Origin of the sequence: Acinetobacter sp. WCHAc060025 (genome assembly GCF_004209355.1) — a bacterium.
Taxonomy (GTDB): domain Bacteria; phylum Pseudomonadota; class Gammaproteobacteria; order Pseudomonadales; family Moraxellaceae; genus Acinetobacter; species Acinetobacter wuhouensis.
The window spans coordinates 1-57,671 of the sequence record NZ_SGSX01000020.1; the positions used below are offsets into that span (position 1 = coordinate 1).

A 57,671-nucleotide genomic window follows, 5' to 3' on the forward strand; every position below is an offset into this window, starting at 1 on the left:
TTTGCTGTATCGCGTCGGGATGAGCTCATTATAGGGCAATTTCTTACACGCGCAAGTGCTTTTAACTGATTGTTTTATTGAGTGTTGTATTTTTGTGCACCATTTTGGTTCAAAAACACACTTTTTGACGCATAAGTTTTTAATTATAAAGCAGAAATATGTAAAAAATATTTCTGCTTTATATTTTCATTATTTTTTTGATTTATTGTCGGTCGTTTGAATACTGATGATTTTTACAGCTTGTTTAGGTACATCTTGGTACATGCCGACGGTTCCTGTCGGAGTATTTACAATTTTATCGACAACATCTAAACCTTGTGTAACTTTACCAAACACAGCGTAGCCTGGATTTCCTACCGATTTATTTAAAAAGTCATTATTGGCAACATTAATAAAGAACTGACTGGTTGCAGAGTTCGGATTATTGGTTCTCGCCATTGCTAATGTGCCACGTGTATTCTTCAAACCATTATTTGCTTCATTTTGAATTGGTGCTTGGGTTGCTTTTTCTTTCATATTACTATCAAAACCGCCACCTTGAATCATGAAGCCAGGAATTACGCGATGGAAGATCGTTCCATTATAGAATTGACTATTTACATAACTCTTAAAGTTTTTAACTGAGGTCGGTGCTTGTTCATCATATAGTTCAATATTGATATTGCCTAAATTGGTTTTGATTTGCATATTTGTATTTGCAAATGCTGGATTAACTATAAATACCAATCCTAAACTTAAACCTATCTTTTTGATCATTCTCTTTCGTCCTGAGCCGTTTTAAACTAATTGTTGCTTATATCAATGACTTCAGTAAATGAATCACTGAAGGAATTAAACTTGAGTAGGCTAATCTATGTGACTATACAAGCTTAATCAATATTACGTTTGCCTTTACTCTGTATCTTGAATGTTGCGAATAAAATGAAAATAGAAGAATCCATTCCACATACTGCTTTACCTTGGGAACTTTCTGGCGAAGGCTATATTTTAAATTATTGGTTAAGCCCAGTATTTACACGGCGCTCTCAAAACTTCGGCTTAGTAGAAGCTAAATTTGGACGAATCGTTCAGGTTATTCTTGTACGCTATTATTCTTCGCCTGTCGGTCCTTATGATGAATTATTAGTTTTAGATCATACTACTCAAAATTTTAAAATAAGTTCTAACATCCCCAAAATATATGTTTCTAGCCAAGCATCTGTAAATGAAGGGCGCTATCATTGGGGTATTCCGAAAGAGTTGGCGAGTTTTAATTGGAAACATTCTAAGCAACAATTACATTGTGATATTCAAGTTGGAAGTGAAACACTCTCATTAACCATCAATTTAACGCAATTAAAATCATCACATGCAATATCTTCAAAACTTATACCCTCTCGTTTATTAAACATTCAACAAAAAGATCATCTGTTTCTGTATCAATTCTCGCCTAAGTTTAAAAGTAAAATTGCTTATATTTCTAATGCGACTTGGAATAATACACAAAGTATTTTTCCAGACTTTTCTAAAGCGACTTTTCTTAAAGGTTTTTATTCCACTGACTTTAAACTTATTTTCCCTGAGTCGGTCAAAACTAAATTAGTAAATACATAATTTAAATACTCTTTTAACACAAATGATCGATTGTTCTAAATAAAACAATCGATCATTTGTGTTTTGATCTTTTAGGCTGCTTTTATCAAGGAATTATTGTTTATCCCAAAACTTACGGAACTCTTTGCTCATTTCGATGACATTCTTTTTCGCTTTACGTGAAATTGGTGTTAAGTTGATAAAGCCATGTGTTTGGTCTTCATAGTCTTGATAATGAATTTTCACACCATGCTGACGTAATTTATAAGCATAGATTTTACCTTCGTCATGAAGTACATCATGTCCTGCAGTTACTACAAATGCAGGGGCTAATTTTTTCAAATTACCGTAAGTTGGCGAAATAATCGTATCGTCTAATGCAATATTGAATCGCGTCGCGTAATAGTCAGTCACGTAATCAATGTCAGATCCAGTCAAAACTAATCCATCTTTATAAGCAAAAAATGATGGATGACGGCTCTTAAAATCAACCGCTGGGTAAATTAAAAACTGTGCCTGAGGAGCGTAAGCTTCATTGACTGTTCTTTGAGAGAGGACTGCGCAAATATTTCCACCTGCACTATCTCCTGCAATCGCAATTTTATTTTTTAAAATTTTAAACTGACGGCGATTTTGATATACCCAAGCTAGGGCATCTTCACACGATTGAATCAACTCGCGAGGCCCAACTTCAGGTGCAAGTGGGTATTCTATACTGAGGACTTGCGCTTTAGCATGTGTCGCAATCAACCGGCAAACTTCATCATGGGTATCCACACTTCCTACAACAAAACCACCACCATGATAAAACACAATCATTGGTAATTTTTTATTGGGTGCAGGATGATAATGTCTTGCATAGATACTGCCACTTTGTAGCGGTAAACGAATATCTTCAACAAACTGAACATGAGTTGGTTTATTGGTAATCGACTGCATCTGCGATTCAAATTGCTTTCGTGAACGTTCGACATTTTCATTGATGAAACCCACTTTGCCTTGTTTCAATTGTGCTGCCATCAAACATTTCGTAAAACTATCTAATTGCGGGAACTCATAAGGATAACCCAATAGTTTAGCCAAAGATTCTTGAGCAAACGTGGGTAAACGGTCTAATGTTCTGCCTGCAGCACCCTGCCCTTTTTCGACGATGTCTTGAATATTACGTTGAAATGCAACCATTGAGTTCTTCCTTAAATGTCCAAATTCTTCATATTTTCTACATGATCAGGAATTGACTGACTATATTCTTATACAAGTCTAGCAATCGATATACAAATATAAATTTTAAATACGCTAATCTGAGTCAAATACATTGTCATTGACTATTTTGCTTTATCTCAATTTTTTTTTGCTATTTTTTGATAAATATAAGGAGGCAACTCATGGCAATTAAAGCATTATTTGTTTCATTAATAACATCGCTACTTGCTGTTGGTTGTGTAGCATTCCCTGACGATGGTTATGATTCTCGTGGGTATAGAAGTTATGGACATCCTATTTATCGCGATTATGACTATGATCGAGCTTATGATGCTCGATATGACCCTTATAAAGACCGTCAACGCTGGGAGCGTGAACGTGCCTATCGTATTCAGCAACAGCGGATAGAACAACAGCGACGTGAAAATCAGTTGAAAAATCATCGTTGGCAATATGAAAAAGCCAAACGTGATCAATTGAAAAAACAGCAATGGGAACAAGATCAGCGTAAAAAATGGCAACAAGCACAACGCAAAAATGATTGGGACAATAAAACCAAGCCTGAACAGCGTTGGAATCATTCGTCAATGAAAGATCGCCAATGGGGCAATCGCCCAGATCGTAAACAATGGCAACAACGCCAACAGCAAAATCAACAACAGCAACGTGATAAAAAGCGTGATGATCATAGAAAAGCGGATCAAAACAAAGAACAAGGTAAAAATTAACATCAGCGGATCTGAGCAAAACTCTGATCCGCTCTGTCGCTTTAGCAAATAATTAAAGCAATAAAAAACAAAAAATGATGAATTTACAAAGCTATTAACTGGCTCACATTTTAGAATATTTTCTACTCATTTTTGTCATTTAAGTCATTGCGATTTTCTCTAATTCAAGTAATCATTTTCTCAACATCAACTCATCAAATGGCTTGAGCAATAAATTCAGAATTTATTGTTTTAAATTGAATAAAGTTCTATTTCGACATATAGAATTTCTTGCTAAATTTATTTTGATGTAAAAAGTTCACCGATATATATGTTTTAAACTGGATCGTTTGAACATCAATAATATTGATCATGGAAAGGAAAAAAATAATGAAATGGTCTAAAGCCCTTCTCGTCACAGCTGGTTTAATGGCTGCTACCTCTGCAACTCAAGCAAAACAAGTCATGTGTGTCTTTGATTTAGTTGGTAAAAATGGTGATGTATTTACCCTAATGAAAGACTATCAACTTGCTGCTAAAAACTGGGGTGCAGATCTTGAATTAAAAGTGAATTCAAATGAAGCTGTAATTGCTGAAGATTTTAAAGCAGGTAAATGTGATGCCGTAAGTATCACAGGTATGCGTGGACGCCAATTTAATAACTTTACAGGCTCACTCGATGCAATTGGTGCAATCCCTGATCTCAATCTCGCTGTGAAAGTCATGCAAGGTTTAGCTAATCCAAACTTTGCTAAATATATGACCAGCGGACAATATGAAGTCGTTGGTGTCATTCCTGTAGGTGATGCATATCTATTGGTCAATGATCGCAATATCAATACTGTGGCAAAAGCAGCAGGTAAAAAAATTGCCGTCCTTGATTACGACCAAGCACAGAAAATCATGGTACAGCAGATTGGTGCACAAGCTGTCAGTGCTGATGTAACCAATTTTGGTGCAAAATTTAATAATGGACAGGTCGATATTATTGGTGCACCTGTTGCTGTATTTAAACCTTTAGAGTTACATAAAGGCTTAGGTACTAAAGGTGCAATTGTGAATTACCCACTGTTACAAGTGACTGGAAATATCATCATTCGTCCAGATAAATTCCCTGCAGGCTATGGTCAAAAATCGCGTGATTGGGTGAAATCTCAATTACCACGTGCCAATGGTATTATTGGGAAAATGAAAGCAGATATTCCTTCAAAATACTGGATGCAAGTACCTGAAGGAGATAAACCAGGTTATCAAAAGCTAATGCGTGAATCACGTATTAACCTGACCAAACAAGGCGTTTATAACAAGCAAATGATGAAGATTCTTTGGCAATTCCGTTGTAAGAATAGCCCAACAAACTTTGAATGTGCTTTACAGGATGAAAACTATAAATAAGTTCATCTGCTAAATTTTACTTAAATCCGATAAATTTAGTCTGAATTTACTTTAAAGTTCACTCACTGACCATATATTGAGTATGTTATACTGAATATATGGTCTTTTCGTTTAAGCCATTTGAATCTGAGGAACAATATCATGACCGCCCAAGCACTTGAGATGACTGATAATGCTGCAAATAAAGTTCGCCAACTGCGTGACAGTGAAGGTAATCAAGAACTGATGTTACGTGTCTATGTAACAGGTGGTGGCTGTTCAGGTTTTTCTTATGGTTTTAACTTTGCTGAAAATGCCAATGAAGACGATGCCGAGTTTGTGAATGGCGATGTCAAAATGTTGGTTGATTCGTTGAGCTATCAATATTTAGTCGGTTCAAAAGTCGACTATATTGAAGGTCTTGAAGGTTCACGTTTTATTGTTGAAAACCCAAATGCGACAACAACTTGTGGTTGTGGTTCTTCATTCTCGATCTGATCTAAAGAATTTATAAAAATGCCCTCAAATTTGAGGGCATTTTTATATCAAACGTATCAATCTTCTACGCAACTGCATCTAAAATATATTGACTAAGCTCTTTGGCATTTTGTACAGGAATCCAATGGGTTGCATCCATAATCACTTCTTTATACGGCGCATGAACATAATTTTTATTGTATTCCACACCTTTAGGACCAATCGCTGAATCGTGTTTGCCCCAAATAAATAAAGTCGGGACTGTGATCGGTTTCAATAAGTTTTTATTGGAACTGAATGGTAAACCTCGATACCAGTTTAAAGCTGTACTTAAACGCTTTTCATTGACAATTTCTTGTTGAAAGTCCTTGAGTTGTTGTTCTGTCATGCCTGAATCTTTCAATAAAGCCAAACCAATCTGAGGTACTTTTTCAAACAGTAGTTCAGGAATTTTAGGCAACTGAAATAAGCCCATATAATAAGATTTAAACAATTGATTACTGGTCAGCATCGCTTTCATGAACGCGGCTTTATGTGGTACTGAAATGGTAATCAAATGCTTTATTTTCTCAGGATAACGCTGTGCCACATCCCAAGCCACAACCGCACCCCAATCATGCCCCACCAAATAAACAGGTTGTTGAATAATGTCGAGTAAAGCATTCACATCTTCAAGCAAAGCAGAGCCACGATAGTCACGACGGCTAGTTGGTTGCGCACCTAGACTATACCCCCGTTGATTGACTGCAAAAGTTCGATAACCTTGTGCATTCAAAATTTCTGAAGTTTCTTGCCAACTTTTATTGGTTTCAGGAAAACCATGTAAGAGGACAAAAACTTGTCCATCTAATGGTCCAGAATCAATGACATCAAAGCTTAATCCTTCTCGTTGATAAGATTCTATTCGTTGTGTTTTTATCGCTATAGTCATGGTGATTTCTACTATTTCCTATTCTCATTTTTATTGATATTGCAGTTGAATCTTAGTTTTGTTAACAGCTCGAAAGGACAAATCTAGGGTTAAACAGGTCGATCATTGTCTGACAATCTACCTGATTGATACCCATAAATTTACAACTTATACAGCGGTGATTGTCCCTAAAACACGATAGCCTTTTGCACCTGTCACCGCAGGTAAGTTACCACTTTGCTGTAAATCAAAACGCATGGCTAACCAAGCAAAAGCTGTCGCCTCAACCCAAGTCGGTGCTAAGCCCAGTGCGGAAGTCGTTTGTACAGACCAATTATGTTTACGTAAACGCCAACGCAATTGTTCAAGCAAATGTGAGTTATAAGCCCCACCGCCACAGACATAGACTTCACCAGTATCCAAAGGTGAACGGTAGATGGCTTTTTTAATCGCCCGTGTGGTCAGTTTCATCAGTGTCGCTTGAACATTTTCAGGTGTATCTTCAAGCTCATCGTATTCCAGATCATTGCGCCAATCTGAAATTTGCTCATCCAACCATTCTAAATTGAAGTCTTCACGCCCCGTACTTTTCGGTGGTTCTTTAGAAAAATATTCATGTGCTTGCAAACGATCTAATAAAGATCGAATCGGTTGACCATAAGCTGCCCAGTTACCATTTTCATCATAAGGCTGTCCTGTATAGCGATGGCACCAAGCATCCATCAGTATATTGGCTGGTCCTGTATCAAAACCATAAACACCTTGATCATCGCCCGCAGGTAACATACTGACATTAGCAATCCCACCCAAATTCAGAATCACTCGGTGAATGGTTGGATGTTGGAATAATGCTTGATGGAATGCAGGAACCAATGGTGCACCTTGCCCCCCTGCTGCCATATCACGGCGACGAAAATCTGAAATTACAGGAATTTGGGTAATTTCAGTAATAATATTTGGATCACCAATTTGTAGCGTAAACCCATGTTCAGGACGATGACGAATGGTTTGACCATGTGAGCCAATGGCTTTGATTTGGCCTCTGTCTAAATTATTTTCATTGATCAGTTGATTAATGCCATTTCCAATCATGCTTGCAAGCGCAACATCGGCTTTGCCCATCCGATCAATTTCATTGTCATCTGGAAGAGTTAAAGCCATTAATTCATCCCTTAAATCAGGGTCAAAAGGCACTGTTAAAGTTGCATGAATATGTAAAGGATCAAATGAAGCAGCAACAAAATCGACGCCGTCCATGCTGGTTCCAGTCATTACGCCAATATAGATTGTTGTCATGAGATATTCTTCGCCTGCATTATGCTGAAAAAATGTTAGTATATCGCACAAATGAGATAACTGATGTATTGGATTTTGTGATGTCTAATTTCCTACCAGCGGAAGAACAACTTGCCCTCATCCAACGAGGCACACACGAGATTATTTCTGAAGAGGATTTATTAAAAAAACTCAAAGAAAATCGCCCTTTAAATATTAAAGCAGGCTTTGACCCAACAGCACCTGACCTACACTTAGGTCATACTGTACTGATCAATAAATTAAAAACCTTTCAAGATTTGGGTCATAACGTGACCTTCTTGATTGGTGACTACACTGCCATGATCGGTGATCCAACAGGTAAAAGTGCAACACGCCCACCATTATCGCGTGAGCAAGTTTTAGAAAATGCAAAAACCTATCAAGAACAAGTCTTTAAAATTCTTGATCCGAATAAAACTAAAGTTCGCTTTAACTCAGAATGGTTTGCAACAAAAACTGCGGCTGATTTGATTCAATTGGCTTCACAGCAAACTGTTGCACGTATGTTAGAACGTGATGACTTCACCAAACGTTATAACAACCATCAACCGATTGCGATTCATGAGTTCTTGTATCCATTGGTTCAAGGCTATGACTCAATCGCACTAGAAGCAGACGTAGAACTTGGTGGTACAGACCAAACTTTTAACTTGCTCATGGGTCGTACGCTTCAAGGTCGTTTTGACCAAGAAGCGCAAGTGTGTATCACTGTACCAATTCTTGAAGGCTTAGATGGCGTTAATAAGATGTCTAAATCTTTAGGCAACTATATCGGTGTATTTGATGCACCTGGCGCAATGTATCAAAAAGTATTGTCTATGCCTGACAGCTTGATTGAACGTTATTTTGAATTACTCAGCTTTAAATCAATGGACGAAATTGAAGTTCTATTGAAGGAAATGGCTGAAGGTCGTAACCCTCAAGACATCAAGAAAATTCTTGCTTTGGAATTGGTTGAACGCTTCCACGGTGCTGAAGCTGCAGAACATGCACACAAAGGTGCAGGCAATTTAATTACTGAAGGTGAGCTACCGGAAGGTACACCTGAAATCACCATTTCACGTGGCGAATTTGGCGGTGAAGTGTCAATTATTTCAATTCTTCGTGCAGCTGGTCTAACCAAGAACTCAGCACAATCGAAAGATGCTGTTTCACGTGGAGCCGTTAAAGTCGATTGGGAAACCGTTGATGCAAGCTATATGGTGAAAGAGAACGTGACCTTAATTATCCAAGCAAGCAAAAAAGCCATAGCCAAAGTCACATTTACCGACTAATATTTTTTTGTGATTTTTGAATATTTCAAAGCCATCTAAGTGATGGCTTTGTTATTTTGGATGACCTAAAATTATTCACCAGGAAGAGAGCATTCAAAGTTGGTTCGATCAACGGTACAACGTGCTCTTTTAAGTACAGACATCATCACAGGGTCGTATACTCCCCTTTTAGTTAACTCGATCCGACCATCACGCAACAATTTTTGGTAACGAAGCGCATCTTCTTTAGAAACATCTATCTTATATTTCGCAGGTATTTCAGCTTCCATACGCTCAATATTTCTATATGAACGAGGTAATTGCTTCAATGACCAAGCTCTAGATTGCATACCGAAATCTAGTGGGAATTTATCTTTTTTAATAATCAAGTCTGCAGTTACATTGACTACAGGATAAGTAAACATTGCACCATTTGCACTTATCCCTTTATAAATTTCAAGCGGTTTATAAGCATAAGCAGGGGAAGCGATCGCATCTGCCTCACCATCATTAAACTTTTTAACAAAGTTAAAAATATCTGATGGAACACCCACCGCACCGACTCGCTCCACAGCAATTTTCTGTGCAATGTCATAGTGTAAATAGGCAAATTTTTTCCCTTTACCCTTTTCAAGGGTATTTATAGATTTATCACGTACAAACATATAGGCGATGCCAATCGGTGAAATCGCAGCTAACTCATATTCCACACCATTCTTTTCAGAAATCAATCTTTTTGCATTTCGTTTATCTAACGCGTAAGTAATTGCCTTTTTCGCAATATCATTACTTGGCACACCGCCTAAAGCATCAATTGAACCACCAAACTTATTATATTCACGCGCACGCATAGAAGTCATCGCGGCAGCATCACACTTATTGGTTTTAAAATCTTTAGCAACTTGCTCTTCAGACTGGTATGCCACTAAACTAATATCAGCACCCCATGTTTTTGAGACTAATGCCCATTCTTCCATCAATTTATATGACTCGCCCGCTTTACCCAATAAATCAAAAATGCACACATTCTGTTTCGCAGCATGTGTAAATGAAGAGCTACTGGTGAGTAAAATAATCGGTAGTAGATATTTTTTATTCATTTTATTTCCTTATTTTGTTTAATTTATTCTATTGGGCTTACTCTCCAGCCAATGAGCATTCAAAATTCGTTCTATCAATCGTACAACGAGCTTTTTTTAGCATAGACATCATTGTTGAGTCATAAACACCTTGTTTGGTTAACTCGATACGTGCATCACGAATTACCATCTGATATTTAACACTTTGTTCTTTTGTTAATGCTAATTTATACTTTGCAGGTATATTGAGCTCTGTTCTTTTCACTACATAAAATGTCCTAGGTAAGTTTTTGACAAAAATTTCTCTAGATTTATAGCCAAAATTTTCAGGAAACTTATCAGGTCTCACCACCATTAACATCGTAATGTTCATGACAGGGAACGTTACCACAGCACCATTTGCACCTAAGCCCTTATGCATTTCAAAAGGTTTATATAAATAAGCAGGCGCTGCAGTCATATCAACTTGCCCACTGTTAAATTTTTTAACTAAATTTGAGATTTCTGAAGGGATGGGAATTGCATCTACTTTTTTCAGCATATAACTTTGCGCAAAGTCATAACCGAGGAAAGAAAATTTTTGCCCTACTAAATCCTTGATTGGATTTTCTGGATTTTTAAGCACATTATATTTAACAAATAAATAAGCTGTACCAATTTGAGTAATTCCAGCGACTTCAAATTTCTCATTACTTATTCGAGAAATCATTCTTTTAGCATTTCGTTGATCTAATGCATATTTGATTGCTTTTTCTGCAATCACATTATTAGGAACTGCTCCTAATGCATCAATTGAACCTCCAAATTTATTGTAATAACGTGCACGCAATGAAGTTAAAAATGCACCATCACATTTTCCTGCTTTAAAATCTGCGTCAGCCTCTTCTTCTTTTTGATAAGCAATTAATTTAATATCTGCTTGTGATTTTTTTGCTTCTAAAGCCCATTCTTCAATTGTTTTAAAAATATCACCCGAACGGCCCTGAACATCAAACACACAAATTGTTTGTCCAGCAATAGCTGAATTAGATACCATCCCAAAAAAAAGTAGGCTAAGAGCAATTTTTAAAAAGCATATATTCATTATCCATAATCTCAAAACACTCCCTATATTATGATTAATATCACAATAATAATAATTAATACACACCACACATCTTTATTTTGGATTTATTTTGAGAAACTTAAAATTAATTAAGCATGAAAATCTGCAGGAATACGGTTCAATAAAATTCCAACAATCTATCCCCTAAATTCTTTTTTCTTATATTTTTTGAACTCTTCTATTTATCATTTAGAATATGGCATCCGATAACGAATAGCTTATTTCTTATGATTCAGTTAGACCAACTTTCAATTCGCCGTGGCGGACGTATTTTATTTCAAAAAGCGTCTATGCAGCTTCATCCAGGTTGGAAAATCGGTCTTACTGGAGTCAATGGCGCGGGTAAATCTACCCTATTTTCAGCGCTTTTGGGTGGCATGGAGTCCGACAGCGGTAGTTTGACACGTCCTAATGTATGGACAGTTGCCCACATGGCGCAAGAAATCAAAGCCTTAGATATGAAAGCGATTGATTTCGTGCTCTCTGGTGATGAAGAGTTTTGGGATATTCAACACAAACTTGAACACTCTGATGAACTCAGCAATGATGAATTAGCACATCTGTATAGCCGTTTTGAAGAAATTCATGGCTACACAGCAGCCTCAAAAGCATCACAATTGATGGCTGGTTTAGGTTTTTTTGAGCATCAGTCAGAACTTTTGGTTTCTAGTTTCTCTGGTGGTTGGAGAATGCGTTTAAATTTAGCGCGCACCCTGATGAGTCGTTCAGATTTATTATTACTGGATGAACCAACTAACCATTTGGACTTAGATGCAATTTTATGGCTCGAAGATTGGTTAAAAGCTTATGCAGGTACTTTGATTTTAATTTCACATGACCGTGATTTCTTAGATGCAATTACTGATCATATTTTGCACATCGAAAATCAAGAACTGACGCTTTATACAGGGAATTATTCAACTTTTGAAACAACACGTGCTGAACGTTTAGCGCAGCAACAACAAGCTTTTGAAAAACAACAAGAAGCCAAAGCACATTTACAAAAATTTATTGACCGTTTTAAGGCCAAAGCCACCAAAGCACGCCAAGCGCAGAGTCGAATCAAACAACTTGAGCGCATGCAAGAGCTTGCACCCGCGCATGTGGACAACCCTTTTACTTTCAGTTTCCGTGAACCAAGTAAAATGAGTTCTCCTTTATTAACCTTGGAACATGCAGATATTGGTTATGGCGATAAATTGATTGTGACCAATGTGAATTTACAAATCACGCCAAGTAGCCGTATTGGCTTACTCGGTATGAATGGTGCTGGTAAATCAACATTAATTAAATCTTTGGTGGGTGATTTGCCGTTACTTAAAGGTATACGTAAAGATTCAGAACTGCTTAATATCGGTTATTTTGCCCAGCATCAAATGGATGCCTTAGATGGCAATGCCAGTCCAATGCTACAACTCTCTCGTATTGCTGATCCAAAAATTAGTGAAGCAACTTTACGCTCGTTCTTAGGAAGTTTTGGCTTTAGCGGCGAACGTATGGACACCCCAAGTGAAAGCTTCTCAGGTGGTGAACGTGCACGATTGGCTTTAGCATTAATTGTCTGGTTACGCCCAAATGTTCTGATTCTCGATGAGCCGACAAACCATTTAGATTTAGATATGCGTCATGCATTAACCATGGCATTGCAAGACTTTGAAGGTGCAGTGGTACTTGTTTCGCATGAACGTCAATTGATTGCATCTGTTTGTGATGAATTAATATTAGTTCACAATGGTCAAAGCAAAGAATTTGATGGCGATCTACAAGATTATGCAGCATGGTTACGCCAAGCACGTATTGATATGATCAAAAATGGGCAGCAACCGAGCGCTCCGATTCAGTCACAAGTTGTTGAAAAAACAGTTGCTTCAAAAGTCGATAAAGAAGCACAACGCAAAGAAGCCGCACGTCAACGTGAACTCAGTCGCCCTATTCGTAAAAATATCGAAAAAATTGAGACACAAATTGGAAAAATTCAGCCAAGATTGGCAGAAATTGAAGAATTACTTGCAGATTCAGCGCTTTATGAAGCCAATCGTAAAGATGACTTACTCAAACTGATGAATGAACAAAATGAACTTAAGTCCAAATTAGAACAAGCTGAAGAACAAATGCTCGAACTCATGATGGAGTTGGAAGAGTTAGAAAGTTCATTTGACTAAACCTAAACTTTAGCAAGAACACTAGCCAGAAATCAAAGTACATGATTTTTGGCTTTTTTATGCATAAAAATTAAGAAAACTAAATATTTAAACAACACATCGCTGAAATCAGAATCTCATTGAATACATTTTGCTAGAAGTAGTAAAAAACATCTTTAGAAATCACTAAATATTTTATTAATAAATATAAACATTTGTTTAATAAAAATATTTCTTATCAACTTCATCTTTAATTCAAAACTTTACTGATTAAAGCATTTTCTAATAACCAAATTTTTATTCAAAAAATACAGCCAAAAACCTATAACAAAATACATAACTTTTATTTATAACTAAAAATAGCTTGCGTGGAACATATTAGAATAACTTAATGAATTAAAATATAAGCTTATCGTGTTGATTTTTAAATTCAAAAAACTTAAAAGATCGCAAAAAACATGTGGATAAATATATTTTTTGATAGAAATAAATCCCTATTTTTATAAAAATTTAAATCGCTATTCTGTTCATTTTTACAACTACACAATGCTAAATTAAGTCTGCAAAACAGCCAAAAAATCGACTGAATTAAAATTAAGCACAGAGTTACCCACAGCATTTTGATCAATAAAAATACAAAAAACAAGTACAAATTTTATGCAAAAATTCTTAATTTATTACTTATTGAGATCAATATTTGGAATATTGATGATTTATATTTTTGTTCAATTAGAAATAAATTTAATTTTTTGAATATCTTATAATTTTTTTATTTTTGAAGTCTTATAGTGAAAAATGAGATTTTAATCACATAAAATAATGATTTACTTATTAAAATAGCGTATAAGTAATAAAATTAAGCACCTAATTCACAATTTATTGCAAAAAAATATAAATAAATGGAGTAAATGCTCTATTTTTTTTAAAAAAAGCTGATTACTATTGCGCTTATGGAAAGGTTCCTAATTGTACAAAATAGATAAGGACGAAAAAATGAAAAAAATTGCTTTCGCTATTGCTGCTACTTCTATCGTTGGATTTAGCTCAGCTTCTCAAGCAGCTGTAAATGTCTGTGTATTTGACTTATTAGGTAAGTCAGGTGAGTCATACCAAATGGCTCAAGAATGGGCTTTATCCGCTAAAAGTTGGGGTGCAGACGTTAATCTTATTCCAAAACAAGATGAAAACGTAGCAGATCAAGATTTTAAAGCAGGAAAGTGTGACGGCGTATTTATGACTGCGATGCGCGCGCGTCAATATAACAAATTTGTGGGATCAATTGATTCTGTCGGTGGCGTGCCAAGCAATGCGATTGCGAAAACAGCCATTACTTTTGCGTTAGATGCACGTAATGCTGCAAAAATGGTTTCTACTAAAGGCAGTAACAAATACGAAGTTGCGGGTATTGCACCTTTAGGTTCAGCGTTTATTTTTGTACGTGACAAAAATATTAACTCAATCGAAAAAGCTGCTGGTAAAAAATTCGCTTACTTAAGCTACGATGATGCACAAAAAGTATTAATTCAACGTGTAGGTGCGCAAGCAGTACCATCTGATATTACTAACTTTGCAGCAAAATTTAACAACGGTCAGGTAGATATGATCGGTGCACCTGCTTATGCTTATAAACCGCTTGAAATTCAAAAAGGTTTAGGTGCAAATGGTGCAATGTTTAATTTCCCAGTATTACAAATCACGGCTGACTTCATCATCCGTCCTGAAAAATTCCCTGCTGGTTTCGGTCAAAAATCTCGTGATTACTTCGTGAAGAACTTACCGAAAAGCTTTGCGATGATTAACCGTCTAGAAGCAAGTATTCCAGCAAAATATAAATTAAATTTAACGCCTGAAGATAAATTAAAATATCAAAAGTTGATGCGTGAAGGTCGTTTAGAGTTAACTAAACAAGGTGTTTATGATGCAGGTATGATGTCTGTATTGAAGAAAGCACGTTGCTCAGTCGACAAAGCAAACTTTGAATGTACACTTGCTGGTGAATAATCTTTAGATTTAAACCTAGCAAATAAAAAACCAGTTCAAATGAGCTGGTTTTTTTATGATTTATCATTCTGAATCGACATCATTCAATTCAATAAAAAAGGGAATAAACCTTGGTTTATTCCCTTTTATACTTCAAACAATATCAATTAAGCATCAATATCTGCATTCAAAGCATTTTCTTCAATAAATGCACGACGTGGTTCAACATCATCACCCATTAAACACGCAAACATACGATCCGCTTCGATTGCATCATCGATCGTCACTTGAAGCATATTACGGTTTTCAGGATCCATTGTAGTTTCCCAAAGCTGTTCAGCATTCATCTCACCCAAGCCTTTATAGCGCTGGATCATCATGCCTTTGCGTGAATCAGCTAAGATTTGTTGCCATACTTGGTGGAACGTAGAAACATAAATTTTACGCTCACCTTTTTGCAAATATGCGCCATTTTCAAGCAAAGTGAACCAGCTTTTCGAGTTTTGCAATAAACGCTTATATTCACTCGAAGACAATAAACCCGCATCGAGTAAATAACTGTGCGGTAAATTATGCACATAGATAGTAATACGAGGGAAATAAACAGTTGTTTTCATTCCATCTGCATTTTCTTTATCAAATGCTTCTAAGCTCAGTTCAGGACGTAAGCTTGGTTGTGCTGTTTCTATCGCCAGACGAAGCTTGTCGCCCCATTGTTGCACATAGTCTTGATCATTATTTTGATCTAGTTTAAACGCGTCTAAGCTCAATAAACCGTCTAATAATGATGCAGGATAGCGTACAGTTAAACGATGTAAACTTTTTTGTGAAGTTTGATAATCAGCGATCACTTTCTCTAATGCCACACCACGAATCGCAGGTGCATCAGCACTAACATGTAGCTCAAGCTCATCAATTGCATTTGAAATCAAGTAAGTTTCTAAAGCATCATTATCCTTAATGTATTGCTCTTGCTTACCCTTTTTCAATTTATACAATGGTGGTTGAGCAATATAGATATAACCACGTTCCACAAGCTCAGGCATTTGACGGAAGAAGAAAGTCAGCAACAAAGTACGAATGTGTGAACCATCCACGTCCGCATCGGTCATGATGATGATTTTGTGATAACGTAATTTGTCTGGATTATATTCTTCACGACCAATACCACAACCTAATGCAGTAATCAGTGTGCCGACTTCTTGAGATGAAATCATTTTGTCAAAACGCGCACGTTCTACGTTCAGGATTTTACCTTTCAACGGCAGAATCGCCTGCATCTTACGGTTACGTCCTTGCTTCGCAGAACCGCCCGCAGAGTCACCCTCGACTAAGTAAAGTTCAGAAAGTGCTGGATCTTTTTCTTGGCAATCTGCCAATTTACCTGGTAAACCTGCAATGTCTAAAGCACTCTTACGACGCGTCATTTCACGTGCTTTACGCGCAGCATCACGTGCGCGTGCTGCATCAATAATTTTGCCTGCGATTGATTTCGCTGCTTGAGGATTTTCCAATAAATATTCTGAGAATGATTTATTCATTGCCTGCTCAACTGCAGGTTTCACTTCACTCGATACCAATTTTTCTTTGGTTTGTGAAGAGAACTTAGGATCAGGCACTTTCACTGAAACAATTGCAGTCAAACCTTCACGCGCATCATCACCAGTGACCGCAACTTTCTCTTTTTTGAGTAAGCTTTCATTTTCCATGTAGCTGTTTAAACCACGGGTTAATGCTGCACGGAAACCTGCTAAATGCGTACCACCATCTTTTTGTGGAATGTTGTTAGTAAAGCAACGAACATTCTCTTGATAGGTATCATTCCACTGCAACGCAACTTCAACACCAATGCCATTATCAGCAAGTGTGGTGAAATGAAAAATATCATTGAGATGAGTTTTGCCTTGGTTGATATATTTTACGAACTCAGACAAACCACCTTCATAATCAAATACATGTTCTAAATCGACACGATTATCACGTAATACAATACGCACACCAGCATTCAAGAACGAAAGCTCACGCAAACGACGCGCTAAAATATCCACATTAAAAATAGTTTGGCTAAATGTTTCAGCACTCGGCCAAAAACGGACTGTAGTACCTGTCGTCGATGTTTCACCAATTGCTTTCAATGGATATACAGGATCACCATGTTTATATTCTTGTTGGTGAATCTGTCCAGCACGATGAATGGTTAATTCAAGCTTACTTGATAAAGCGTTAACTACGGATACACCTACACCGTGCAAACCGCCTGATACTTTATAGCTATTATCATCAAACTTACCACCAGCATGCAGAATAGTCAGAATTACTTCTGCTGCGGACACACCTTCTTCAGGGTGAATATCGGTAGGGATACCACGACCATTATCGGAAACACTGACAGATTCATCTTCATGAATGGTCACTAAAATTTCGTCACAATGCCCAGCTAAAGCTTCATCAATCGCATTATCCACGACCTCAAAAACCATATGGTGTAAGCCTGAACCATCATCAGTATCACCAATATACATACCAGGGCGTTTACGGACTGCATCTAGACCACGTAATACTTTGATACTAGAGGAATCATAAGCCTTGTCATTGGTTTGTTCTGTTTGAGAAGCGATTTGATCTTCTGAACTCATGGTTTCTCCCTAGTGAAAAATAGGTCATTCCAAAATTGGCTAAAAAATAAAATCATCGCGCAACAACACTCACTTGACCTTGGTCAACGTTGAATAACTGGTAGGAAATAGACAAATCATGTAAATGTTTTTTTACTGATTCATGGTCTAGTGTGGTAATAAAAACTTGACTACCAAGCTGGCTCAATCGCTCAATTAAACGTTGTTGTGCGCTTAAATCTAATTCTGCTGTTACATCATCTAATAATACCACAGTTTCCTTATTACAGGCATGTAACATGGCAATTTGTGACAGTTTTAAAGCCATTATTAATAACTTTTTTTGCCCTCGTGAAAGCACTACATCCGCATCGCCCATGGCTGTTTTTAAGCGTATATCAGCACGATGTGGGCCATACTCGGTATAACGTCGATCAACGTCTTTTTTGTGGTATTGAACAAGGTCTTGCGCCAAACCATGTTCCACATGGAACCCTGCGCTATATTCCATTTCAATGCTTAAATCGGGCAGTAATTGGGCTAAATCTTCTTGTAAATAGATTTTCCACTGTTCCACAATTTCGACACGCTGAGAATGTAAAACCTCACCATAATCACTCAGCATTTTGTTCCACGGTTCCAAATCTTGCAGCGTCAGATTTCTCTGAATTTTAAGCAAACTATTTCTTTGTTTTAAGGCACGAGAATAGTATTGCCATGCATGATAAAAATCGGGTTCCACGTGAAACATGAGCCAATCGAGCAATTGTCGTCGTGGCTTTGCACCATGATCAATAATATCAATGCTGAGAGGGTCAATCAGTTGTAGTGGTAATATCTTGGCAAGTTGACCTTGTGTCGCAACTGTATCTCCATTGACTTTAATGAGTTGCTCACCGCTTTGCAGTTTTTGCATGCCAATTTTCTCAGTCATGGATTGGGCAAAAACAATCGCATCTGCTTGGTTATTTTGAATGTAGTTTTTAGGAATATGGGTTCGGAATGAACGCCCTGTTGCCAATAAATGAATCGCTTCTAAGATCGAAGTTTTACCTGAACCATTTTGTCCATAAAAAACATTAAACGGCTGCAACTCATGGAGTGCAACCGTCTGTAAATTTCGAACACGTTGTATATTTAAACGCGTAATATGCATAACAATAAATTAAAAAGTTAATTTAAAACAATTACACACGCATCGGCATCACAACATAAGTCTGATTTGGCTGTGTTGGATCTTGTACCAATACCGATTGATTCGCTTCAGACATAGTCATTGCTACATCATCACCATCTAATACGCTTAAAACATCGAGAATATATTGCGCATTGAACGACATTTCCATCGGTGCATTTGAGTATTGGATTGCTAAATCTTCAATCGCTTCATCTTGCTCAGGGTTATTGGCACGTAATTGCAAAGAATCGGCATTAAAGTTTAAGAACACACCGCGTAATTTTTCATTACTTAAAATCGCAACACGTTGCAGAGATTGTTTAAAGACATCGTGTGGAATATTCACTACTTTATCGCCACCACGTGGAATTACACGACGATAATCAGGGAATTTACCATCAATCAGTTTCGTGGTGAAACGTACTGTAATATCGCCTTGTTCTTTATCTTTGCTTGCAGTTTGAATGGTAACATTCAACAATTCACGACCAATCAACAACGTTAATTGCTCATCTTCAATGCTGAGTAGACGTTGTAACTCACCCACCGCTTTACGTGGAACAATCGCTTGAACCAATTGTGTTGAATTTGAAGACGCTAAAGTTTCACACAATGCTAAACGGTGACCGTCTGTGGTCACAGCGCGTAATTGATTTTCATCAATTTCCAATAAAGTACCCGTTAAATAGAAACGTACATCTTGAACCGCCATCGCAAATGAGGTTTTTTCAAATAAACGTTTTAATTCACGCTCAGTCACTTGAACCTGAGTCCCTTGACTATTTTCATTGGTCAATAACGGGTAGTCTTCTGCTGGTAATGTACCTAAAACAAAACGGCTATTGCCTGATTTTAAAATACAACGTTGATCTTCTGTAATTTGTAAATCAATCAATGCCGCAGTCGGTAATGATTTACAAATATCCACCAATTTACGTGCAGGAACAGTCGTCTCCCCTGCTTGTAAACACGCACCTTCTGCCAAACTTGTACTTGCAACAAGCTCCACTTCCAAATCCGAACCAGTTACAGTAAGTGACTGATTCGTAGCTTGAATTTTTACGTTTGAAAGAATATTTAAAGTATGGCGACGCTCAACAGCTCCCACCACATGGGATAAAACGTTGAGTAAGCTTTCTTTCGCGATTTTCAAACGCACGGTGGAATTCCTCTAAAAATTTGACAGAAATGTGGATAATAAAATTTTTTTAATGACGTACTATGCGGCAGTTTATGCCGCTTTGCAAGTGTCGAATTTGAACAAATTTTAGCTTTGTAACAGACGCATGAGGTTTTTATAATCCTCATTAAAAATTGGGTCTTCATCACGTAAGCTTTGCACTTTTTCACAAGCATGCATCACGGTACTGTGATCACGACCACCAAATGCCATACCAATCTCAGGGAAACTATCCCCGGTCAATTCACGTGCTAAGCCCATTGCCAACTGACGTGGACGTGCATAGATACGGGTACGCTTAGGGCCAACGAGTTCTTTGAGTGGAATACGGAAATATTCGCTGACCACACGTTGGATATTTTCAGTACTAATGGTACGTGCACGGATCGCCAGAACATCTTTCAGTGATTCTCGTACCACATCCAAATCAATCGCAGAACCTTTAAAACGAGAAATAGCAACGACTTTGTTTAATGCACCTTCAAGTTCACGGACATTGGCAACCACTTGCTGTGCGATAAATAAAGCGCAGTTACGTGGTAAATCTATACCACTACTTTCCGCTTTTTTTAATAAAATTTCGATACGTGTTTCAATATCAGGTGGTTCAACACCTACTGACAATCCCCAAGAAAAACGAGAAACTAGACGTGGATCAAGTTCTGTTAGTTCTTTCGGATAACGGTCTGAAGTTAAAATAATCTGTTTTGACTCATCTAGTAAAGCATTGAAAGTATAGAAAAACTCTACCAAACTTGCTTCTTTACCAGCCAATAAATGAATATCATCAACCAAGAGTAAATCTAAAGAACGACAGTTCTTTTTGAACTCTTCAACTTTGCCCTTTTGTAAAGAACTGACAAAATCTTGGACGAAACTTTCCGCAGTCATATACATCACACGTGCATTTGGCTTGGCTTGTAATAAAGCATTCCCGACTGCTTGCATTAAGTGTGTTTTACCTAGACCTGTTGGGCCATAAAGGAATAATGGATTATGTTGCGGTTCGCCCAGTTGTGTTAAAACTTTGCGACACGTTTCAGCGGCCATTTGGTTAGAACGACCTTCAACAAATAATGCAAAATTAAACAATGGGTTAAGCTGTCTTTTCTTATTATTTTTAGGTGAAATAACATCGTGTTCTTTTTCTTTTTTGATTTTAGCAACAGGTGCTTCATTTGGAGTACTGTCTAATGCTGCTGTAGTCGTCGCAGGTTGTTCAGATGCTGAAAGAATAGCACCTGGACGAGAATCGACTAATATTTCAACTTTACGTACTCGTCCTTCTGAGAGTTGTTCAGCCAGAATAGAAATAAGCTCAATATGATGCTCTTGAATGTAGCGCGTCCAATATGGATTAGGTGCATACAGTTTTAAAGTCCCATCGACTTCTTCTGCAACCAAAGGACGAATCCACATGGCAAAGACATTATCAGAGAGCTCTTGTCGCAAGCGAGTTAAGCAGTCCGTCCAAAGCATGTGAAACCCCTTCATTCCATTTAAATTCAAAAAAGACCATTTACCCCTGTGCACAGATTAAGGGGGGTCGCCATTCTAACTAAGTTATCCACATCTGTCATGACCAATTCGGTCTAATTCGTTTAAAAAAACAACTTTCCGCAAATAAAATTAAATTTAAACCACTTGTGGATAAGATTTACCACTTGCTGTGGATAAATTAGCACATAAACTTATCCACAATCTATCAAATTAATAAAAACACAGTTATTCACAACTTAAACAAATGTTATTTAAAAATAAAAGTGCGTTTCCCACAGAAAAAATGAGTGCTAATAATAATAAATTTAAATTTTAAATTTGAATTTATTTATAAGAGCAGAGCTTTCTGTGGATAAGTTCAATGTTATGAATTTAAATTCAAATTTCTGAGATTTGAAATTTAAAAATCGCGAATTAAATTTAAAATTTTTTAAACCTATGGATAACTTTGAGGATATATCTGTTGGTAACTTCTATTTATACTATAAAATAATAAGTTATGTTGTGAATATTTTTTTGATTACTTTATCTATATAAAATGATGAAATTCTATAGATGTGTAAAATAACAACGAATATCGTAAAGTTAAGGCAATATTCATTGACTGAATAAGGAATGCACAATATAATCGCGAACCTTTAGAAAAGATCAATTTTGGAGTTTCGATATGAAACGTACATTCCAACCATCTGAATTAAAGCGTAAGCGCGTTCATGGTTTCCGTGCTCGTATGGCTACTAAGGCTGGTCGTCAAGTATTAGCTCGCCGTCGTGCAAAAGGTCGTCACAGCTTAACTGTTTAATTCGTTAGACAGTTAGTTAGTACATGACTTTGGGTGTTATGTCTCTTTATAGTTTCAGTCCAGCGGTGAGAATCCATTGTGCTGCAGATTACAAAGGTGTATTTGATGGTGCGCTTTTTAAAGTGCATCAACCCCATTTTATTTTTTTAGCAAAGTTAACCGAACAGCCTAAAAGCCGTTTGGGTATTGTTGTTGCTAAGAAGAAAGTGCGCCGTGCGCATGAAAGAAATCGAATAAAACGTTTAACACGTGAAAGTTTTCGTTTAAACCAGCAAAATATTGACTTATTGGATATTGTGGTCATGCCTAAAGTAGGTATTGAAACTGTACCCAATGCTGAATTGTTTCAGCAGTTAGAATTTGCTTGGTTAAAATTGCAACGTATTGTTAAAAAGCACCATAAAATAGCTCAATCCTCCCCTCAAAAATAGAGGAAGCCAATGATTCGTATATTGCATTGGTTGATCCGTTTCTATCAAATTGCGATTAGTCCGCTCATTGGACCCCGTTGTCGTTATATTCCGACTTGTTCTCAATATTCGTTAGAAGCAATCCACACACACGGCGCATTAAAAGGCAGCTGGTTAGCCACTAAACGTGTCTGTCGTTGTCATCCATGGGGTGGTTATGGTTATGATCCTGTGCCGAAAAAAACAATTCGTTTTATTTCATTTCAGCAAATAGATTCTCAAACGCTTCATGTTCCTGTACCCTTGCGTGAACGTTTATTGAACCAAAATCACTCTAACCACTTGGGGTAATAGATATGCAACAATGGGCCAGGTTTGCAATCCTTGGGGCCATGTTAGTCACCGCATATTTGCTCATTTTGGCTTGGCAAAAAGACTATGGTCAGGATGCTACAACGAAAGCTGCGACTCCGCAGGCTGTTGTGGCTCATGATGTCTCTGCCGATTTGCCAAAAGGTCAAGCAACTGCGACTACTAGCGATGTTCCGCAAGCCAATGTAGCTGCTGCACAACAAAATACAGCTGCGCCAGCCACAGCAAATCAACAACTGATTTCAGTACAAACTGACCTTTATCATCTTTGGATTAGTCCGAAAGGTGGTGATATTGTTCGTATTGAATTACTGAATCATGACAAAAGCAAAGATAGCGATCAGCCTTTTGTTATGCTTGAAAGTGATGCAAAACGTACCTATGTGGCACAATCTGGGTTAATCGGACTCAATGGTCCAGACAGTAAACCAGATCGTCCAAATTATGCGTTCGAAAAAGCGACTTATACGCTTGCTGACGCGAAAGCGACTAAAGATAAAGACGGTAAGACCTCTGATGTTTTAACCATACCAATGGTATTAAAATCGGCAGATGGCGTCGAAATCATCAAAACATTTACCGTTAAAAAAGGTGAATATCCGATTGATGTGAGCTATCAGGTGGTTAACCGTAGTGCACAGAACTGGCAAGGACAAATGTTCGGTCAGATCAAACGTGATAACTCGGATGATCCTGGTAAAACTTCACAAGGTATTTTCACACTTGGAACATATCTTGGTGGTGCTTGGGGTACGCCTGATGAACACTACAATAAATTAAAGTTTGCTAATTTTACTGATGAAAAACTCAATACCGAAGCGAAAGGTGGTTGGGTGGCAATGGTTCAGCATTATTTTGTAAGTGCTTGGATGCCAGGTCATTTTGGTGGTCAACAATACACAGCAAAACTGGAATCTCGTAAATCTGCAGATGGTATGAATATCATTGGATTTACCTCTCCAACGATTAATGTTCCTGCTGGTAAAGCAATGAGCATTGATGCGACGTTCTATTCTGGTCCAAAAATTCAATCTGAGTTAAAAGATTTGGCAGCAGGTTTAAACCAAACTGTTGATTATGGTTGGTTATGGCCGATTGCGAAGTTATTGTTTGCAGGCTTACAGTTCTTCCACAACTTAGTAGGTAACTGGGGCTGGTCAATTATTCTATTGACTGTATTGGTGAAACTGATTCTTTGGCCATTATCGTCTAAGAGCTATCGTTCTATGGCGAAAATGCGTGTGATTGCACCTGAAATGCAACGCATGAAAGAAGAATTTGGTGAAGACCGCATGCGTTTCTCTCAAGAGATGATGGCGCTTTACAAACGTGAACAAGTAAATCCTCTTGCTGGTTGTTTACCGCTCCTTCTACAAATGCCAATCTTCCTTGCATTGTATTGGGTATTGATGGAGTCTGTTGAGCTTCGTCATGCACCGTGGATGCTTTGGATTCAAGATTTATCTGCGATGGATCCTTGGTTCATCTTGCCGTTGATCATGGGTGTGACCATGTTTGTTCAACAAATGTTGAACCCACAGCCAACTGATCCTATGCAAGCAAAAGTATTCAAAATCATGCCGATTATGTTCACTGTATTCATGTTGTTCTTCCCTGCTGGTCTAGTTTTGTACTGGATTGTGAACAACTCGATCACAATTTTACAGCAATGGTTTATCAACAAATCTGTTGAAAAAGCGAAAGCTGAACCGGAAGTGGTTTAATTGATTTAAACATCAATCCAACTGCTGAAAAAATCCGCTTGAGATGCTAATCTTAGGCGGATTTTTTTATTGTCAAAATTTGAGTAGATTTACATGACGAATAGTATCAACCTGACCACAATCGCTGCCATTGCAACACCTCCTGGACGTGGTGGTGTAGGTGTGATTCGTCTATCTGGCCCAAAAGCCTATGCTATTGCTGAAGCGTTGACACAAAAAGAATTACCGAAAGCGCGTTTTGCGGGTTTCCGTCAGTTTTTTGATGATCAAGGCGAAGTGATGGATGAGGGGCTGGCGATTTGTTTCCCAAACCCACACTCATTCACTGGTGAAGATGTGGTTGAATTACAAGGTCATGGTGGTCCTGTGATTCAAAATGCCCTGCTTGCCCGTTTATTGGAGCTCGGTGCGACTGCTGCAAAAGCAGGTGAGTTTTCCATGCGTGCTTTTGAAAATGGCAAAATGGACTTGGTACAAGCAGAAGCGATTGCCGATTTGATTGATGCGACATCACAAGCAGCAGCACGTTCCGCAGTACGTTCGCTTCAAGGTGCATTTTCCAACAAAGTAAATGCTGTGTTGCAAAATTTAATTCATTTGCGTTTGCATGTAGAAGCTGCGATTGATTTTCCCGAAGAAGAAATTGATTTTCTAGCAGATGGTAAAATTTTAGCCTTGCTTGAAGGTGTACAAGCTTCGGTAACTGAGGTTCAGACCTCAGCACGTCAAGGGCAATTACTCCGTGAAGGCTTACAAGTGGTCATCGCAGGTAAACCGAATGCGGGTAAATCTTCATTGCTGAATGCTTTGGCGGGCAATGATCGTGCCATCGTCACCGATATTGCAGGAACAACCCGTGATGTTCTGCATGAAAAAATCACTTTGAATGGTTTGCCAATCACCTTAACGGATACAGCAGGTTTGCGTGAAACAGGTGATGTGGTGGAGCGTGAAGGAATCCGCCGTGCCATTAAAGAAATTGAACAAGCAGATTTATTGCTTTTGGTGTATGACTTGAGCCAAGGTGAAAATCCTTTGGCTTTAGCGCAGGAATATTTTGCTGATCATCTTGAACCAAAACGTCTGATGCTGATTGGGAATAAGTGTGATTTGACAGCACAACAAGCTGAATTAAGTGATTTTGAAGGTTTCCGTCATATTACTGTTTCAGCAAAACAGGAAACAGGTGTGCAAGCGCTCATAGATGCGATTACAGTGCATGCAGGCTTCCAACCAGAAGAAGATACCTTTATTGCCCGAACTCGTCATTTAGACGCAATGAAGCGCACACAGCACTATCTTGCTGAGGCACATGAGCAACTTGTGGTGTATCAAGCAGGTGAATTGGTCGCAGAATCGCTTCGTTTAGCACAAAATGCATTGGGTGAAATTACAGGTGACTTTAGTGCAGATGATTTGCTGGGTGTAATTTTTGGATCGTTCTGTATTGGAAAGTAATTTCAATTTAAGCCTATATTCCAGTAAATTCTAATAAGTTCCAGTGATAATTAAATAGCATTAAGTTTTAATAGCTTAGTGCTTTTTTTATGTCTTTTTATTGTTCCAATATGTTCTATACGTTCATCTAGTGCTATGATTTTTTTAGTCACCTAATAGCTACGTGACAATAAAACCTTATTTTTATGCCTGAGTGACTAGAATAATGCCAAAGATAAACGGCCTGTTTTTCTCTACTGATAGAGAGATTCAAAACCTTAAACCACAGGACAAGCGATATTCAGTTAAAGACAAGCTGAATAATGGGCTGTTTATTGAGGTGAAGGAATCAGGCGTTAAGTCGTGGCACTATCGTTATTCACTGGCAGGCAAGCAAGAACGGCTTGTTATAGGTCGCTATCCTGATCTATCTCTTAAAGATGCTAGACAGATCAGAGATGAATCAGCCTCATTGGTGGCTAAAGGTATTTCACCTAAACAAGATAAGGCCAAGCCCAAAGGCATTTTGTTCAAGGACTACGGCGAACGCTATTTAAAAGAAGTCATTAAAAAAGACCGTAAAAACCCTTACAACATGGTTTTATGCCTGAGCAATGATATTTATCCGATGATGGGCCACATTCCATTAGATCAGATCAGTATTGAAGATATACGCCGTACTATATGGCGCAAAAAAGAACAGGGATATGATGCAGCAGCTAACCAAGTCAGAGGCTTGTTAAAGCGCATGTTTGATTATGCAATGACTTTGGACCTTGTACCTTATAACCCTGTTTTGGCTATCCCATCACGGCACGTACACAAGGCAAAGCCTAGAGATAGATATTTAAGCACAAATGAAATCCGCACCTATTACACCACCCTCCTAAACTCAAGAATTTATCGACCTAGAAAGCTGGGCCTTTTGCTGTCATTGCTGACATTGGTTAGAAAGTCAGAGCTATTGAGGGCTAAATGGGAGCATATCGACTTTGATAGCCGTATATGGCTTATCCCTGAAACAAAGGCTGATAGTGCGACAGGTCATAGCCGTGAAATGGTCGTTTATATGTCAGATCAGGTTATAGAGATATTTAAGGAACTAAAAGCGATTGCAGGCAATGAGCCTTTTGTATTTGTAGGCAGAAAGCCAGGTACTCATATCAGCCATAACGCCTTTAATACGGCGCAAAAGGCAGCACTGGCATTAACAGACTTGCCACCGTTTACCGTGCATGACTTGAGAAGAACGGCCAGCACCCATTTAAACGAGCAAGGTTTTAATAGTGATGCAATCGAGGCTTGTTTAAACCATACAGCCAAAGGTGTAAGGGGTATATATAACAAGGCCAAGTATGAAAAAGAACGCACAGAGATGATGCAGAAATGGAGTAATCATATTTTTAGTGTGATTTATGAACCGAATCTGATCTTTTTTAATCAGGCTAAAGGTGCTTAATTGTATCTAATTGTAACTTGCTGAATTATTAATTATTCATATATGACTAATAGTAATGCTATTCAATTTATAACTTTGCTTATATTAGATTTATAGCAAAAGTGAGGTAAAACGACTTAAACCGAATTAAATAGAGTTAAATTGAAGTTTAAAGCCTATAACTCAGGTTATATTTTTTTAATAGCACTGTTATTCAAAAGTGAATTATTTAAGTGGTGAGGTGTATCGAAGACGTCGCGCTTGTTGGGTAAAGAGGTAGCCATTTAAGCAAAACTCTTATAAAGTAAAACAATGAATTCAGTAGGAACTATTTATAGAATTCATGTCTGATGCATTTATTCTGCTAACCACAGAACAAATCTACAGACAAAGAAAAAGAGCCAAGCAACACCACATCGCTTGACCCTTTTTTTGGAACAGGTGGCTTTAGCAACACCACATCGCTAAACGCCATTAATTTTTAACCGCCGTGACAGGCACAAAACTAAAGGAACTTTAGAAATGTAAAACGATTAAAAACTAAGTTTTTTGTACTTTGAACAACAATGATAAACATTGATGAACGCTTTTATAGTAGTTCAAACATGGCATAAGTCAATAAGAATGTTCATATACCCGAACATTCATTGTTAGTCATTGGACTTAATTGAATAGGTATATATTGCTATATCTAATTAATAAAACTTAGTTTTTCCCTCTTAATTACTTTCTATTCCCTATTTTGTGTCTAGGCATTTCCATTATGGAGAATGTTTAGATGACTTTATCTAAAGAACAAAAAATCGAAAATGTACGCCTGATCCGCCGTAAAGAAGTACAGGCCAAAACTGGCTTGGGTGCATCGTCAATTTACGCAATGATGCAACAAGGCACGTTCCCGAAAGCAGTCAATATTTCCGAACGCCGTGTCGCTTGGATTGAATCTGATGTAGACCAGTGGATTAATGAACGCATAGCAAGCCACAAAGCCACCATTGCAACGATGGAGGCTTGAGCTATGGAAATTACTCTACAGGATGCAATTAGCATCACTCAGCAGGCACAAAGCAGACTTGAGCAGATCAGCCATGAAGTAAACGGCGAGCAGATAAAGAGCCTTTTTACTGATGTATCTGACTTCACTTGCTTGGCCCTTGATTACTTGCCTGATGAACTTAAAGCCGAAGCCAATGCAAGACAGATTGAACAGGCAATTGACCTGCTAGACCATGTTTCTATCCGAGCATCCGAATTAAGTGCAGAGGTATTTTCTAAGCCTTATTCAATTGATGACTACCTAAAGGCCGAGGCCAGCAAGCTAAATACCTTTTTACGCTTGGCACTGGAAACCTTGAGCATTACAGACCCAGCCGATCTATACGCCTATGCCCTTGCCTCATATTGTCCAACTGGCGAAACGGATCAGGAAGCAGATTTAATCGTAAATGATGAATCTATGAAGTTTTTAGAGGTTCGAGGCATTAACGGAACAGTTAAAGAGTTGCGTGAAGAACATGCCGACATGATGAAACATGCAGGTGCTAAGGATGTTCTGATAATCCACATCGGAACGATTCACAAGCTGACTGATGCACTGGCAAAGACGGGAGCATAAGGATATGAATAACACCCAATTAGAACAGATTTTAGAACACCTCAAGCAAGGGCAAAGCATTACCCAAATGGATGCAATCCGCCTTTTTAACTGCTACCGCCTGAGCGCAATAATCGAAAAGCTACGCCGTCAAGGTTATGACATTGTGACTCATCGAGAGCGCAATCATTCAGGTATCGGCACTCATGCACGTTATGAACTTATTAAGCAGGTGGCAGCATGAATATGAACCCCTCTATTTTTAATTTTAAGAATCATGGCGTTCGGATCGCCTTTGATGCAAACGGACAACCTTTGTTTTGTATGACCGATATTTGCAAGGTCATGGATATCTCAAGAACATCTGATTTATTGCAGATCGAAAGGGGGGTAGTTAAAAACGACACCCTTAAAAAGCGCGGTGGCCTGAATCCTGACGGCGTTTTTAAAATTCCTTTTGCTACGAATGGCGGTACTCAATTACTCACTTTTATTGATGAGCCTAATCTATATCGCATCATCTTTCGATCTAATAAACCCGAAGCATTGAACTTTCAAAACTGGGTATTTTCTGAGGTGCTGCCAACTATTCGCAAGACTGGGAGTTATTTAGCAAGACAGACCGCCTACGAAGAATTAAACCGCCTATGTATGCAGGAAAAAGTATCTAAGGATAAAGGTACATTTCATAGCCTGGGTATGCACCGCCGTAAACATGAAAAGCATTTAAATGCCGTCCGCATTGAAACATGCAAAGCTAATTTACAGCTAACTTTTGAGGGGGTATGCAGTGAATAATCATGTAAGCCCTGAGTTTTTCAGAGCCTTCGACCATTACAAGGCAATGCTGGCCCAGTATGGAGAACACCACCCCATCACAGAGCAAGCCCTTATTTTAACAATGCACTACACGCCTGAGCATATCAAAGAAGAAATGCACCAAAAGGCCAAAGAGTTAAACCTACTGCCACCGCCAAGCGGTTACACGGATGACGGCGAACCTATGTACCAGTTAGAGGACATTGCAAAGCATTTCGGCATTAGCTTTGAAGAAGCAGAACAGCGTTTATTGCAGATGATGGATAACCGCCAGCAAGTCGGATTATCAAATGACGGCGTTTTGATTGATTCAAATATCCATATCAACCGTGTGCAGTGAGGGCCAATAATGAAAAATGAATCATTAGAAAGTGCGGTTAATGTTGTTATGGAGGGGGTAGCCACAATGCTTGATTATGACCACCCCAAAAAACTAATAACACCCGAAGCCATTTTAAACGAATGTACGCAGCTTGTATCGTTTAATGATGCTTATTCATCACATCCATTAATACAGCGTTTTGGCAGTCCTGAGCAGCCGATCTATGTCGATGATGGCAATGTGGATATAAACGGCGTTACTTATGAAAAGCCTTTGATTATGCCTGTCTATGATGGGCAAATGGAGCTTGTTCAATGTGCTGTCATGCAAGATGGGCAGCGCGTGTCCGTCATACCTGATGGATTGGCTAAAGGTTTTGCAAGGTATGGTGATTTTGACCATGCCAAGCCTGTCATTATCACGTACAGCCTAGAAGCATTCTTTAAAGTCGCACAGACTGGCTACGCCGTTGTATTGGTGCTACTGCCTACCCTATGCAGCAACCATAAAACAGAACTCAAGCCGTTTGATTTTGAACAAATACAGTTCGTGATTAACCAGCTATCACAGGCAGGTTATAAGCAGCTTTATTTGCCTGTCAGAATTGAACACATGCACCTTGAGCCATTCAAAGCATTGGAGCAAAACACGGCTGTTAGACTGCTATGCCAGTATTTAAAAATTGGTGTAAGTGAATTTCAGATCGAACTGACCCAGCATGAAAGTGTAAGTGAAGTGCTGGCGTTTATTGATGAAGCGATAGAGGCATTACCCGAAAAGACCAATCTACCTAAAGGCCATTTAGCCAAGCCGTTTAAATATGGTGATGGTGTATTTCATCTTTTAGAAGATGGACTGTACTACATTGAGCAGACTAAAGATGATGAATATAAGCAATATATCTCAAGTCCTATTCATGTATTGGCACAAACGAGAGATTCATCGAGTAGTGCATGGGGGCGTTTACTAGAATGGCATGATGCGGATGGTATTAAACATGCTCAAGCCTTATCTATGCGCTTATTCCAATCTGACGGTAGAGAATTGCGTGAATATTTAGCTGATAAAGGCGTGGTTATCGCCCCAAGTGGCAAGGCAAGAAACTTGCTACAAAGTTATTTAATGAGCTACCCAACTTCCAAACGTGCTTTATGTGTAGAGCGTGCTGGATGGCATGATGATGTTTATGTATTACCAAATAAGCAGATCGGACAGCATAAAAACAGTGATTTAGTTGTATATCAAACTACTAAAAGCATTGAAAGTAGCTATCAAAGTAAAGGGGTGCTTAAGCAATGGCAAAATCATATTTCTATCCCTATCTCCAATCATTCTAAATTGGTCGTGGCTTTGTGTTCTGCTTTTGCAGGACAATTACTTGCACCATTGGAACAACAAACAGGTGCAGGTATACATTTCAAAGGGCAATCATCTAAAGGGAAAACTACTGCTTTATATGTTGCTTGTAGTGTATGGGGAAATCCTGAAAGGCATCATAAAACATGGCGTTCAACAGGTAACGCATTAGAGCATACAGCATATAGCTACAATGACAGTTTTTTAGGTTTAGATGAAATTGGGGAAATATCAAACCCTAGAGAGCTAGGTAATATTGTTTATATGCTTGCAAATGGTAAAGGTAAGGGGCGTATGGACAAAGGGATTACAGCGAGAATCCCTTATACATGGAAACTTATTTTCATGTCTACTGGCGAAAAGAGTTTAAAAGAAATCATGCAAGAAAGCGGACAGAAAACCAAACTAGGGCAAGAAGTTCGATTGATTGATATTGATGTTGACCAGTCGGAATATGGGTTATTTGATCAGATTGATTTTGCCGAAGATGGTGCAAAGCAATCAAGACAGCTTGTAGAGCTTTCAAATCAGTTTTACGGCGTGGCAGGCATGGCATGGCTGGATTATCTAGCCAGCGACAAAGATAAGGTTATGGCACAAGCTAAACAGCTATTAGAGCAATATAACATCGGATTAATTGCTGACGTACAGCAAGGGCATATTGTTCGTGTAGCTAACACTTTTGCTTTACTTGCAGTTGCAGGTGAATTGGCTACCCAAGCAGGGATAACAGGATGGGCAGCAGGTACGGCGTTCAATTCTGTAAAAACTGTTTTTAATACTTGGGTCAACGGCTTTGAGTATGTCGGAGATTATGAGAATCGGGAAATTGTGACCCATGTTAAAGCATTCTTTGAGGCGAATGAATCAAGCCGTTTTGAAGCTATTACACCCGATCCCGATCATATCGAGCGTATCAATAACCGTGTCGGCTACTGGAAGATAGAAAACGGCGAAAAGATATTTTATGTATTGCCTGAGCAGTTTAAAAATGAAGTCTGCAAAGGCTATGACAGTCGCAAAGCAGCAAGGGCCTTACTAGCTTACAACCTACTTGAGCATGACACAGGCAAGACCAGCAAGACAGCAAGAATCCCATCACGGAAAAATGCAGTGAAGGTTTACGCCGTTAAAGAGGCTATTTTTAGCTGGGAAGCATAAAAAACGAAGGTAACAGAGGTAACAACCGCATGAATAAAGGCTTTGAGGGCGTTACCTATAGCAAAACAGCACAGGTAACACGAGGTAACAGAGGTAACAAGTTCTAAATTTTCCCTCATTTGTTACCTATGTTACCCATCGTTACCCAAGCAAAAAAATATAGGTAACACCCTGAAACGCTGTCATAGCAAGGATGTTACCCATGTTACCTATGTTACCCATGAAAAATAGACATTCTGAGAAAATTAGAGAGATTTAAACCAATGCCAAACGTAAACAAAGTAACCGTGATGGGTGTTCTAGGTCGTGACCCTGAAACTAAAGAATTTCCCAACGGTGGCAGCATTACAACATTTAGCGTTGCAACTACCGAGTTTTGGAAAGACAAGACCACAGGCGAGCGCAAAGAGGCCACAGAATGGCACAGAATCACCACCAGCAACCGTTTAGCCGAGATTGCCGGTAAGTATCTCAAGAAAGGTGGTAAGGTCTATGTCGAAGGCTCATTGCGTACAAGGAAGTGGAAGGACAGTAAAGGAGCAGATCGAGAGGTAACTGAAATTCGAGCTGATGAGCTGCAATTGCTTTGATGGATTGTGATACCAGATAATCTTGTATGAGTTAATAGCCTCCTTTGTTGGGGGCTTCTTATTGGCTGAATGGTCATTATCACCATGCAGATTCAAGCATAGAATTAATAACTAGTTGAACAAGTTTAAAGTGGCTATATTCTATTGAACATATTTTTAAAATTTTAAAGAATAGGATGGCTTAATGTCTGATATTGAAACTGGTGAATTTATTCTATATGCCTCTGATGATGGAGAGCTAAAAATTGATGTTCGAACGTTAGACCCTATGACCGATAGGCCTGAACATATATTGGGATTTTTGAGTAAAACTGGACTACAGTTTAATTTTGATATTGAGCATACAGGCACAGAAGGTACTTATATTGATAGTCGGTATCAGTTTAAAGAAGTTCAAAAATGAGAAAAACTTTCTTGGAAAAACTGGGACATCCTGTTTTTACTGTTGCTGGTGTTATTGCTATAGGTGTTGGTGGAGCCTATGTGAGCAACTACGATTGTAGTGCTGAATGGTTAAAAGTAAATAATGTATCAACATTTATAGTCTTTTGCCTTACAAATTCATATTTATGGATTTTGATTGGCGCCATTATTTATTTTTCAAGCGAGTATATAAGATATGAAAAAACTAAAGAAATTGAGACTCAAAATAACACATTAAAGGAGAGTGTTAAAAAGCTGAAGGGTTTGGGGGCTGCCATTAATGGATATCAGGAAAATATTCAAGCTTTAAATATTCAGATATATGATCTACAAAATAGGCTTGCAGTAGGTTGGTTAAAGACTGCTTTTAAACAACATAAAATGAATTCTAATGAGCGAGTTACAATTTACTTTGAATTGAATGGTGAATTTAGCCTATTGGCTAGATATTCATCTAATCCTATGCACAAAGTGGTACACAGACAAAAATTTCCATTGAATGAGGGTGTTATTAGTCAAGCATGGAGTCATGGAAAATGTATTGAAAATACATGTCCATCACATAAAAGTGATGCAATAAAATATAGAGATTATCTGTCTAAAAAATATTCTTTTTTGCCTGAAACTATAGATAGCTTTCAAATGAAAAGTTGTTGGTATGTTGCTATAGCTATAAGTAAGGCTGATGATAATATAGGTGTTATAGTTTTTGAAAGTACAGAGCCAGATATACTAAATGAAACAGAATTAGATGAGTTGATTAGTTATTGTAAAAGTGAACAAAGCCATTTAGCTCAGTTTATTGATGAAAGTGAGGCTTTAGAGAATGCTAAAAGAATAGAATCAGCTAAAATCTCAGGTAATACAGATAATGATTTCTTGAGTTCATTAAGTAGGGGGGAATTATGAATAGATTGCAAAGTATCATTGCTTATTTTTGTCTTATTTACCCATATCCAGATGAGCTTTCTAACTCACGATTGACGAAACTTGTTTATCTTGCTGATTGGGTAAGTGCTCTTGCGGATGACCGGCAACTTACAGATATTCATTGGTTATTTAATCATTATGGGCCGTATGTTGATGATGTAAGAGAAGCAGTTTTGTATTCACATAATTTTTCATTACATAATGATCAGAATGTTTTTGGTTCTAGTAAAAATGTAATTAAATTTCATGGTTATAATGACGAAATTCGACTTTCTGAAAGAGATAAAAAAATTCTAAATTTGGTGATTGAGAAAACAAAAGGTAAGTATTACAACGAGTTCATTGATTATGTTTATTCTACTTATCCTGTCCAATCTCAAAATAGATACTTAAATTTAGATTTAGTTAAATTAGCTAATGAATATAAACATCTTGAGAGTTTAAAAAGTCCTAATTATTGGTAATACTGACTAGTTAAGAAAAACCGGTAAAATGTTGTAAAAATGAGCGTATATCAATACGCTCATTTTTTTATGAATTTATTTCAGAACTTAGACTTAACATTGCTATCACTGTAAGCGTCCGCTGAATCCCATGCCTATTTTTTTAATTTTGGTCGCATTTCCAGCGGACGCTTACCAATGTTTTCTATTGAGTTACGTAGTACATGACTGTCATAGACATGAGCCAGAACAGCCCTCCCCATGATTTTTTATCAAAATTTATCTAAATCATTAGGAAAATAGTGCAACACATTTTTGCCAATTTAACAGTAATTTATTGATAAATATAACTTAAACATGGTTTTCATCTTCCTTGAAGAGAGTGCCAAAAATACGTGTTTTTCATGCATAATTAGTGCAAATAAGGGTAAATTTATTCGCTTTTTATGCAATTTCATGCCAAAAACAGGCTTAAAAATGCAATTAATGGGTATCTAGCGCGTAGTTGATGGCAAATATTGTGGGTTTTATGCATGAAAAAAGACAGGAAGCGTACAGTAGAAGGCTGCTTGAGTATTGATAGCCGAACTATGGCTAAATCAAATTCATTTATAGACGGCGCTGCAGGTACGTGGGCCTGGAGAAATGGTAAAAATGAAATCATCAGCAGTACAGGGTATCTTCACCAAGACGGCGTACTCACCCTCCAATATGCAATTGATGGCCAAGCGATACAACAGCACATCAGAGTGACATCCACACCATGCAACTACGGAAAACACCGGTACTGGTTCTTATGCCCTAATCATGGCTGTGGTAAACGCGTAGCAAAGCTTTATCTAGCTGATGGTCTATTCCACTGCAGGCACTGCCATCAACTCAATTATCAAATACAGCAATGCCCTAAGAGGTATGTTGCCAAACTCAATATGCAACGCATGCGAATAAAGCTTGGATGGCCATTGGATCGTGACCAGGTGCCATTCATTAAAAAGGTCCATAAGCCACTTAATAAGAATAAGAAGACATTTCAGACTATGGTTACAAAGCATGATGAATATGAACGTCAGTACAATGCTGCATCTATAGCATTCCATAATGCATTTATGGATAAGCTAGGCAGACCCACGGAAAGCAAATACTCGGAATTAGAGACTTATGAACGCCCATTAAAATCCAGTTTAAACCCTATCCGTAGCAAGGCTAACAGATCTGCCAAGAAGGCCAAGCAGCTATGCCCAGACGGTGATTAACATAAACCAATTGGGTTTTGTTTGGGTTTGAGGAAATTCCCAATAGCACAGCGCGTAGATTAACGATTCGTGCACGCCCATTTAAGCTACGTTTATTCAATACCTGGGATGAAAGATTGATTTCAGCATATACCAAAATCAAAGTATCTATCGCTTTGGGAAATACCGAAACAATAAATAAGCGATACCAATAATACTCAAACTATTCACTACGATAATTTCTTAGTAGATCGCACCGTATTGATTCTATTGATTGGGTCAAAATGAGCCAATGGAATAGGTCAAAATGAGCCAATCAGGAATGAAGGAAATGATAGGGAAATCAGCCTAAAAACTAGGGATAAAATCGGGGTACAAAATAGGGCTGCTTTGATGTCTAAAACTTGTGTTCTATGGTACCCAATACGTGTAACAGGTATATAAGGGCCATGTCCGTACTTTTGATCATTTTATATACGTGGACTATGTTACTACATCAAAAAAATGCTGTTACCACATCAAAACCTGTATATCTGATTTCCTGTTACCACACCAAAACGACATACCTTATGCGATGTTTCGGCCAAATAAAAAATATAATTTTATATCGATATTCTTAGTGAATTATCTCAGTCAGATTGATCAGGTTTAAATAATTATTAAGAGCGTAAAGCGTGGCATAAGACTATGTATATTTAAGGCATTAAAAAAGCCCACTATTGTGAGCTGTTCTTTTCCTTCATGTCTTCATTCAATTGTTCTTTAACCCATCCGCTAAAATCATCCAGTTTATTAGCATGGGCTAATAGATCGGCATCGTGTGGATTCTCAGTATTGAAGCTGACTAGCTTTTGCTTGCGCTTTTTCTCATAGCGAGTTTTGGGCGTGTCGTTAGGCTTGTTCATGCACTGGCCTTTTGTTTGGCAGCTTCCAACTCAGCCTTATATGCTTCTGCCCCTTTAGCATGGTTGCGGTGGCGGTCTTCTGCTAAATATTCATACATATCTAGTTGAGTAACAATTTCAGAAAAATGATACTGGCTGACTTCTTTTCCACTTTCTGCCAGCTTGTTTAACTTCATTACTTCTTTTCTGATATGGCTGATAGCTGTACACATCCAGTTCATATCTGATTCAGCTAATGAAGCTAGGTCGTGCATATCACCAGCATCATAAGTTTTAGTCTTGTTCGTCATTGTATACCCCTTAGTAGATTCTTCATTTAATATATCGTATATACGATTATATAGCAAGGGGGGGGATTTTATACCTTATGGATTGGCCCAAAACGGAGACCACTCCAAACCGCACCAGCAAAAAAAATCCTGTTTGAGTTAAAAGTTAAAATAAAGTTAAAGGTGCTTACTATTGCTTACAGCTACGGCGTTCTAAATGTGAGGTTTTGTGAGGTTTAGGCTAAGACTTGATGAAAGGTACATCATTTCTAAAACATGGCTATATCGAGCAATCAGGGCGGTTCTGTGCATATCCTGAATAACAAGTTTTAACAAGTTCAATCCTAAGTCCGAGCAGCAAGTGGAAAGTAGTATTTTGTAGTAGTCCAAACCATAACAATTGATAACAGGTGCAGCGTTTTGAATGTCAACAATTGTTAACAGGTACGCCGTTCTGAATCTCAGGTTTTATCAGGTTTTGTATTTTTAAAACTGAAGTTTTCTGAAGTAGGACAGCGCAAAATTGCGTTGTTTTTCGGAACAACTACGCGCGCGCGCACGAGGGATGTATTCACTGTGGTTTTAAGGCTTAAAATCCCAATAGAATTACAGCGTGATTATTGGAGCGGTTCACTGCTACGAATGCCTTGAAGATAGAATGTCCCCCCACCATCTAAAATCCTCAACTGCGGTCAAATAAACGCGACTGGATGCACGTATCTTCAATCGAAAGTATTTTGTGATTTTTATAACTTGCTCACACTTAAAACGCGACCAAGCTACTTAATCAGCCACTTGGACGGCTAACTTAATTCGACATTTGAAATGCGGATTTAAAATCTAAAATTCTACTGACCAGCTCAAAGATGGTTAGTGAGTACCTCAAAGTCACTCACAAAGGATAGGATTCTAAATCTGATCCTACCTGAGCCACTAAATAGAGGAGCAGCCTAAAAAGTGCCTAGTGATTACATAATCAGTCACCTATTAGTCACTATGTTTTAATTAAAATCATAAATTATTAATTTATATTAAAAATATAATTGGAATTACATTCTGTATTGGAAAGTAGTTGTAATTATTGATTTAAAATGATTACTTAAACGGATTACAACAGATGGAAGCATTCAAAACATTGAGAGTTGTCACCCCAGAAGGCAACTGTTTTGCGGTATTTCCTCAAGATGCTTTGCACTGCGAGTTAAAGGGATTTAATGCAGCAGCCATTTATTATTTTGAAAGTAATATGTTCAAAATGTTTAAACAACATGGTTATCCGATTGTACTTGAAGATATAAATTTTGATTCATTTTTGATGTATTGTAATCGCCCCGATTTAGGGGTTCTGATCGAGGATGAGTTTGTTGATGAAGAGTATGATATGTGCTTAGGATATCAAGTCAAATTTACCCTAGATTAGAAAATTTATTTATTTTTAATGTTTTATTTAAGCTGACATAAATGTCAGCTTTTTTATGATTTTATTTATCATTTAGTACATTTTATTTACAGTACAGATCTTAATATTTTAAGCTTAAACAGAATTCCTTAAAGTAAGGTTCTGTTTATGAAAAAGTCTCCTCTATTACTCACTGTTATTTTACTTGGTCTAACAGCAAATGTTTGGGCGGGAAAAGATGATCAAGCCATTATTCAAGAAGCTGCTAAAAATAATATCACTGTAGCGCAAGCTTTACGTGCCAATGATGAAGTTGCGGTGACTTTGACTGGAACAATCGTCGGTCAGATTAAACACGAGCATTATGAACTCAAAGATAGTACGGGAACGATTGGAATAGAGGTCGATGATGATTTGATTGATTTAAAACAGTTGAAATCAGGTACTCAAGTCAAAGTCGTTGGTGAGGTGGATACACATCGTTATAAACCGACAGATATTGAAGTCGTTAAAATTGAAATCATTCCTTAAATAAAAAGGCGCTAAGCGCCTTTTTTTATGTGGTTTTAAGCTTTAAATGATTGATCAACAGGTAAACACATAGCGCACCTACCCCTGCACAGAAACCTAAAACACCTGTTATCAAACCAAAATGATCCGATAAATAGCCTGCAAAAATAACAGGAACAATCGTACCGAAATAGGCAATAAATAAATATGTCGAAACCACCGCAGCACGGTTATCTGGATTGGTCATGCGATGCACCAAAGCAAAAGCAGCCAATAAACCCATGCCATGTCCCATGCCGACACAGATTACACTGATAAAGAAAATAAAGCCTAAGTCTAAAATCATACAAATGGACAGAATGAGATAACTGCTGATTAATAAAATTAAACCAGCATTCAAAGCTTTATGCATATCTATTGATTTTGCAGCAAATTGTACAATTGCAGAAACAAGAAGAATACTGGCAATGGTCGCACCACTGACCAAAGGACCATGCCAAGGGATAATATCTTTGATAAAAGATGGTGCTAAAGAAGCAAATAAACTGAACGATCCAAAAGCACAAAATGCTGTAAAACTTGCAATATAAAACTGTTTTTTAAATTGAGCTTCGGGAAGTTCTAAATGTGGCGCAATAGAAAAAGGTTGTTTCTCAGATTGAATGGTTTTAATACTAAATAGGCTAATCAAGCTGATCGAGGCAGCAATAATGACAGGGATATAAGGCGTCACGAGTGGTTGATCAGAAAATTGCGCAATTGCCCCACCAATGAAAGGTCCAAGACCGAATCCTAATACGGTAATGATTGAGCTTAATTGCGCTGCATTTTGTTTGTGCGAATCTGGAATGGTGTAAATCAAACCCAACATGGCAGAGGTACTGATCAGACCTGATGCAATACCAATAATAAAGCGCCCAAATCCAAGATAGTAAGTATTTGAAGCAAATACAGAAAGTGTTAAGCCGATGACCGCAAACAACAATCCAATCTGCAAAGTTCGGATAAATCCAAAACTATTACTGGTACGACCTAGAAATAACAATGTGGTCATACATCCAAACATATAGGCGACAAAAATATAAGTAATATGGCTTGGGAGTAAGTGCCAAAGTTGTTGATAAATTGGATATAAAGGGCTAGCAAGTGCCGTACCAATCGTACCGATACATAAAGCAAGGCTGACCATGAAAAATGGACGCCATGATTGCTGATTCATAGATTTAGAGCTTAAAAAAGGAAATTTAGGTGTATATAGACCTAAATTTTGCAGACAAAAATGCTGAACGTGTTTAATCAACGTCAGCATCGAAAAAAAACGATATATTGGGAGATTAAAACTTAATCACTTTAGGGTCAATCAAAAATTAAAAAGATAACGAAAAAAATTATCCCACTGTTTTAACAATAGCGCTTCAATAACTTTAAAAATTCCTGTAACTCTACTTCATCTATAGCGTGTCGATCTTGAATCACATGTTCAGTTAAATGTTGTTCGATCAATTCATTCATCAAACCATTGACTGCCCCTTTAATGGCAGCAACTTGCTGTAGCACTGAAATACAAGAACTGTCTGGTTGATTTAAGGCTTCTTCAACAGCTTGAATTTGACCTTTTAAACGTTTTACTCGGTTGAGGACTTTTTTATCTTGGTGTAAATGACTCATCACGATCATCCTCTAAATATATACTCCCTTATAGTATATTTTAAATTGAAAGAATATACTAAGGGGGAGTATATAGGATTAGTCCCTCATGCAATTTAAAACCATACAACGCCAACACAGCCATCAATTTGATGAAGGTAATCCATTGGCACAAAAGAAAATCTTATTTGCAACAATACTCACTGCAGTCATGATGATTTTTGAGATTGTGGGTGGTTGGGTATTTAACTCTATGGCACTGCTTGCAGATGGTTGGCATATGAGCTCGCATATGATTGCACTGGGATTAGCTTATGTTGCCTATCGTGCAGCTCGGCATTATGCACAAGATGCTCGGTTTAGTTTTGGAACATGGAAAATCGAAGTTTTAGCGGGATATAGCAGTGCGATTATTCTGATGCTTGTGGCAATTCTTATGGCATTTCAATCGATTGAACGCATTTTTTCTCCTGTTCCTATTCATTTTAATGAAGCGATCCCTATTGCTATTGTTGGTTTGCTGGTCAATTTAATTTGTGCTTGGTTATTACATGATGGTGGTCACGATCACGGGCATCATCATGGACACAGTCATTCACATACACATTCGCACCATGCACATTCAGGTCATGGGCATTCACATGATGGACACGATTTAAATCATCAAGCTGCTTTTCTCCATGTTGTTGCAGATGCTGTGACCTCTGTTTTGGCAATATTGGCATTAATTGCAGGGAAATATTTTGGCTGGAATTTTTTAGATCCAATCCTCGGCATAGTGGGTGCTTTTCTCGTTGCAAATTGGTCATGGAGCTTGATTCGTCAAACAGGTAAAACCTTACTTGATGCTGAAATGGATGAGCCTGTGGTAAATGAAATTCGTGAAGCGATTGATGAACTCAAAAGTGAGGTGAAAATTACAGATATTCATGTATGGAAAGTGGGAAAAGCGAAGTTTTCAGTGATTTTAGCGCTTGAAACAAGTGATAAAAATCTCAATGCCGATATGATTCGCCAAGCTTTATCCACGCATGAAGAATTGATTCATATTTCAGTCGAAATAAATCAGATTTCGATGTTTAACTTTGTTTCACGTGGAACTTAATGTTTTAAGAAAACATCCTCACAGTTTTCAAACAAGTGCCCTGCTAAACTATGTTTTAATGTCGCCTATTCTGATTTTTGATTTTTTTAGAAATATGTTAAAACAATTTATAGCATTGAGTTTAAGTCTTACGTTGTGTTCAGTCAGTTTTGCCAGTGTAGATACTGTGAAAGCGAAATTAGCTCAACAATATCCCAATATAAAAATTGATAATCTGAAAACAACGGAGATGCAAGGTTTATATAGTGGGACATTAGACGATAAAATTATTTATGTGAATGAAGATGTCCAACATATTTTCATTGGTTCAATGATTCGCTTAAAAGATCAACATAACTTAACTAAAGATCTAGTCGATCAGAAAAATTATGTAGATTTTAAAACTTTACCTCTGAATGATGCCATTAAAACAGTGAGGGGGAATGGAAAGCGTCAGCTTGCGATCTTTTCTGACCCAAATTGCCCATATTGCAAGGTTCTTGAAGGGAATTTAGCCAAACTCAATGATGTGACGATTTACACATTCATTTACCCAATCAAAGCGCAATCTATTCTTCCATCGAAGCAAGTGTGGTGTTCAAGCAATAAAGCATACGCTTGGAAGAATTTAATTCAAAGTGGAATAAAACCTACTGCGCCTGCAAACTGTGCAACACCGATTGATCGTAATCTGGAATTAGGTCAAAAATTAGGTTTGCAGGGTACGCCAGCCATTATTTTTTCAAATGGTTATAAAGCGATGGGGGCTTATCCAGCAGATCAAATAGAAAAGCTTTGGCAAAAATTTGGATTGTAATTTAAGTTTTTTAACACTGTTTAAAATACAAAAAAGCACCAATTTATGGTGCTTTTTACTAATCTTTAAAAGTTTTGAATTAAGTGCGTTTTGAAACAAAGTTATAGATAAATAACACGATGATCGCACCGACCACAGAAGCGATAAATCCTGCCGATGCCCCATTTTTATATAGACCCAGAAATTGTCCCCCATAAGTTGCAACTAAAGAGCCAATGATCCCCAATGCAGTTGTCACTAGAAAGCCAGCTTTGTCATCACCAGGATGGATTGCGCGAGCAATCAGACCTGCAAAAAAACCAATGATAATGGCACCGATTAATGACATCATAAGATTTCTCCTTTCTTTCTATTGCTAAGCGTAATTGCGTTATTCAAGTTAACTCTTTCTATATTCAAATATTTTAGAGTTTTGAAATAGCCTAGATATGCTAAAAGTTGTTGCATTTTTGTTCATTTTAAAATTCCAGATATTAAAAAAGCGACCGAAGTCGCTTAGAAAATTTAGGTCTATAAATTTTTTGAATTCAGCTTAAAGACCAACTTCACCAATAAAAGGAATATGGCGGTATTTTTGATCGTAGTCTAAGCCATAACCAACGATAAATTTATCTTCAACTTCAAAGCCTAAGAATTTAACCTCTAAATCAATCTCACGGCGTGAAGGCTTGCTGACTAAAGTACACAGCTCAATAGAGTTAGGCTCGCGTGTACTAAGGATGTCTAAAACTTTGCTCAATGTGTTGCCCGAGTCGATGATGTCTTCTACGATTAAGACATCTTTACTACGAATTTCACCATCTAAATCTTTGAGAATTTTGACATCACGGCTCGATGTTGTACCACCGCCATAGCTTGAAACTGTCATAAAATCGAGTTCGTGAGTTTTAGTGATTGCACGACATAAATCTGCCATAAAAATAACTGAACCACGCAATAAACCGATTAAAACCAGTTCTTTGTCGCTATTGGCATAATGCGCATCAATTTTTTTACCAAGTTCTTGAACTTTTGCATGAATTTCTTCAGCAGAAATCATTACTTTCATTTCAACAGTCATGGGAAATACCTAAAACCTAAACAGCAAATTCTAAAATAAAAAAGGCGTTGACCAGCAACACCTAAAAGATGCATCAATTTTAAAACATATCAGCTCAAGATGCATCTTTTTTGACAATTGGATATGTAATTGTCACATTTTCAACGCCAAGTTTTAGTGAGCATCGCGCTTAAGGAGTAAAGCACACGCCACAAAAACCACGCCGATCAGAATCAATTTCTGCTTTGATCTTTTAGGCGGTTGATCATCTTTAGACTTGCTCATAGGCTTTTTGACCATAAATATACGTGGCTTGAATATTGCGATCATCACCCATGGTGAATAAGGCAAATAATGCATCTTCAATATTCTTGGCACGTTGTTGGCGTAAGGTTTGCAATGCTGTGGCTTTCAGATTCAGCACGACAAAATCGGCTTCTTTCCCGATATTAAAATTACCAAGCTGATCATCCAAATGCAGTGCTTTTGCACCACCGAGTGTTGCATGATAAAGCGATTCCATCGCTGACAGTTTATCAGCTTGTAGCTGTTGAACTTTATAGGCTTCATTGATGGTTTGTAACTGGCTAAATGAAGTCCCTGCGCCAATGTCAGTACCTAAACCGACTTTGACTTGTTTTTCCCATGTTTTTTTCAATGGAAATAAGCCACTGCCAAGGAATAAATTTGAGGTAGGACAAAATGCAATCGCAGAATCAGTATCATGCATACAATCCCACTCATGTTCTTCCAAATGCACACAATGGGCAAAAACAGATCGCTCCCCTGTTAAGCCATAGTGATGATAAACATCCAAATAGCCTTTTTGTTCAGGAAATAATTCTTTGACCCAAGCAATTTCATTTTTATTTTCACTTAAATGGGTATGCACATAGACATCGGGATATTCAGCTTTGAGTTGCCCTGCTTTTGCCAATTGCTCAGGTGTAGACGTTGGTGCGAAGCGTGGAGTGATCGCGTAGAGATTACGTCCTTTACCATGCCATTTCTCAATCAAAGCTTTAGAGTCGGTATAAGCGCTTTCTGCTGTGTCTGTCAGTGCTTCAGGTGCATGACGATCCATCATCACTTTACCTGCGATTAAACGCATTTGGTGGCGTTCTGCTGCTTCAAATAATGCATCGACAGATTGTGGATGGACGGTACAGAAAACCAGTGCTGTGGTTGTACCATTTTTTAATAGTTCTTGAACAAAAAAATGCGCGATTTGGTCAGCATAGTTTTTATCGGCAAATTGAATTTCAGTGGGGAAGGTATAAGTATTTAACCATTCTAAAAGCTGTTCGCCGTATGCACCCACCATTTCAGTTTGTGGAAAGTGAATATGGGTATCGATAAATCCAGGCACAATCAATTGTTCTGGATAATGTTCAATTTGCGTATTTTCGGGAATGTGCTGTTGACCTGCTTCCCATTCTCCAAACCAACTAATTTTGCCGTTTTGAGTAATGAGTAGACCATCTTCTACATATCGCACTTGGTCGTGTATTTCACGCGCTTGGGCAACTGTATTCTGAATATCAAGGAAACGACCACGAATCGCTGTCGTTACAATTACAGAAGACATTTTTAACCTGCGTTTTGACTTTTTTCAGTTGATTGTACCCTAAAGATCAAGATGACGCTGTACGTGGTTTTAGCTCTATTTACATTAAATACGGAATATTGATATTTTTGAATCGCTTAAATTTAAATTTTTGAATGGATGTTCGATTCAAAATATCAGTCAATGATTATTTGTGTAGATGACTTTATCTTTACATCAAGAATCGGTACAGTGTCGGCAAATGATGAAATAAGAGACAATAATATTTATGTATTTTTGGAATACTAAAGCCCTTGCGCATGAATTATCAGAAGATACTTTGGAAAAGCGCCATTATAAAAACTATTATTTAATCGCAGCATTGGTGGTCAGCGCCGTGTATTACTACGGAATGTATTCACCTTATTATGATGTCCGTGTGATTGGTTTAGAATGCCTCCTGACATTAGTGATCATGTTCATTGGGATTCAGCGTTGCTATGTTGCCAATGGCGGTGACAATGGTGTGCATTTTATGAATAGAATCACAGCACTTTCTTTCCCTATTCTTCTACAAACAACGGTAGCAGGGATTGCTTTTGGTTTAGTTTTATTGGGAATTTACCAATATTTTCAACTTGAAAACACGGCGTTTGATCTATGGTATGAGTGGTGTGTATCTGCATTTACGATTTTTCTTCAAGTACTCTTCTTTACCCGTTTAAATAAATATATGAAACGTGTGGCTGAACATACGATTTAATATTTTTATAACATATTAAAAATAAAGCGCTTTAATTTAAGGTTAAAGCGCTTTATTCGTTAGAAAAATTAGTAAGATCGAACGACCAATGCATCCCAAAGTGAATTACTTGCTCGCCAGTGACTATAGGGGCGACGATTTGATTCATACATGCCAGAATCAAAAAAGATCACGCCTTGTTTGACGAGTCGGATCCATTTTTCAAAAGATAATGGTTCACCGAACTCAATCGTGACATATTTTCCTGAATCATCGGTTTTGCATCTAAACCAACCATTCTGATTAAATTTTTGATTGACCCTTTGACGCATTTTGTCTGCACTCCAACGGGCAATCACCAGATCATCCTTTTTAAATTCTTCAGGGACGAGTGTTGATTTGTGGGTTCGATTGTCAAAGGAGTAGCTATATTGAATTTCAATATCATTGTGTGCTGTTACTTTTAGGATACAACCATATTGATTTCTTTGGTTAATTTTAGGAATAGCACTGCCCGACCAAGATAAACGGTTATCTTTATCCTCATTGGGTTTTCCAAAAGCAGGTAAAAAGTACTTATTGCGTCGGGTAAGCGCATTTTCACCAGTATTCCATTGAATAATATGTGGGTCATTGAAAATAAAATAAGTTGGACTCCAATCCCCAAAGGTGGTTTTGATTGAAGTCTGGTTTTTCATTTCAAAACCCATTAGATCGGCTTCTGCTTTTGCATTGGGTTTAATCCCCATTTGCTTTTCTAACCAATGACCGACTTTACCGTCATGGTTGGTATTATATTGACTGGAATCAGCGCGCTTTCCTAAAACATTCTTCTTGAAAATCTCAACAATAGCTTGTTCTGACATCAGAATTTTCCTTTTTATTCATTAAAAACCACGATCACTATTGGAATTGAATGTGATGGGTTAAGTTATTTTTCATTGCTTTGGAGAATGAATATTCTCTTAGATTTATTAAATTTACTTATGAATAGTCTAGTGGATTATTTAAATTAATTACAAGATTAACAGTGTTGCTTTTTATTTCATCAGTTTTGAAACAATGCTGAGTATTTAAATTTGGAAATGTGGCTTCACATTTGATGCTAAAGCCAATTAAATGATGGATTTTAATCATCTATAATCTTAACAAAAATGACAAACAATCCAATACAGATAAAAATCGAAGGGACAATGAAATTTTGTAATGGAATAGCTACTCCACTTGCGTTTGGTAAGCCTTTAAGACCGATTAGAATGAAGCATTGTAAGAGTCCAAACAGGATAAAACATATTCCAATGATTCATTTCACGATAAAGAATGTGTACTTAAATTTGAGTGCTATTCTACAAAATAATGCGCCGCAAAATGTGCATCATTGCCAATAATCTCGAACTCATCTTCACGGATCGACATGCCTGCACATGTGTGTCCAACCATCCATAAACCAAGCGTAGGTAATTTGCCATCAAACAATGGTGTCTCTACCCATTTCTGCGCGATGTAACCATATTTATCATAATCATCGAAATAGAAACTGCCTGAAGCTGCACCTTGATCGACATTGTCCTGAACCACACGAATATTGGCGCCTTCACGGGCTAAAATCGGTTTTTTTGCCCATTTCCCTTGCAACTGCATATCGTTTTTAAAAGCATGCGATTCGAGTAATAAAGGATGATTGGGAAATTTTTTCCACAGTTCAACTAAGATTGCTTTATTGGATAAGAGCATTTTCCAGCACGGCTCAACCCAATTGGTCTCAGGCTTTAAGTATTGTGAAAAGTTTTCTTCCCAAACCCATTCCCATGGGTAAAGTTTGAATAAGTTTTGGATATTTTGATCATTTAGATCAAGGAAATTTTGCCCATCCCAACCAATATTTTCCATGGAGAGTTCAGAAACTTTATGCCCTGCTTGGAACGCTGTATCCATCAAATATTCGAGATTGCCCCAATCCTCACGTCCAGCTTCTTGGCAGGCTGCAAAATGGATATGTGAGCCACGAGGAAAAATAGTTTTCCAGCGCTTGATCAAATCTTCATGAATGCTGTTGAACTGATCACGATGCGGAATATTTTCAACTTGTTCAATCCAATGCCATTGTGCAACAGAAGCTTCAAGTAAACCTGTCGGAGTATCGGCATTGTATTCCAACATTTTGATTTGACGACCATCGTAGGCAAAGTCAAAACGCCCATAGAGCATCGGTGCTTGATGATGCCATGAATGTTCAATCAGTGGAATTGCTGCCTGCGGAATCTGAAAATAGTCAGGATAATTACCCTGTTGAATCATCTCTCCAGCCACTTGCATACACATTTGATGCAGTTCATTGGAGGCATCTTCAAGTTGCTCGATTTGCTTTAAAGTAAACTCATAAGCCACGCCTTCTGACCAATAAATCGAGCCATCTAATGATGGGAGATTGTAATAATCAAAACCGATTTGCTCATGTTGTTGTTGCCAGTCAGGACGTGCTTGGAAGCGTTTTCTTTTCATAAGATATTAGGAGAATAGTGAAAGCTTAAACATTAAATATAGAGGGGGTAAAACGTGTAAATTATCCACCAAAAGAGAAGCCACTACGACCAAAGCCACCACGGACAGGTGAGGATTTACTACTACTTTTACTGACTTGGGAAACAAAGGGTTGCCCTACACTGAGATTGGTCGAAGGCTCAACTTTACGACCTAAATAGTTCACTTTTCGATTGCCATCATAATACTGTGGTCCGACATAGCGTGTGCCTGAACCACCATAATAATATCCACCACCATGTGAGCTACTTGAAGATGTCGTAGTTTGCTCTTCTTCACACAGTTCTGTATTCCAATCATATGAACAATCATATTGACTATTGTAAACATCTTGAACAAGCGGTTTGTCATTACTACTACAAGCAGTGATTAAGAGCGGAACGACAACCAGACTGATTTTTTTTGAACGCATGATTTGCCTTACATCATTCGGAATTTTTATCTATTTGCTTTATAAATGATAAAAAAGAAAATTATTTTATACGCCGTATAATATGAGTATGAGGGGTGAATGTACAGTCTGTGAGCGGATAAAAAAAGATAAAAAGTATGTTTGATTGAAAATTGATGTTATGGATGATATTCAAAACATCTGGAACGTTTTATTTCAAAATAGACATTCGAGATAGGCGGTAAGGCATGAAATATTCACAAGATTTGAAGCAGATCATCTATGCACATCCTGTATTTTTACATCGTTTAAAATTTCTCAGAGAAATAAATCCTTCTGCTTATTTAAGTGCTGGCGTTATTCGCAATATGGTTTGGTCAGTTTTGCATGATCAGCACTATCTCATTGAACAGACTGAGATTGATGTGATTTTTTATGATACAAATGCTATTGAAGATGAACAGCAACGATTAACACAATTACTCAGTCAAAAGTTTCCTGAAAATACATGGGATGTAGTCAATCAAGCCTTTGTCCATACTTGGTATACAACTGATGATGGTCGCTCTGTTGCACAATATTCATCATTAGCAGAAGCACTTGCAACTTGGCCAGAAACTGCGACTGCAATTGCAGTACGATTATTGAAAAATGATGATCTGGAGATCATTGCGCCATTTGGTTTAAATGATTTGTTTGAACTCAAACTGCGTTGGAATGATTGTTTGGTGAGTCACGAAGTATTCTTAGAGCGTGTGCAATCTAAACGGTTTTTTGAGCGTTGGAATAGACTAGAAATCATAGATTAGTTTTCTAAGATAAGCGTAATACCATTATATCGAATATCATAGTCTAGCGATGCTTTTGCCCATGCTGTATCGAGTATAGATACTTTAGAATTATGCTCAATTTTAACTTTGAGTTTAGATTTAAGCTTTTTTACGATTTTAGAATCGACTAAATGCCCTTCTTCAGCCCAAAGCATAATAAAAAATTTTAGCCCTGTTGGCAGTTGTTCAATATAGATATTATTGCCCGTATGACCATATATTTTGAAAGTATTTTTAATAGTCCAAAGCTGTTTTTCTTGATTAAATTCAGTATGAAATAACCCATTGATCAAATTTTCTAAAGTAATCGCTCGTCCATCAATGGATACATTTTTGCTTTGAAGTTAATGGTTAAACATGCATTGTTCATTTTATTCTCTTATTTCGCTGTATCACTAATCTACTGTTTTTACGTGGAATAAAAAAGCCCTCCGTTCGGAAGGCTCGGTATTTTCAATCAACTTATAAGGTTGTTTCGTTGTATTTTTTACTATGACGAATTGACAGAATTGCAGTAATCGTCAAGACAATCACAATGAAACTTAACGAGATCCAAATTGGCATGTGGAACACATCGAGCATGAGCATCTTAAAGCCGATGAACACAAGAATCAGACCCAAGCCATAGGGTAGATAATGCATTTTCGATGCAGCACCTGACAATAAGAAGAACATCGCACGTAGACCCAAGATCGCCATTAAGTTTGCTGTGAGTACAATGAACGGGTCAGTGGTGACAGCAAAAATCGCAGGAATTGAATCAACCGCAAAGATCACATCAGACGCTTCAACCAAGATCAATACAAGGAATAATGGGGTTGCCCATAACACACCATTTTGACGAACAAAGAACTTGCCACCTTCGAGCTGTGGCGTGATTCGCATGTGTTTACGTAACCATTTTAAAATTGCCATATCTTCGATATTGGTGTCTTCTTCTTCCTGACCTTTGAGGAATTTAAAACCTGTATAGACGAGGAATGCACCGAAGAGATAGAGAATCCAAGAGAACTCTTGAACGAACCATGCACCGATAAAGATAAAAATGGTTCTTAAAACGATCGCACCCAATACACCATAAAGTAATAATTTACGTTGCAGTGCAGGTGAAATACTGAATGCCGCGAAGATCATCATCCACACGAAAACGTTGTCAATTGCGAGGGATTTTTCCAGCAGATAACCTGCAAAATACTCCATAGTTTTGGCATTGGCGATGGTCACGCCTGCGGTTTGTTGTAGATAAAACCACAAGCCACCACCAAAAAGTGTTGCAACCGTAACCCATGCAATACTCCAGTAGGCTGCGGTTTTGACTTTGACTTCTTGCCCTTCTTTTTGTTTAAAACCAAGAAAGTCAATCAGTAACATGACACTGACGATGGCAAAGAACGCCAGATATAGCCATGGATTGCCAATGGATTCCATAAAATTCTCCAAGTCTGGCAATCAATCAGGCATAAAAAAACCTTGATCAGTTGCCAGATGATTAAACATCTGTATCAACATGATCAAGGTCTTGCCTACATTATCTTATACGGATAATGCTCAGATACCGGCATTTTTATCTTAATCAGAAAAAATGCGTAATGACGATAGTCTGATGGGAGGCTACTCCCCTTGTTCAACAAATTGGGTTAAAGAAATCGTTGATTTCTTAATATGCGCACAGAATCGCATATTTATAAGCAATGTGCAAATTATTTGTTTATTTAATACCCGTTAAAAAGTCTTTACGCTGTACTAAAACCAGTGCCAATAATGTCCCTATCACTGCAATGATTCCACCGACAATACCGATTTGATTCAAACCAAAGTTTGTTGTGGCAAGACCACCAATCAAAGCACCTGCACCGATACCGACATTGTATAAGCCTGAATGAATCGCCATAGAGACATCGGTTGCATCTGAAGCAAAATCTAAAGTTTTGGCTTGTTGTGCAAGACTGAAACAAATAATTGCCATGCCCCAAAGCCCACAAATCACGCTGAAACTGATGAAGTTTGTAGACAGTGGAATGAGCAATAACATGGCAGCAGCAATCACAGCACTGCTTAATGGGATTGGAAATTTCGGATATTTACGGGCAAATTTTCCAAATAAGTAAGAGCCAAGAAAACCAGTGACACCATAAACTAGCAATAACGTTGTGGTTTGTGATGAGCTTAAATGTGCAATATTTAAGGCAAATGGTTCAATATAGCTATAAGCGGTAAATTGTGCTGTCACCACAATCACGGTCAATGAAAACACCATTAACAAGCTAGGGCGTTGCCAAAACAGTTTCAGGCTGCTGAGTGAACCCGAATTGACACTTGGTAATTTGGGTAAGGTTTTTGCCAAAATAAAGCACACAAGTGTTGCACCGATGGCAATCAGCGCAAAAGTATTACGCCAACCATAGGTTTCACCAATCATTCGCCCAAATGGAATCCCCAAGACCATTGCCAATGCCGTGCCTGTAGCGAGTAAGCCCAAAGCTTGTAATTCTTTGCCTTTAGGTGCAACCCGCACCGCCAATGATGCGGTAATTGACCAAAATAAAGCATGGGCTAATGCAATGCCGATACGACTGAGCAGTAAAACATTAAAACTCCATGAGAAATAAGATAAAACATGGCTCAGTACAAAAACGCAAAACAGTGCGATCAGTAAAAAGCGTCTTTCAATATTCTTGGTTAATAGCATGATAGGCAATGACATCGGTGCCACCACCCATGCATATAGGGTGATCATGATGCCTGCATCAGTTGCAGGCATGGCGAAGCTTTTTCCAATATCACTGAGTAACGCAACAGGCACAAATTCAGTGGTATTAAAAATAAATGCAGCGAAAGCCAGACTAATTACACTGATCCATTGTTGAGTTTCACTGGGAGCAGGTTGTGGCATAGGGTTTTGGGGAGTAGAGGCTGACATAGTCAAGAATTTAAAAGAATAGTCCTAAATTTTAGGCTGATTTTTTTTAAATGTTAAGTTGAGTTTTGATATAAAAAATTAGAGTTTGTCCGACAAAATTTAACAATAATTCAAATTGAATTGTGGCATTTTTTAAAATCTAAAAAATTGAACAATATAAGAGTAATAACCATGTTAGAAATTAAACATCAAGATAATGGTAAAAAGGGTGAATTTTATATTGGTGAAGAAAATCACCATTTGGCTGAAATGGCATATACATGGGCAGGTGAAACCATGCTGATCATTGATCATACTACAGTTGAAGATGAATTACGTGGTCAAAGTGTTGGGCGCAAACTTCTTGATCAAGTGGTTGACATGGCACGTCAAAAAAATATCCAAATTATCCCTTTATGCCCTTTTGCCAAATCTGTGTTTGATAAAGATCCATCGATTCGTGATGTTTTGAAATCTTAAGATCACTTTGTTACAGTTGGAATGTGCCATAAAGAATGATGAGAAATAATGATGCAATTCCAACATGTAGATAATCAACACAATGGTGAATTTTACCTCGACAATGAGCAAGGCAAACGGATTGCTGAGATCAGTTATGTCTGGAGTGGAGAGCAAAAAATTATTGCTAACCATACATGGGTAGATGACTCACTTCGTGGTCAAGGTATGGCACGTCAATTATTGGATGTTTTAGTTGATTTTGCACGTCAGAAACAGCTTAAAATTGTGCCGACTTGTTCCTATGTTGAAGTGATGTTTCGCCGTGAGAAAAGTTTTTCAGATGTCGTGGCGTAATATAAAAAGTTAAGTATGTTTAATGATAAATAGCCCATATGTTGGGCTATTTTTTTGAGATGACCGATTGCATATACGCGCTGTGTAAATGGGCTTTTTATTCAGGGAAAGTTCTTGTATATTTGAGTTTAGAAGAAAATGATTGAATCAAAAATTAAATCTAAAACACATTAAATTAGAATGATATAAATAAAGGAAATAGCATGTTTATTAGACTCTGTTATGTCAGTACGCGAGTGGAGCATGATAAAAATTTATTAGAAGATCTCAGTGATATTTTGTCTACGGCAAGACAATTTAATCAGGAACATCAAATTTATGGTGTGCTGTATTATTCTGAAGGTGTTTTTTTTCAGTGTTTAGAAGGACAACAGGCTGTATTAGATGATTTATATGGAAGAATCTCAAATGATCAAAGACATATAAATTTACATCGTTTTCCAGATCAGCCATTGAAACAGTTATATTTTTCAAAATGGTCGATGAAATATGTCAAAGACTCTACAAAAATTTCTCGTTTTTTTGCAAAACTTGGTTTAGAAAAGTTTCAACCTTATCAATTAAATAATGAAAATATTCAGGATTTTGTCAATCTATTATTGAAAATAGACAATAGTGAGCCAGCATATAAAACGCGATAAAATTATCCAACTTGTGACGTTTTCACAAAAGGGCACCATATTTTAGAATCTATCGTGATATTTAACATAAGAACGATGAAATATAGTAAAAGCGTTATAGAAATTCGGTTAGAAGATTAAAAATGTTTAAAAAAATGCTGTTTATCAACTTATTGAGTTTGAATTCATCATTGATTTTTGCTTCGGATTGTTTAGTTTCGGACTTAAAAACATATTCATATGAGCAAGAAATTCAGCCACGTTGGGAATTGTCAGTTATATCTAAACAGCGGGTGTATTTCCATTCTGCACCTGAAGCGGTATGTAAAATGGTGGATGATTATCTTATTCAAAATGATCATGTCATTGCTTATTCACTTTATACCGATAAAGCACAAGAAAAATGGGTCTATGTGATGTATATCAATACCGAGCATGATGCCGATGATAGTGACGATTTGATCGAAGGTTGGGTAAAATTAAAGGATTTTAAAAAGTTAGATGATTATGTTGCGGTAGCAAAATAAAATATGTTCAATATTAAAAGAGGTATTGAGTAATGTTGAAACAGCTAATTTTAGGATTCACATTGCTTTTAAGTGCACATTTTGCATTTGCTATAGATTGTTCAAAAATGAATGAACAAGTTGAAAAGCAAGCTGTTCCAATCGTTCCACGTTGGGGATTAGTCGTTCAATCTAAACAACGAGTGTATTTCCATTCAGCACCTTTGGCTGAATGTAAAATTAAAGGTTTATTTATTATTCATGGAGATAGTGTCACTGCTTATGATTTGTATAAAGATAAAGCGCATCAAGAGTGGGTTTATGTCATGTATTACAGTAAGCGGCAGGATTTAGAAAATGAAATGGTGGAAGGTTGGATTAAGTTAAATGAGTTTAAATATATGGGTACAGATTCGCCCATGACACATTAAAAAACCCGCGAAAGCGGGTTTTCAATCACAAATATTTATTTTGCTTTCAACGCCGCAAGCAATTTCTGATGTAAGCCACCAAAACCACCATTTGACATGATCACGACTGCATCGCCCTCGCCTGCTTCAGCAACCACAGTTTGGATGATGTCATCCAAAGTACGTGCAATCACCGCTTTATTCGGTGCAGCATCAATCACAGGCTGCAAATCCCAATCTAAGCCTTCAGGTTGATACCAAATTACTTCATCTGCCAAACGTGCAGAATGTGCCAAACCATCTTTGTGTGAGCCCATACGCATAGTATTTGAACGTGGCTCAATGATTGCCCACAGTTTACGTTCACCTAAACGCTTGCGCGCGCCTTCAAGTGTGGTATCAATTGCAGTTGGGTGATGGGCAAAGTCATCATAGACTTCGATGCCCTTAAGCGTATCCAGAAGTTCCATACGGCGTTTTACACCACCAAAATTCGACAATGCTTCACATGCAGTTTCAATCGACACACCGACATGTTCAGCAGCAGCAATGGTTGCCAAAGCATTGGCAACACTGTGTTGTCCTGTCATTGTCCATTTCACTTCACCTTTCACAACGCCGTGTTGAAGTACTTTGAAATGTGAACCATCAGCAGACAGTTGTTCTGCATAAACTTCAGCTGTGTCATTGGCATCTAAAGATGTACGAACCACAGGCGTCCAACAACCCATTTCCAATACTTCATCAATATTGGTTTCAGTGATTGGTGCAATGATACGACCTTCACTTGGAATGGTGCGAACTAAATGATGGAATTGTTTTTGAATTGCTGCTAAGTCATCGAAAATATCAGCGTGGTCAAATTCTAAGTTATTTAAAATCGCTGTTTTAGGATGGTAATGTACGAACTTAGAACGTTTGTCGAAGAATGCAGAATCGTATTCGTCCGCTTCTACACAGAAGTATTTACCACCACCTAAACGTGCGCTTTCGCTAAAACCTAAAGGTACACCACCGATCAAGAAACCTGGATTTAAACCCGCTTGATCGAGTACCCACGCCAGCATGGTTGTGGTTGTGGTTTTACCATGTGTTCCAGCTACACCAAGCACGTGTTTGCCTTGTAAAACATGATCTGCAAGAAATTGTGGCCCTGAAATATACGGTAGACCTTCATTCAGCATATATTCTACGGCATCAATACCACGTTTCATGGCATTGCCCACGATCACTAGATCAGGATGTGGTTGCAAATGGCTACGGTCATAGCCTTGCATTAAAGTAATGCCTGCATTTTCCAATTGGGTCGACATCGGTGGATACACGTTTGCATCTGAACCTGTCACCTTATGCCCTAAATCACGCGCCAATAACGCCAAAGAACCCATAAAGGTGCCACAGATACCCAAGATATGCAGATGCATTCGTTCTCACTCCACTTCTTTTTGACACATCACTTTGTTGTTGTGGTGTTGTCGTGATTCATTTGATTTGAAAGCAACGATAGCAAGGGTTTAAGTGAAAAGATAGTTTTTCTTGTATCGTAAAATAGATATGTTTTAAATCGAGTGACTTGTTAAATTTAAAACTTCATCCACATAGTGAGATAGCGTATTTTTTTCTTTGTGCGGGAGCGTAATTAAGTCAATCACGATATACATTGGAAATTCATAGAGTGTTCCATTGGCTAATATTGCACTAGAATGTTTAGGATCAGATTGCGTCACCTTAAGCAAAATTGGATTTAGTTTTCTCTTCTTGTTTGATTTAATCCAATACCATTGTTGCTTTTGATCATTTTCACGGATAGTTTCACCTACATATGCACCAATTCTTAAAGAGATAGTGACAATATCTTGAATAAAATGTTGATGTTCTTCTTCATTCAGTTTTTTAAATTTAGTTTCGATGAAATATTGTCGAATAAGTAGTAAATATTCATCTATAAAAGTTAAGCTGTGTAGTGAATAGTCTAGTGTAACTTGATCAAAATAGTTGACCAATAAAATTTGACTTTCACCTTTGTAAGTTAATAATTCTGAAAGAAATAGCATGTC

Annotated in this window: 59 protein-coding genes and 1 pseudogene (1 of these 60 running past the window's edge); 35 read left to right on the plus strand and 25 right to left on the minus strand. The window is 37.7% G+C overall.

What is annotated here, in order from left to right:
* Positions 1-189: 189 nt before the first annotated feature.
* A complete protein-coding gene (locus tag EXE09_RS15285) occupies positions 190-756 on the minus strand; it encodes a peptidylprolyl isomerase (protein ID WP_087554267.1) in 567 nt (188 codons plus the stop codon).
* Positions 757-921: 165 nt separating this feature from the next.
* On the opposite strand from EXE09_RS15285, the gene EXE09_RS15290 reads away from it, so the two are divergent.
* On the plus strand, positions 922-1,593 hold the full coding sequence (locus tag EXE09_RS15290; RefSeq protein WP_130117831.1) for an acetoacetate decarboxylase family protein: 672 nt from the start codon (positions 922-924) through the stop codon (positions 1,591-1,593).
* 93 nt (positions 1,594-1,686) lie between these two features.
* Here EXE09_RS15290 and EXE09_RS15295 read toward each other — a convergent pair whose 3' ends face one another.
* Positions 1,687-2,754 carry an alpha/beta hydrolase gene (locus EXE09_RS15295; RefSeq protein WP_130113170.1) on the minus strand — a complete coding sequence of 356 codons (1,068 nt, stop codon included), beginning with the start codon at positions 2,752-2,754 and terminating at the stop codon, positions 1,687-1,689.
* A gap of 203 nt (positions 2,755-2,957) precedes the next feature.
* Here EXE09_RS15295 and EXE09_RS15300 point away from each other — a divergent pair, with 203 nt between their 5' ends.
* The 3 genes from EXE09_RS15300 (at position 2,958) to erpA (ending at position 5,354) form a co-directional block, all read left to right on the plus strand.
* A complete protein-coding gene (locus EXE09_RS15300; protein ID WP_130117832.1) occupies positions 2,958-3,503 on the plus strand; it encodes a hypothetical protein in 546 nt (181 codons plus the stop codon).
* 369 nt (positions 3,504-3,872) lie between these two features.
* Positions 3,873-4,877 carry a putative solute-binding protein gene (locus tag EXE09_RS15305; RefSeq protein WP_130117833.1) on the plus strand — a complete coding sequence of 335 codons (1,005 nt, stop codon included), beginning with the start codon at positions 3,873-3,875 and terminating at the stop codon, positions 4,875-4,877.
* Between the two features lie 141 nt (positions 4,878-5,018).
* Positions 5,019-5,354 carry an iron-sulfur cluster insertion protein ErpA gene (gene erpA / locus EXE09_RS15310; protein ID WP_068974146.1) on the plus strand — a complete coding sequence of 112 codons (336 nt, stop codon included), beginning with the start codon at positions 5,019-5,021 and terminating at the stop codon, positions 5,352-5,354.
* Positions 5,355-5,418: 64 nt separating this feature from the next.
* Here the strand turns inward: erpA and EXE09_RS15315 are convergent, their stop codons facing one another.
* Positions 5,419-6,264 (minus strand): alpha/beta fold hydrolase, encoded by an 846-nt coding sequence (locus tag EXE09_RS15315; protein ID WP_130117834.1) that lies wholly within the window; start codon positions 6,262-6,264, stop codon positions 5,419-5,421.
* Between the two features lie 147 nt (positions 6,265-6,411).
* Positions 6,412-7,539, minus strand: a complete 1,128-nt coding sequence (locus EXE09_RS15320; protein ID WP_130117835.1) for an anhydro-N-acetylmuramic acid kinase — start codon at positions 7,537-7,539, stop codon at positions 6,412-6,414.
* Positions 7,540-7,619: 80 nt separating this feature from the next.
* Here EXE09_RS15320 and tyrS point away from each other — a divergent pair, with 80 nt between their 5' ends.
* On the plus strand, positions 7,620-8,834 hold the full coding sequence (gene tyrS / locus EXE09_RS15325) for a tyrosine--tRNA ligase (protein ID WP_068974205.1): 1,215 nt from the start codon (positions 7,620-7,622) through the stop codon (positions 8,832-8,834).
* Between the two features lie 71 nt (positions 8,835-8,905).
* Here the strand turns inward: tyrS and EXE09_RS15330 are convergent, their stop codons facing one another.
* Together EXE09_RS15330 and EXE09_RS15335 are read right to left on the minus strand one after the other, a co-directional pair.
* Positions 8,906-9,913, minus strand: a complete 1,008-nt coding sequence (locus EXE09_RS15330; protein WP_068974149.1) for a putative solute-binding protein — start codon at positions 9,911-9,913, stop codon at positions 8,906-8,908.
* Between the two features lie 37 nt (positions 9,914-9,950).
* On the minus strand, positions 9,951-10,976 hold the full coding sequence (locus EXE09_RS15335) for a putative solute-binding protein (RefSeq protein ID WP_130117880.1): 1,026 nt from the start codon (positions 10,974-10,976) through the stop codon (positions 9,951-9,953).
* 248 nt (positions 10,977-11,224) lie between these two features.
* On the opposite strand from EXE09_RS15335, the gene EXE09_RS15340 reads away from it, so the two are divergent.
* Positions 11,225-13,159 (plus strand): ATP-binding cassette domain-containing protein, encoded by a 1,935-nt coding sequence (locus EXE09_RS15340; protein ID WP_130117836.1) that lies wholly within the window; start codon positions 11,225-11,227, stop codon positions 13,157-13,159.
* A 972-nt stretch (positions 13,160-14,131) separates the two neighbouring features.
* Complete coding sequence (locus EXE09_RS15345; protein ID WP_068974152.1) at positions 14,132-15,139, plus strand: putative solute-binding protein; 1,008 nt, start codon at positions 14,132-14,134, stop codon at positions 15,137-15,139.
* A 146-nt stretch (positions 15,140-15,285) separates the two neighbouring features.
* Here EXE09_RS15345 and gyrB read toward each other — a convergent pair whose 3' ends face one another.
* From gyrB to dnaA, 4 genes are all read right to left on the minus strand, one after another.
* The gene (gene gyrB, locus EXE09_RS15350; RefSeq protein WP_130117837.1) at positions 15,286-17,754 is read right to left on the minus strand and encodes a DNA topoisomerase (ATP-hydrolyzing) subunit B; all 2,469 of its coding nucleotides are present in this window, start codon (positions 17,752-17,754) and stop codon (positions 15,286-15,288) included.
* A gap of 52 nt (positions 17,755-17,806) precedes the next feature.
* Positions 17,807-18,889, minus strand: a complete 1,083-nt coding sequence (gene recF, locus EXE09_RS15355) for a DNA replication/repair protein RecF (RefSeq protein WP_130117838.1) — start codon at positions 18,887-18,889, stop codon at positions 17,807-17,809.
* 31 nt (positions 18,890-18,920) lie between these two features.
* Complete coding sequence (gene dnaN / locus EXE09_RS15360; protein WP_130117839.1) at positions 18,921-20,069, minus strand: DNA polymerase III subunit beta; 1,149 nt, start codon at positions 20,067-20,069, stop codon at positions 18,921-18,923.
* 108 nt (positions 20,070-20,177) lie between these two features.
* Complete coding sequence (gene dnaA, locus EXE09_RS15365; protein ID WP_130113179.1) at positions 20,178-21,569, minus strand: chromosomal replication initiator protein DnaA; 1,392 nt, start codon at positions 21,567-21,569, stop codon at positions 20,178-20,180.
* Between the two features lie 688 nt (positions 21,570-22,257).
* On the opposite strand from dnaA, the gene rpmH reads away from it, so the two are divergent.
* The 17 genes and pseudogenes from rpmH (at position 22,258) to EXE09_RS15450 (ending at position 36,664) form a co-directional block, all read left to right on the plus strand.
* Complete coding sequence (gene rpmH / locus EXE09_RS15370) at positions 22,258-22,392, plus strand: 50S ribosomal protein L34 (protein WP_000831329.1); 135 nt, start codon at positions 22,258-22,260, stop codon at positions 22,390-22,392.
* 38 nt (positions 22,393-22,430) lie between these two features.
* Complete coding sequence (rnpA, locus tag EXE09_RS15375) at positions 22,431-22,823, plus strand: ribonuclease P protein component (RefSeq protein WP_068974157.1); 393 nt, start codon at positions 22,431-22,433, stop codon at positions 22,821-22,823.
* A gap of 9 nt (positions 22,824-22,832) precedes the next feature.
* A complete protein-coding gene (gene yidD, locus EXE09_RS15380; protein WP_068974158.1) occupies positions 22,833-23,153 on the plus strand; it encodes a membrane protein insertion efficiency factor YidD in 321 nt (106 codons plus the stop codon).
* 5 nt (positions 23,154-23,158) lie between these two features.
* Positions 23,159-24,898: a membrane protein insertase YidC gene (gene yidC, locus EXE09_RS15385; protein WP_068974159.1), complete on the plus strand. Its 1,740-nt coding sequence runs from the start codon at positions 23,159-23,161 to the stop codon at positions 24,896-24,898.
* Between the two features lie 93 nt (positions 24,899-24,991).
* Positions 24,992-26,356: a tRNA uridine-5-carboxymethylaminomethyl(34) synthesis GTPase MnmE gene (mnmE, locus tag EXE09_RS15390; protein WP_130117840.1), complete on the plus strand. Its 1,365-nt coding sequence runs from the start codon at positions 24,992-24,994 to the stop codon at positions 26,354-26,356.
* 205 nt (positions 26,357-26,561) lie between these two features.
* Positions 26,562-27,794, plus strand: a complete 1,233-nt coding sequence (locus tag EXE09_RS15395; protein WP_130117841.1) for a tyrosine-type recombinase/integrase — start codon at positions 26,562-26,564, stop codon at positions 27,792-27,794.
* A gap of 757 nt (positions 27,795-28,551) precedes the next feature.
* Positions 28,552-28,788 carry a helix-turn-helix transcriptional regulator gene (locus tag EXE09_RS15400; RefSeq protein WP_004814006.1) on the plus strand — a complete coding sequence of 79 codons (237 nt, stop codon included), beginning with the start codon at positions 28,552-28,554 and terminating at the stop codon, positions 28,786-28,788.
* 3 nt (positions 28,789-28,791) lie between these two features.
* Entirely contained in the window at positions 28,792-29,388 is a 597-nt protein-coding gene (locus EXE09_RS15405) for a hypothetical protein (protein ID WP_130117842.1), read from the plus strand.
* Positions 29,389-29,392: 4 nt separating this feature from the next.
* A complete protein-coding gene (locus EXE09_RS15410) occupies positions 29,393-29,611 on the plus strand; it encodes a helix-turn-helix domain-containing protein (RefSeq protein ID WP_130117843.1) in 219 nt (72 codons plus the stop codon).
* 2 nt (positions 29,612-29,613) lie between these two features.
* Positions 29,614-30,165, plus strand: coding sequence for a Bro-N domain-containing protein (locus EXE09_RS15415; protein ID WP_130117881.1), 552 nt, complete (start codon positions 29,614-29,616; stop codon positions 30,163-30,165).
* Positions 30,158-30,526, plus strand: coding sequence for a hypothetical protein (locus tag EXE09_RS15420; RefSeq protein ID WP_130117844.1), 369 nt, complete (start codon positions 30,158-30,160; stop codon positions 30,524-30,526). Before EXE09_RS15415 ends, EXE09_RS15420 begins: the two co-directional genes overlap by 8 nt.
* Positions 30,527-30,592: 66 nt before the next feature.
* A complete protein-coding gene (locus EXE09_RS15425; RefSeq protein WP_130117845.1) occupies positions 30,593-33,025 on the plus strand; it encodes a DUF927 domain-containing protein in 2,433 nt (810 codons plus the stop codon).
* Between the two features lie 263 nt (positions 33,026-33,288).
* Positions 33,289-33,612, plus strand: a pseudogene (ssb, locus tag EXE09_RS15430) (single-stranded DNA-binding protein); the annotation flags it as partial.
* 187 nt (positions 33,613-33,799) lie between these two features.
* Complete coding sequence (locus EXE09_RS15435) at positions 33,800-34,018, plus strand: hypothetical protein (protein ID WP_130117847.1); 219 nt, start codon at positions 33,800-33,802, stop codon at positions 34,016-34,018.
* Positions 34,015-34,947 carry a hypothetical protein gene (locus tag EXE09_RS15440; protein WP_130117848.1) on the plus strand — a complete coding sequence of 311 codons (933 nt, stop codon included), beginning with the start codon at positions 34,015-34,017 and terminating at the stop codon, positions 34,945-34,947. Before EXE09_RS15435 ends, EXE09_RS15440 begins: the two co-directional genes overlap by 4 nt.
* Positions 34,944-35,432: a Panacea domain-containing protein gene (locus tag EXE09_RS15445; RefSeq protein ID WP_130117849.1), complete on the plus strand. Its 489-nt coding sequence runs from the start codon at positions 34,944-34,946 to the stop codon at positions 35,430-35,432. Before EXE09_RS15440 ends, EXE09_RS15445 begins: the two co-directional genes overlap by 4 nt.
* Before the next feature lie 512 nt (positions 35,433-35,944).
* Positions 35,945-36,664: a hypothetical protein gene (locus EXE09_RS15450; RefSeq protein WP_130117850.1), complete on the plus strand. Its 720-nt coding sequence runs from the start codon at positions 35,945-35,947 to the stop codon at positions 36,662-36,664.
* A 695-nt stretch (positions 36,665-37,359) separates the two neighbouring features.
* Here EXE09_RS15450 and EXE09_RS15455 read toward each other — a convergent pair.
* Together EXE09_RS15455 and EXE09_RS15460 are read right to left on the minus strand one after the other, a co-directional pair.
* Complete coding sequence (locus EXE09_RS15455; RefSeq protein WP_130117851.1) at positions 37,360-37,548, minus strand: hypothetical protein; 189 nt, start codon at positions 37,546-37,548, stop codon at positions 37,360-37,362.
* Positions 37,545-37,838, minus strand: coding sequence for a hypothetical protein (locus EXE09_RS15460; RefSeq protein WP_130117852.1), 294 nt, complete (start codon positions 37,836-37,838; stop codon positions 37,545-37,547). Before EXE09_RS15460 ends, EXE09_RS15455 begins: the two co-directional genes overlap by 4 nt.
* A 1,096-nt stretch (positions 37,839-38,934) precedes the next feature.
* On the opposite strand from EXE09_RS15460, the gene EXE09_RS15465 reads away from it, so the two are divergent.
* A complete protein-coding gene (locus tag EXE09_RS15465) occupies positions 38,935-39,237 on the plus strand; it encodes a hypothetical protein (protein WP_130117853.1) in 303 nt (100 codons plus the stop codon).
* 147 nt (positions 39,238-39,384) lie between these two features.
* Complete coding sequence (locus EXE09_RS15470) at positions 39,385-39,747, plus strand: NirD/YgiW/YdeI family stress tolerance protein (protein ID WP_068974162.1); 363 nt, start codon at positions 39,385-39,387, stop codon at positions 39,745-39,747.
* A 25-nt stretch (positions 39,748-39,772) separates the two neighbouring features.
* On the opposite strand, the gene EXE09_RS15475 is transcribed toward EXE09_RS15470, so the two are convergent.
* Both EXE09_RS15475 and EXE09_RS15480 read right to left on the minus strand, forming a co-directional pair.
* Positions 39,773-40,945: an MFS transporter gene (locus EXE09_RS15475; protein ID WP_087553622.1), complete on the minus strand. Its 1,173-nt coding sequence runs from the start codon at positions 40,943-40,945 to the stop codon at positions 39,773-39,775.
* A gap of 182 nt (positions 40,946-41,127) precedes the next feature.
* A complete protein-coding gene (locus tag EXE09_RS15480) occupies positions 41,128-41,394 on the minus strand; it encodes a metal/formaldehyde-sensitive transcriptional repressor (RefSeq protein ID WP_130117854.1) in 267 nt (88 codons plus the stop codon).
* Positions 41,395-41,482: 88 nt separating this feature from the next.
* Between EXE09_RS15480 and dmeF the strand changes: the two genes are divergently transcribed.
* A complete protein-coding gene (gene dmeF / locus EXE09_RS15485) occupies positions 41,483-42,478 on the plus strand; it encodes a CDF family Co(II)/Ni(II) efflux transporter DmeF (protein WP_130117855.1) in 996 nt (331 codons plus the stop codon).
* 94 nt (positions 42,479-42,572) lie between these two features.
* Positions 42,573-43,274 (plus strand): DsbC family protein, encoded by a 702-nt coding sequence (locus EXE09_RS15490; protein WP_130117856.1) that lies wholly within the window; start codon positions 42,573-42,575, stop codon positions 43,272-43,274.
* Between the two features lie 79 nt (positions 43,275-43,353).
* Here the strand turns inward: EXE09_RS15490 and EXE09_RS15495 are convergent, their stop codons facing one another.
* The 3 genes from EXE09_RS15495 to guaD form a co-directional block, all read right to left on the minus strand.
* Positions 43,354-43,605 carry a GlsB/YeaQ/YmgE family stress response membrane protein gene (locus tag EXE09_RS15495; protein ID WP_068974167.1) on the minus strand — a complete coding sequence of 84 codons (252 nt, stop codon included), beginning with the start codon at positions 43,603-43,605 and terminating at the stop codon, positions 43,354-43,356.
* A gap of 201 nt (positions 43,606-43,806) precedes the next feature.
* Positions 43,807-44,334 (minus strand): hypoxanthine phosphoribosyltransferase, encoded by a 528-nt coding sequence (hpt, locus tag EXE09_RS15500; RefSeq protein ID WP_130117857.1) that lies wholly within the window; start codon positions 44,332-44,334, stop codon positions 43,807-43,809.
* 250 nt (positions 44,335-44,584) lie between these two features.
* Positions 44,585-45,901 carry a guanine deaminase gene (guaD, locus tag EXE09_RS15505; RefSeq protein ID WP_130117858.1) on the minus strand — a complete coding sequence of 439 codons (1,317 nt, stop codon included), beginning with the start codon at positions 45,899-45,901 and terminating at the stop codon, positions 44,585-44,587.
* Positions 45,902-46,148: 247 nt separating this feature from the next.
* Between guaD and EXE09_RS15510 the strand changes: the two genes are divergently transcribed.
* Positions 46,149-46,622: a hypothetical protein gene (locus EXE09_RS15510; protein WP_068974170.1), complete on the plus strand. Its 474-nt coding sequence runs from the start codon at positions 46,149-46,151 to the stop codon at positions 46,620-46,622.
* Between the two features lie 68 nt (positions 46,623-46,690).
* Here the strand turns inward: EXE09_RS15510 and EXE09_RS15515 are convergent, their stop codons facing one another.
* From EXE09_RS15515 to EXE09_RS15525, 3 genes are all read right to left on the minus strand, one after another.
* Positions 46,691-47,467 carry an LlaMI family restriction endonuclease gene (locus EXE09_RS15515; protein WP_130117859.1) on the minus strand — a complete coding sequence of 259 codons (777 nt, stop codon included), beginning with the start codon at positions 47,465-47,467 and terminating at the stop codon, positions 46,691-46,693.
* Positions 47,468-47,942: 475 nt separating this feature from the next.
* Positions 47,943-49,103, minus strand: a complete 1,161-nt coding sequence (locus tag EXE09_RS15520) for a glutathionylspermidine synthase family protein (protein WP_130117860.1) — start codon at positions 49,101-49,103, stop codon at positions 47,943-47,945.
* A gap of 61 nt (positions 49,104-49,164) precedes the next feature.
* Positions 49,165-49,554, minus strand: coding sequence for a hypothetical protein (locus tag EXE09_RS15525; RefSeq protein WP_068974173.1), 390 nt, complete (start codon positions 49,552-49,554; stop codon positions 49,165-49,167).
* A 227-nt stretch (positions 49,555-49,781) separates the two neighbouring features.
* Here EXE09_RS15525 and EXE09_RS15530 point away from each other — a divergent pair, with 227 nt between their 5' ends.
* A complete protein-coding gene (locus EXE09_RS15530; RefSeq protein ID WP_130117861.1) occupies positions 49,782-50,342 on the plus strand; it encodes a nucleotidyltransferase family protein in 561 nt (186 codons plus the stop codon).
* On the opposite strand, the gene EXE09_RS15535 is transcribed toward EXE09_RS15530, so the two are convergent.
* The 3 genes from EXE09_RS15535 to EXE09_RS15545 form a co-directional block, all read right to left on the minus strand.
* Positions 50,339-50,656 carry a hypothetical protein gene (locus EXE09_RS15535; protein ID WP_228257222.1) on the minus strand — a complete coding sequence of 106 codons (318 nt, stop codon included), beginning with the start codon at positions 50,654-50,656 and terminating at the stop codon, positions 50,339-50,341. The two genes, EXE09_RS15530 and EXE09_RS15535, sit on opposite strands and share 4 nt — an antisense overlap.
* 169 nt (positions 50,657-50,825) lie before the next feature.
* Entirely contained in the window at positions 50,826-51,791 is a 966-nt protein-coding gene (locus EXE09_RS15540; protein WP_130117862.1) for a TerC family protein, read from the minus strand.
* A gap of 280 nt (positions 51,792-52,071) precedes the next feature.
* A complete protein-coding gene (locus tag EXE09_RS15545) occupies positions 52,072-53,283 on the minus strand; it encodes a sugar transporter (RefSeq protein ID WP_130117863.1) in 1,212 nt (403 codons plus the stop codon).
* 171 nt (positions 53,284-53,454) lie between these two features.
* Here EXE09_RS15545 and EXE09_RS15550 point away from each other — a divergent pair, with 171 nt between their 5' ends.
* The 5 genes from EXE09_RS15550 to EXE09_RS15570 all read left to right on the plus strand — a co-directional run bounded on the left by EXE09_RS15550 (position 53,455) and on the right by EXE09_RS15570 (position 55,635).
* Positions 53,455-53,742 (plus strand): GNAT family N-acetyltransferase, encoded by a 288-nt coding sequence (locus EXE09_RS15550; protein WP_068974178.1) that lies wholly within the window; start codon positions 53,455-53,457, stop codon positions 53,740-53,742.
* 51 nt (positions 53,743-53,793) lie between these two features.
* Positions 53,794-54,078, plus strand: a complete 285-nt coding sequence (locus EXE09_RS15555) for a GNAT family N-acetyltransferase (RefSeq protein ID WP_130113220.1) — start codon at positions 53,794-53,796, stop codon at positions 54,076-54,078.
* A gap of 203 nt (positions 54,079-54,281) precedes the next feature.
* Positions 54,282-54,719, plus strand: coding sequence for a BLUF domain-containing protein (locus EXE09_RS15560; protein WP_068974179.1), 438 nt, complete (start codon positions 54,282-54,284; stop codon positions 54,717-54,719).
* 122 nt (positions 54,720-54,841) lie between these two features.
* Positions 54,842-55,225, plus strand: a complete 384-nt coding sequence (locus tag EXE09_RS15565) for a hypothetical protein (protein ID WP_130117864.1) — start codon at positions 54,842-54,844, stop codon at positions 55,223-55,225.
* Between the two features lie 32 nt (positions 55,226-55,257).
* Positions 55,258-55,635 carry a hypothetical protein gene (locus EXE09_RS15570; protein ID WP_087553611.1) on the plus strand — a complete coding sequence of 126 codons (378 nt, stop codon included), beginning with the start codon at positions 55,258-55,260 and terminating at the stop codon, positions 55,633-55,635.
* A 35-nt stretch (positions 55,636-55,670) separates the two neighbouring features.
* Here the strand turns inward: EXE09_RS15570 and mpl are convergent, their stop codons facing one another.
* Both mpl and EXE09_RS15580 read right to left on the minus strand, forming a co-directional pair.
* On the minus strand, positions 55,671-57,038 hold the full coding sequence (gene mpl, locus EXE09_RS15575; RefSeq protein ID WP_130117865.1) for a UDP-N-acetylmuramate:L-alanyl-gamma-D-glutamyl-meso-diaminopimelate ligase: 1,368 nt from the start codon (positions 57,036-57,038) through the stop codon (positions 55,671-55,673).
* A gap of 135 nt (positions 57,039-57,173) precedes the next feature.
* Positions 57,174-57,671, minus strand: partial view of a hypothetical protein gene (locus EXE09_RS15580; RefSeq protein ID WP_130117866.1) — the 3' portion only. Its footprint extends 45 nt past the window's final position; the window shows 498 of its 543 coding nt (coding positions 46-543); its start codon lies off the right edge, out of view; the stop codon is at positions 57,174-57,176.

Coding starts and splice junctions, on each gene's coding strand:
- EXE09_RS15515 (WP_130117859.1), bottom strand. CDS start 47,467: ATGTCAGAACAAGCTATTGTTGAGATTTTCAAGAAGAATGTTTTAGGA.
- EXE09_RS15425 (WP_130117845.1), top strand. CDS start 30,593: ATGCTTGATTATGACCACCCCAAAAAACTAATAACACCCGAAGCCATT.
- EXE09_RS15395 (WP_130117841.1), top strand. CDS start 26,562: ATGCCAAAGATAAACGGCCTGTTTTTCTCTACTGATAGAGAGATTCAA.
- EXE09_RS15290 (WP_130117831.1), top strand. CDS start 922: ATGAAAATAGAAGAATCCATTCCACATACTGCTTTACCTTGGGAACTT.
- EXE09_RS15530 (WP_130117861.1), top strand. CDS start 49,782: ATGAAATATTCACAAGATTTGAAGCAGATCATCTATGCACATCCTGTA.
- EXE09_RS15470 (WP_068974162.1), top strand. CDS start 39,385: ATGAAAAAGTCTCCTCTATTACTCACTGTTATTTTACTTGGTCTAACA.
- EXE09_RS15490 (WP_130117856.1), top strand. CDS start 42,573: ATGTTAAAACAATTTATAGCATTGAGTTTAAGTCTTACGTTGTGTTCA.
- dmeF (WP_130117855.1), top strand. CDS start 41,483: ATGCAATTTAAAACCATACAACGCCAACACAGCCATCAATTTGATGAA.
- mpl (WP_130117865.1), bottom strand. CDS start 57,038: ATGCATCTGCATATCTTGGGTATCTGTGGCACCTTTATGGGTTCTTTG.
- guaD (WP_130117858.1), bottom strand. CDS start 45,901: ATGTCTTCTGTAATTGTAACGACAGCGATTCGTGGTCGTTTCCTTGAT.
- EXE09_RS15335 (WP_130117880.1), bottom strand. CDS start 10,976: ATGAATATATGCTTTTTAAAAATTGCTCTTAGCCTACTTTTTTTTGGG.
- EXE09_RS15570 (WP_087553611.1), top strand. CDS start 55,258: ATGTTGAAACAGCTAATTTTAGGATTCACATTGCTTTTAAGTGCACAT.
- EXE09_RS15330 (WP_068974149.1), bottom strand. CDS start 9,913: ATGAATAAAAAATATCTACTACCGATTATTTTACTCACCAGTAGCTCT.
- EXE09_RS15450 (WP_130117850.1), top strand. CDS start 35,945: ATGAAAAAAGACAGGAAGCGTACAGTAGAAGGCTGCTTGAGTATTGAT.
- EXE09_RS15405 (WP_130117842.1), top strand. CDS start 28,792: ATGGAAATTACTCTACAGGATGCAATTAGCATCACTCAGCAGGCACAA.
- EXE09_RS15465 (WP_130117853.1), top strand. CDS start 38,935: ATGGAAGCATTCAAAACATTGAGAGTTGTCACCCCAGAAGGCAACTGT.
- EXE09_RS15480 (WP_130117854.1), bottom strand. CDS start 41,394: ATGAGTCATTTACACCAAGATAAAAAAGTCCTCAACCGAGTAAAACGT.
- EXE09_RS15460 (WP_130117852.1), bottom strand. CDS start 37,838: ATGACGAACAAGACTAAAACTTATGATGCTGGTGATATGCACGACCTA.
- EXE09_RS15475 (WP_087553622.1), bottom strand. CDS start 40,945: ATGAATCAGCAATCATGGCGTCCATTTTTCATGGTCAGCCTTGCTTTA.
- rnpA (WP_068974157.1), top strand. CDS start 22,431: ATGTCTCTTTATAGTTTCAGTCCAGCGGTGAGAATCCATTGTGCTGCA.
- EXE09_RS15435 (WP_130117847.1), top strand. CDS start 33,800: ATGTCTGATATTGAAACTGGTGAATTTATTCTATATGCCTCTGATGAT.
- mnmE (WP_130117840.1), top strand. CDS start 24,992: ATGACGAATAGTATCAACCTGACCACAATCGCTGCCATTGCAACACCT.
- EXE09_RS15410 (WP_130117843.1), top strand. CDS start 29,393: ATGAATAACACCCAATTAGAACAGATTTTAGAACACCTCAAGCAAGGG.
- tyrS (WP_068974205.1), top strand. CDS start 7,620: ATGTCTAATTTCCTACCAGCGGAAGAACAACTTGCCCTCATCCAACGA.
- EXE09_RS15550 (WP_068974178.1), top strand. CDS start 53,455: ATGTTAGAAATTAAACATCAAGATAATGGTAAAAAGGGTGAATTTTAT.
- EXE09_RS15445 (WP_130117849.1), top strand. CDS start 34,944: ATGAATAGATTGCAAAGTATCATTGCTTATTTTTGTCTTATTTACCCA.
- gyrB (WP_130117837.1), bottom strand. CDS start 17,754: ATGAGTTCAGAAGATCAAATCGCTTCTCAAACAGAACAAACCAATGAC.
- EXE09_RS15345 (WP_068974152.1), top strand. CDS start 14,132: ATGAAAAAAATTGCTTTCGCTATTGCTGCTACTTCTATCGTTGGATTT.
- EXE09_RS15400 (WP_004814006.1), top strand. CDS start 28,552: ATGACTTTATCTAAAGAACAAAAAATCGAAAATGTACGCCTGATCCGC.
- EXE09_RS15315 (WP_130117834.1), bottom strand. CDS start 6,264: ATGACTATAGCGATAAAAACACAACGAATAGAATCTTATCAACGAGAA.
- EXE09_RS15525 (WP_068974173.1), bottom strand. CDS start 49,554: ATGCGTTCAAAAAAAATCAGTCTGGTTGTCGTTCCGCTCTTAATCACT.
- EXE09_RS15440 (WP_130117848.1), top strand. CDS start 34,015: ATGAGAAAAACTTTCTTGGAAAAACTGGGACATCCTGTTTTTACTGTT.
- yidD (WP_068974158.1), top strand. CDS start 22,833: ATGATTCGTATATTGCATTGGTTGATCCGTTTCTATCAAATTGCGATT.
- EXE09_RS15415 (WP_130117881.1), top strand. CDS start 29,614: ATGAACCCCTCTATTTTTAATTTTAAGAATCATGGCGTTCGGATCGCC.
- EXE09_RS15520 (WP_130117860.1), bottom strand. CDS start 49,103: ATGAAAAGAAAACGCTTCCAAGCACGTCCTGACTGGCAACAACAACAT.
- EXE09_RS15510 (WP_068974170.1), top strand. CDS start 46,149: ATGTATTTTTGGAATACTAAAGCCCTTGCGCATGAATTATCAGAAGAT.
- EXE09_RS15340 (WP_130117836.1), top strand. CDS start 11,225: ATGATTCAGTTAGACCAACTTTCAATTCGCCGTGGCGGACGTATTTTA.
- EXE09_RS15320 (WP_130117835.1), bottom strand. CDS start 7,539: ATGACAACAATCTATATTGGCGTAATGACTGGAACCAGCATGGACGGC.
- EXE09_RS15295 (WP_130113170.1), bottom strand. CDS start 2,754: ATGGTTGCATTTCAACGTAATATTCAAGACATCGTCGAAAAAGGGCAG.
- EXE09_RS15560 (WP_068974179.1), top strand. CDS start 54,282: ATGTTTATTAGACTCTGTTATGTCAGTACGCGAGTGGAGCATGATAAA.
- EXE09_RS15305 (WP_130117833.1), top strand. CDS start 3,873: ATGAAATGGTCTAAAGCCCTTCTCGTCACAGCTGGTTTAATGGCTGCT.
- hpt (WP_130117857.1), bottom strand. CDS start 44,334: ATGACTGTTGAAATGAAAGTAATGATTTCTGCTGAAGAAATTCATGCA.
- rpmH (WP_000831329.1), top strand. CDS start 22,258: ATGAAACGTACATTCCAACCATCTGAATTAAAGCGTAAGCGCGTTCAT.
- EXE09_RS15565 (WP_130117864.1), top strand. CDS start 54,842: ATGTTTAAAAAAATGCTGTTTATCAACTTATTGAGTTTGAATTCATCA.
- EXE09_RS15300 (WP_130117832.1), top strand. CDS start 2,958: ATGGCAATTAAAGCATTATTTGTTTCATTAATAACATCGCTACTTGCT.
- EXE09_RS15495 (WP_068974167.1), bottom strand. CDS start 43,605: ATGATGTCATTAATCGGTGCCATTATCATTGGTTTTTTTGCAGGTCTG.
- EXE09_RS15545 (WP_130117863.1), bottom strand. CDS start 53,283: ATGTCAGCCTCTACTCCCCAAAACCCTATGCCACAACCTGCTCCCAGT.
- recF (WP_130117838.1), bottom strand. CDS start 18,889: ATGCATATTACGCGTTTAAATATACAACGTGTTCGAAATTTACAGACG.
- dnaA (WP_130113179.1), bottom strand. CDS start 21,569: ATGCTTTGGACGGACTGCTTAACTCGCTTGCGACAAGAGCTCTCTGAT.
- EXE09_RS15455 (WP_130117851.1), bottom strand. CDS start 37,548: ATGAACAAGCCTAACGACACGCCCAAAACTCGCTATGAGAAAAAGCGC.
- EXE09_RS15555 (WP_130113220.1), top strand. CDS start 53,794: ATGCAATTCCAACATGTAGATAATCAACACAATGGTGAATTTTACCTC.
- EXE09_RS15285 (WP_087554267.1), bottom strand. CDS start 756: ATGATCAAAAAGATAGGTTTAAGTTTAGGATTGGTATTTATAGTTAAT.
- EXE09_RS15540 (WP_130117862.1), bottom strand. CDS start 51,791: ATGGAATCCATTGGCAATCCATGGCTATATCTGGCGTTCTTTGCCATC.
- yidC (WP_068974159.1), top strand. CDS start 23,159: ATGCAACAATGGGCCAGGTTTGCAATCCTTGGGGCCATGTTAGTCACC.
- erpA (WP_068974146.1), top strand. CDS start 5,019: ATGACCGCCCAAGCACTTGAGATGACTGATAATGCTGCAAATAAAGTT.